This is a genomic window from Aromatoleum aromaticum EbN1, from assembly GCF_000025965.1.
GTDB classification, from domain to species: domain Bacteria; phylum Pseudomonadota; class Gammaproteobacteria; order Burkholderiales; family Rhodocyclaceae; genus Aromatoleum; species Aromatoleum aromaticum.
Map to the genome: position 1 here is coordinate 57,285 of NC_006824.1, position 56,932 is coordinate 114,216.

A 56,932-nucleotide genomic window follows, 5' to 3' on the forward strand; every position below is an offset into this window, starting at 1 on the left:
GGCTTTGACCCGCGTGCCGTCTGCCGCCTCCACAACCAAGCCATTGCCGCGCTCGCGCAGCTCAAGCCCGTTTTTCCTCATGACTTGGTGCAATTCGGTCCAAGATTGCGCCCCGCGCATTTCCTCCAAGGATTCCCGCCGTACCCAGCCGACGAGGCTTTCGACCCCCGCATGACGCTCCATGTCCGCTGCGCGCCCCTCGGCCACGGACCGCCGCGATTGGTGGTTGTCCCGCTCCAGCCCGCAATCCCGCTCGAGTACGGCGCACAGTTCCGCGAGCGTGCGATAGGACTGGAACGGCTCATGCATCGTGTGCCGCTCCGGGTGGATCTTGTTGATGGCGATGTGAAGATGAAGATTGTCGGTGTCATGGTGTACCGCGCTGACACGCTGGTGCTCGCCGTAACCGAGGCCGGCACAGATACGTTCCTCAATCACTTTCAACGTATCGGCGCTCGGGTGCTCACCGGGCCGAAAGCTGACCAGCAGGTGATAGGTCTTGTCGCCGGCCCCACGGGTGTTCTGCCGCTGCGTAGCAAGCACTTCCCCGATGACCGCCTGCAGGGTGGCGGCCGCGCAGTGGGTAGCGGTGACCGGCCCGAGGCGTTCCGTTTTGCCTTGCTCGTCGGTGATGTACTCCACCAACTCGGCGAAGTCGCTCTTGGCAAGGGACCTCATTGGGACGTGCTTTGCGATCACGCGCGAGCCTCCGGCGTTTTAGCCGCTAAAAGGATCATCGTTCGGCCCTCGGCATGACAACGGCCATCATGACCTGCCCCATCTCGTCCTGTGTCGCCTCGATTCGGGACAGGACCGCGCGAATAGTCGCCTCGCCAAACTGGGCGGTGCGCTCGTCGTTGGTGAGCCAAAGCTTCAGCAGCCCGCCGAGGCGGCCAAGGTCGCCGTTGATCCGCGCGAGTTCGCGCACCTGCTCGTAATCGACCACACCACCGATGCGGTAGCCCTGCCCGACTTCGCGCAGAAAGCGGGCGACGCTCATCCCGGCCCGCTGGGCCTGAGCTTCGATCAGCTTCTTCTCTTCCGGGAACACAGGCACCCGTAGGTGGTGCTTGCGTTTCCCGGCGATTGGCCTTGCGGTTTTCCCCATCGTCCAAGGCTCGCTTGTCATGTCGGCGGTAGCCGGCCCAACCTCGCAGAGCAGGATGCCCGTTGAGCGCCCCCGGCGCGAATAAGGGTTAGCGAAGGTAGATAACCGGCTCCGCTGGTTAGCTAACTTCGCCCATCCTGCCCGCCTTTCGGCGTTCATTACCCCAGGGAAAGTCTACGCCATCACTTTTGATTTATCCGCAGCGAGGCGCAAAACAAGTGTAAATATTTTAATGGATATAGCGAAATTTAGTGAACGCTCCCATAATCCCTGTGTCGTAAGGATATGGACCCGATGTAGTTGCACCTTTTCGCGGTCTTGTTACACGCGGCGTAGCGCAAGAATTGAAGCGACGGGACCTATGGAACGAGCACGATGGCGAAGAGCTACACCGAAGAACTTGCCGGGTGGGTGAGCAAACGCACGACACAAAGGCTGCGCCAGGACAAAAACATCGTTGCGTTCTTGGCCGTGAAGGGCGACGTGAAGGCGGCGCTCGATGCAGGCTACTCGATGAAAACCATCTGGGAGCACCTGCACGAAACGAAGCGCATCGAGTATCGCTATGAGACTTTCACGCTGCACGTGAAGCGGCACATCCGGACCAAGCCTCGAGCCGAACACCGGGTCGAGCAGCAGCTACCGCAGGAGCAGAGCAAGCCACAAGCTCTGGCGGCCACAACGCGGCCAGACCAGGCGCAAAGCGAACCCCGAAAGACCCCGCCGCCCTCCGTGGGGGGCTTCACATTCACCGCAACACCGAAGAAAGAGGACTTGTTCTAATGGCCAAGATCCACATGGTTCTGCAAGGGAAAGGCGGCGTCGGCAAATCGATGATCGCGGCTGTTATTGCGCAGTACAAGGCAGGGAAGGGACAAAAGCCGATCTGCATTGACACCGATCCGGTCAACGCGACGTTCGAGGGATACAAGGCCCTCGACGTGCGGCGCCTCAACATCATGGACGGCGATGAGATCAACACCAGGAACTTCGATACCCTGGTCGAGCAGATCGCCACGGCCGAGGTCGACGTCATCATCGACAACGGTGCCAGCTCGTTCGTGCCGCTCTCGCACTACCTCATCAGCAACCAAGTGCCGGCGCTACTCCGGAACATGGGACATGAGCTTGTGGTGCACACCGTCATTACGGGTGGGCAGGCTCTCCAAGATACAGTGAGCGGTTTTGCCCAGCTGGCCGGCCAATTCCCCGCCGAATGCCTGTTCGTCGCCTGGCTGAACTCCTATTGGGGCGCCATCGAGCACGAGGGCAAGGGGTTCGAGCAGATGAAGGCGTACACCACGAACAAGGCCCGCGTGTCGGCCATCATCCAGATTCCGCCGCTCAAGGAAGAAACTTACGGCAGGGACTTTACGGAAATGCTCCAAGCTCGCCTTACCTTCGATGAGGCCTTGGCGATGAGCTCTCTCACGATCATGACGCGGCAGCGGCTCAAGATCGTGAAAGGCCAGCTCTTCGCCCAGCTCGAGAATACGGCGGTGCTGTGATGTCGGACAAGATCGAGTCCATCATCAAGGAGATCGCGGCGAAACACGGCATCGCCGTTGGCCGCGATGATCCGATCCTGGTCCTGCAAACGATCAATGAGCGACTGATGCAGGACAGCGCGGTCGCTCAGCAGGAAACGCTGGACCGCTTCAAGGAAGAACTGGAATCCATCGCACAGCGGTGGGGCGAGGACGCCAAGAGCAAGGCGGAACGGACGTTGAACGCGGCGCTGACAGCGAGTAAGGAAACCATGATGAAAGGGATGCAGGAGGGCACGAAAGCGGCCGCCGAATCGGCACGCTGCGAGGTGGAGGCGGCCGTCGGGCGGCTCGCCGGCTCAGTGCGGGCCAGCCAGCGGATCGCGATCATGAACATGATCGCGGGCGCCCTGGCTGTCTTTGCAGCAGCCATGGCGCTGCTCTCGACGTTATGAAGCCGGCGGATAGGGAGATCCAGACGGGTTTTTTATGGCTCAGGTTGACGCTTTGACACTAAATCCGTCTTGGGTATCTCGGGTCGGGCGCCGGGCGATGACGTCATGGGCGGCGGCCGGGGCCAGTGTCGTCGTGGCCGACTCAGGGAGCCAGGCGCCTAAGAACCTGTTCAAAGTCTCTGGAGTAATGAGAACGTTGAGGGATGAGGAAGAGCTATCCGAGCGCCATCAGCCGCGAACAGTTCGAGATCATCCGTCCGCTGCTGGAGAGTGCGCGCAGGAAGACCTGTCCGAGGCGCGTGGACCTGTACGAAGTGTTCTGCGCGGTGTTGTATCTGCTCAGGAGTGGCTGCCAGGGGCGCATGCTGCCCGACGGGTTTCCCAAATGGCGCCCGGTGCACGCGTACTTTGCCATCTGGAGCGAGCCGCGCGAGGGTGGGAGCCTGCTGGAGCAGGCTTTAAAAAATCAGGTTGGCGCAGCCCGGCAGAGACTGGAGCGCAACGCCTGCAGCACGGTCGTGATCGTGGACGCGCAAAGCGTGAAGAACACGGATACGGCGGTCCAGAAGGGCTATGACGCGGGCAAGAAGGTGTCAGGGATCGAGCGCCACATTGCGGTCGACACCCAAGGCTTGCCGTATGCGAGGGCGGTGAGCACGGCTGAGGTGACGGACCGCAAGGGGGGGCTGCAGGCGGCTGCGTCGTTGCAAGCCTGGGCTCGAGCGGGTGCAACGCGTGCTGTGCGACAGCGGCTATAGGGGCCAGCCCTTCGCGCAGGGCGTGACGGTGCAGATCGCCAAGCGCCGCGAACCACCGCGTTCAAGGTGATGCCCAAGCGCTGGATCGTCGAGCGCAGCTTTGCCTGGCTGGAAAAAAACAGGCGACTATGGGAGAAGTGCGAGCGGCTGCTCAACACCAGCTTGCAGTTCATCCACCTCGCATTCCTGGCCCTTTTGCTCAATAGACTTTGAACAGGTTCTCAGGAATTCTTCCATTTTCCTGAAAACAGCTGCTGGCCAGGTGCATCGCATTTCTCCCGTGTTGCGAAATTCGAATCGACGATTTATACCTGCCTTCCCTGGCCTTCAGGGGGCACACATCCCTTCACTCCCCTCGCAGCCAGCGGCGCAGCAATTTCGTGATAACCGGCATCACAACGTACGTCAGCAGGACCACCGCGATCGGAATCAGCACCATCGTAGCCATATACACCGGCAGCCCTTCGAGCACGGGTCGCAAGATCATCAGCAGGGGCGTGATCGTCAGATACACGCCCAGTCCGCTGGCGATCATCATCTTGTGGCGGGGCGGTGGAATCATCGGCTGGGGCGAGCCGGCGTTTGCCGGCAACTGAAACCATGTTTCCAAACCGACGGCCTGCTCGATCAGCACCGGTGCGCTCTCCACTGATTCGAGTTGCCTCACCAGTTCCAGCCGTTGCGCCGAGTCCTCCCATCGCCGCAGGCTTGCGAAGCTATCGAAACTCATGATGATTCGGTATGCACGTTCCCCGGTCCCGGTGGGTTTGAGGATAGTGGCACCCAAGTTTCCCGGGAATTGGCGCGCCGCCCGAACGCCTCCACCGATGAGGACTTCCCACTCCGTCTCCCGCCCAAGTTTCGGCACCCGCGTAACCATCAGGGTTACAGGATCCTTGAGTACCTGCTCTTCAGCAATCAATCACGCTCCCTCCTCTGCTGCTGAGTTTCGTCCGTCAAGGCGTCGATGTTCCGTGACGGTCGTCCACCCCTGAACTGACACGTATCGCCATCCATGCTCCGAATACTGCGGCAATTCCCCCAGCTACCTGCACCTGAGGCGAGGGAGTCAACAGGCCGAGTCCCGCGACCAGGAAACACAAGCGCTGCACAATGCCGAGCGGCCGTTTCCAGAAACCTTCGGCCGCCAGACACAGGCAGGCGACGGCAAGGATCACCGCCAGACAGGCAAATGCAATCTGCAGCGGCGCTCCCGAGAGCAGAATGCCGTTGTTATACACGAAGGCAAACGGAACCACGAACGCGATCATCGCCATTCTCACCGCCGCCAGGCCGACGGCAAGAGGGTTGGCGAGCGCGATCGGGGCAGCGGCAAACGCGGCAACGGCGATCGGCGGTGTCATCGCCGACAGGCTAGCGTAATAGACAAGAAACAGATGCGCAGCGATCAGCGAAACGCCGAGCTTCGTGAGCGCCGGCGCGACCAGCACCGCGGCGAGGATGTACACGCTGGGGGTCGGCATCCCCATGCCCAGCACCAGTGTGATGACTGCGGCGACCACCAGCGACAAAAACAGATCCGTGCCGGCAAGGAGGAAGATGAGTTCGGTCACCTTTGCGCCGAGTCCGGTCATCGACAGCCCGCCGACGACCAGCCCCGCGGCGGCACAGGCGGCCACGACCGGCACAACTCGCAGAGTCGCTTCCGCGAGAATCTCATAGAACCCCTTGAAACTGAGACGGGTCTCGCGCTTGTACATGGCCACCGCGATCACTGCGAGGGTGCCGAATGCGGCGACGAAATTGGGGGAATAGCCAATCAGCAGCGCCACCACCAGAGCGATCAACGGGACCAGGAACATCCCTCCTCGTCGCATCGTGTCGCCGAAGGCTGGCACTTTGTCGAGACCGGCGATTCCCAGTTTGAGGGAGTTGAGGTGCACCTGCAGATAGACGCAGAAATAGTAGAGGAATGCCGGCAGGATCCCTGCAAGTGCGATATCCGTATATCGGATACCGGTGAACTCGGCCATGATGAAAGCAGCCGAACCCATCACAGGAGGCAGGATGCTGCCGCCCGTGGATGCGGCAACTTCGATTCCGCCGGCAAGGGCGCCCGAGTAGCCGAGCTTTTTCATCATCGGAATAGTGATCGACCCGGTCGTGACCACGTCAGCCGTGGGGCTTCCGGAAATGGTCCCGTAGAGTCCGGACGAAACCACCGCGATTTTCGCGGGACCGCCGGGGCTCTTGCCGCTCACGGCGGAAGCGGCATCGAAGAAGAAATCGCCGCCTCCCGTACGCGACAGAAAGGTTCCGAACAGGCCGAACAGAAAGACATAGGTCAAAGCGACTCTGATCGGCGCACCAAAGATGCCGTCGGTCGTGAACGCGAGGATATCGAGAAAGTGGAGGTAGTCGATCGAACCGTGGCCAAGCACTCCGGGCAATCGGTCGCCCCACAGATTGTAGCCAAGAAACACCAGCACGATCGTCGTCAGCCCCGGGCCGACCGTGCGTCGTGTCGCTTCGAGAGTGATGAGCAGCAGCCCGCTTCCGCAAATAATGTCCCACAAAGTCAGCTCGTCGAGGAGCGTGATCCGGGTCACGATGCGCTCGTTGTGAAACCAGAAATACGCGGAAATTCCCATGCTCGCCGCTGCGAATAGCAGGTCGCATAGCGGAACCCGCTCCCGGCTCGAGGCTGCGGTCGCCCCGGTTGTCAGAAAGACCAATGCCAGCATCAGACCGAGGAATACGATCGTCATCGCATAGATCTGGACAATCTGGATGGTCGTCACCCAGACGATGCCCAGCGCGACCAGCGCAGCAAAGGGTTTGAGAAGTTTGCCGGCCCAGCTGGCGGGATCTCGGCGCGCACCGGTTGTGAAAAACTTGCTAAAGAAATCGAGGCTCATACTGGACATGCTCGGCTCTCCCCAATGCAAGGAGCGTCTGCAGACCATTCGTGCAGAATGGACCTCCGGTCGCGCGTCGAAGATGAACGAACGCGCGAGATCTATAAACCGGAGCTGCAGGCAGGGACGATCAGACAGACCTATTCGGGTCCGCCCAAGAGCAATCAATGACCTTGCCGCAATTCATCTCGACAAGGACCGGAGCGCGGTGGAATTTATCCGCCGCCGCTCTGATTGGTCATATCTATTTCAGTAGTCCAGCTTCACGGTAGTAAGCTTCGGCCCCCTTGTGGTAGGGGACAGTTTTCTGGCTCGTGAGGAACTCTGGAGTTATGGCTTTCAGGCTGCCATGCGCTCCCTGAAGTTTTCCAATGTGCTTGTGCAAGGCTTCCGCCAGATCATGGGCGACCTTGTCGTCCATCTTGTCATTCACTACCAATATCGCGCTGAGTGCAAGGGTCGCGACATCGGTGGGTTGCCAGGAATAGCTTCCCGCCTTCACGACAAACGGGGCGACACTCAGCTCCTGGGAGATTTTTTTGATGACGCTGTCCGACACTGGGAGCAGAACGAGGTCGACCGCGTCGCCGGCCTGGACGATGAAACTTGTTCGCACGAATACCCCGTTTGTGAACATATCGATCCGCTTGTCCTTCATCAGATCGCCCTGTTCGTCCGATGCGGCATAGATGACATCGCCGCCCCATTTCTTGATATCGTCCAGGCTCACGCCGATCGCCCTGAACATCTCGACTGCGACATATTCGGTGATATTGCCCCGCTTGTTGAAAGCAATCCTGATCGGCGGTTTCTTCACCGCAATATCGTCAAAAGTTCGGATCCCGTGCTCCTCCGCAAATGCCTTCGTGATGACCATCTGCATTGGCGCCCAGTCATACAGCATCGCGATCGCACGCAAATTGGTGATAGGTTTCCTGAAAGGTTTGGCGCCGAGGGTGGCAATATGCAGTTCGGCGTCGTGCGCGATTCCCAATTCAACTTTTCCCTGATCGAGGAGGGCAATATTAGCGAGTCCTCCACCCGACGTCTGATAAGTGATCGTCGATCCAGGAAAGGCGTCTTTCACGGCTCCGTCTATACCTACGCCGATCATCGTCCACAACCCGCTGGGGCTCGCCCCCGAAAGGGTCATCTTGTAGGATTCCGCCGCTGCACCGAGGCTGAAGAATGCAATGGCAAGTCCACAAACGATGTTTCGTAACATGGTGTCTCCTCCTTAGTAATGATTACCAACAACGTCGGAGTGAGGTCCTGGCCAAGGACTTATAATTTGTTTTCCTACAAGCAGTTCGGCTTCTTATGTTCAGATTATCATTGCAGTTTCCCTGCAACAAGGACGCGCGGCTCGTCCGATCCAAGTAAACGTCCACCACTCGGACGCTCGATCCCTTAGAACCTGTTCAAAGTCTCGGCGGGATAGCGGATACTGGCGGGATGAGACAGTGCTACCCGAGTGATATCAGCCATGAGCAGTTCGAGCAGATTCGCTCGCTGCTGGAGAGTGCGCGCAGGAAGACGGCGCCACGCAAGGTCGATCTGTACGATGTGTTCTGCGCGGTGCTGTACCTGTTGCGTACGGGCTGTCAGTGGCGCGCCTTGCCGAGCGACTTTCCGAAGTGGCGCACCGTGCACTCGTACTTCGCCATCTGGAGCGAATTGCGCGAGGGTGGCAGTCTGCTCGAGCAGGCGCTAAAAAAATCAGGTTGGCGAGGCCCGCGAGAGACTGGGGCGCAACGCAGGCAGCACGCTGTTGATCGTGGACGCGCAGAGCGTGAAGAACACGGACACGGCGGCGAACAAGGGCTATGACGCCGGTAAGAAGGTCTCGGGGATCAAGCGCCACATCGCCGTCGACACCCGAGGTCTGCCGCACGCGGTGGCGGTGAGCACGGCCGAGGTGACCGACCGCAAAGGGGCGCTGCTGGCGCTGAGTCGATGCAAAGCCGGGCTCGATCGGGTGCAAAGCGTGCTGGCCGATAGCGGTTATGTCGGAGGACCCTTCGCGCAGGGCGTGCGCGAGATCCTCGGCGAGCACGTGACGGTGCAGATCGCCAAGCGCAGCGAACTGCACACCTTCAAGGTGATCCCCAAGCGCTGGGTCGTCGAGCGCAGCTTTGCCTGGTTGGACAAGAACCGGCGGCTGTGGAAGAACTGCGAGCGGCTCCTGAACACCAGTCTGCAGTTCATCCACTTGGCCTTCCTCTGCCTCATGCTCAAAAGACTTTGAACAGGTTCTTAGGGAAATTTTCATCTCGACTCGACGCTTGATCAGCGAAAGTGAGGCGCGAGCGCTGGAGATTCGGCCCTTTCGGGAATCATGACCGCGGACGTGGTGATCGGCGCGCAACGAGCAGAGCGTCACTGGAACGCTCCTTCGATCTGATATTCCGCATACTCGACGTCGGTCATGGCGAGAAATTCCCGGAATACGAGTTCGTTGTCCTGGCCGAGGCACGGCGCTGCAGCCATGACATCGCCGGGCGTGACCGAAAGATCGAATGCCGAGAAATAACACGCGACATCCCCGATTTCGCCGTGCAGACGACGGCGCCAGATCCGGCGATACGCGAGTTGCGGATCCCGGAACAGGTCAGCAATCGTGTTGACCGGATAGGCGTGAACCTGCGCTGCCTGGAGCCGAACGGCAGCCTCATCGGCATCCTGCGTGACTAGATACGATGAAATGATTGCATCGAGCTCCGCAATATTTGCCTTACGCGCCGCCAGCGTCGCGAAACGTGGATTGCCCGGCAAATCGGGGCGCATCAATGCCACGGCGAGGCGCGCGAACTCCTCGTCGGACCAGCACGAAAGCGCGAGCCAGGTGCCGCCGCCGCACTGATAAGCGTCATGTGGTGCTGCGCCGGGGTCGGTGTTGTTCGCCCGTTCCGCCACGCGGCCGTTGGTGTGGTAATCGAGCAGCGCGCCGGCGACAAACATCAGCCCGCTTTCGTACTGCGCCAGATCGATCCACGCGCCTTGGCCTATCCTTCGCTGACGGTCGAGTGCCGCGAGGACCGCGCTGGCGCCGAGCGTCGAAGCGATGAAGTCAATATACGGCCCGTACAGCAGCATCGGTGGGCCGTTGGGATCACCGGTCAAGCCGCAAAAGCCGGCAAGCGCCGACAGCTGCGAGCCGAAGCCGGGCGTCTGCGCGCGCGGACCGGTTTGCCCCATGTTGCAGCTCGAGATCATGACGACGCCCGGATTCAGCTCGCGTGCCGTCTCGTAGCCAAGGCCGAGGCGCGACATGACGTCGGGGCGCATGTTCTCGATGACGACGTCGGCCCACGTGATCAGTCGCTGCGCCACCTCGACTCCGGCGGGAGTCTTGAGGTCCAGCGTAACGTCAAATTTAGAGTCATTGAAGATCGCGAAGCATCCGCTCCGATCGGGTCCGGGGCGGCCATCCTTGTACGGCGGGTACTCGTTGCGGAACCCGTCGGGACGCTGACGGGATTCTACGTGCACGACCGTTGCGCCGAAGGTCGCGAGCATCTTGCCGATATGTGGCCCCGCGGCATACGCGCCGAATTCCGCCACTTTCACGCCCGACAGGGCTTGAGAGATCGCGCTCATACGAATTGCCCCTCCTCGGCCGTATCGACAGCTCGGCGGGCAGCGGCGAGGCCGAGTTCGGCCAGCAATGCGCCGAGATCGATTTCCGCGCCCGCCTCATGGCGAAGCGGCGCACGTAGCTGGTCGATAATCGCAAAACTGCCGCAATGCCGCTGCGACTCCCCGTTCGGCGTCTTCATGTCGTGCCAGAATTCCCGGGCCGCCAGTTGCGGGTCGTCGGCAATGTCATGCATCGTCGACACCGGGTAGCCGAGCATCTCGCGGCGACTCGCCTGATCGAGGAATTCCCGCTTTGTGAGTCCGAGAAAGAATGCGGCGATCGGCCGCTCCAGCCCGTCGACCTCTTCCTGCGTCGCAAGCCTCGGGTCAAATCGTTTCCAGTCGATTTGCGCGAGATCCCCGAGTTCGGCGCCGCGCTCGCGCATCCACGCGATCAGTTGCGCATTCGTGCGGCGCCCTGCGGGGCCGCCGTAGAGGACGAAGTTCAGATAGCCGTCCGCACAGGGCCAGAACGCGCGATAACGTGCACCCTTGATCGAGCGCCCGGTGACATAGGCTCCGGCGCGTGTCGGAACGGTGCCTTCCATGTCCCAGAAGGCCGGCGCGTGCGACAGGGCAAGGATTACCGCGGCCTGCGCCGATACGTCCACGTGCTGCCCCTCACCTGAGGCAGTGCGATGGAGGAGCGCGGTCAGCGCGCCGACGGCCGCCTGCGCCCCCGCCCAGCAGTACGACTGTGGCACGGTCACGCGCTTGGGCGCATCGTCGGGCTCGCCCGCAAGCGACATCGCGCCGCCGGCGGCCATTAACTCGAGGTCAGACGCGAGCCAGTCGGAGCGCGGACCGGTCGAGCCGAACGGCGTGACCGATACGTGGATCAGTCGTCGGTTGAGGTTGCGCAGCCGGGTCGGATCCAAGCACCGGGCGCGCTCGCCCGGCGTTGCCGATTCGATCAGGATATCGATGCCGCCTATCAGCCGATCGAAGCCCAACCGGCCTTCAGGCGTTTCGAGATCGAGACGCAACAGCCGCTTGTTGACGTTGTAGGCCTGCCAGTCCGGGCTGTCGAGGGTGGCCCCCCGCGCCTCAACCTTGATCACGTCGGCCCCGAGATCGGCGAGCAACCGACCGGCGAGCCAGCCGGTGCGGTTGCTCAGATCCAGGACCCGGTATGCGTTAAGCATCGCGGACTCCTTCGGTGGCAGCAGCGGTCAGCGTCCCGTGCGTGCCAGGGACAGCACCCAGCCTTCCATGCGCGAGCGCATCTTCTTGATGTCGCCCTCGCCGAAGAAGGCTTCCGGCTTGACCAGATCGACGCCGTACACCGGGCGGTGGAAGTCGCTCTCGTAGCCGAACGGCACGGTCGCGTCGATCCCCATGCCGCCTTCGAACTGGGTGTTCGAGGCGGTCCATTGCTTGTCGCCCGAGGTCATCCGTTCGGCCGGCATGAAGGTCTGGCCGCGCCCGCCAGGAATCGGGTTGAGGATGTCGGTGCGCGGATTCACGCGAGTGGTCAGACACCACATGATGTCGTCCATCGAGTAGATGTCGACGTCTTCGCTCACCGCGATCGCCAGGCGCATCCCTTGCGAGCACGACAGGATCGCGGAGAGGAAATTGCGCTGCCAGCCTTCCTCGATCTGGTTGCGCTTCTTGACCTGAATGATGCAGCCGCCCCAGTCGGTCATGCAGTACGGGATATGCACGTTCTGCACGATGCCCGGCTGCAGCCGCTCGCACAGCGCGAAGATCGCCGACTCGCGCACCGAGGTGTCGATGTTGGCGTCGTCGGCCGTGTGCACGCCGAGCGGGAAGATGATCGGCTTGCTCTCGCGCCGGCGCATCGTGATCGCGGTGACGTGGAACGTCGGCGCCTTGTACGCTTTGCCCATGTAGCCCGCCCACTCCGGGTGGAAGTGAAAGCGCCCCTGGACGTCGGCCGCTTCCGACTCGGCCGTCTCGTAGCGCTTGTCGCGCGGGTGCAGATAGCCTTCGAGTACGTACTCGGCGTCGGCGAGCGTGTAGGCGTCGATCGTGCGGCACTTGACGAGGCGCACCGGCGAGCCCTGGATCGCGCCGGCGATGCCGATCTCGTCGCAGCCCTTGGGCAGGATCGCGTAGTCGAAGCCCGAGCCGGCAACGAAGGTGCACGACGGGGGCACGCCGAAGCACATCGTCAGCGGGATCGGCTCGTCGTCCTTGTAGTGCTCGGTCATCACCTGCCACATGTGTGATCCGGGCGAGATCTGGAACGTGCCGACGTTGCCCCAGCGGAAGTTCATGCGGTTGTAGCCGATGTGGCTGCCGCCGTCGAAGTACGGGCCGACGACGCACGAGATGCCTGAGCCGATCGTCAGCTCGGTCTCAAGCGGCGTGTGGCGGATCGCGGTCAGCCACTTGTTGACGTCGAGGTCATCGGTGATGACCTCTTCCTGCACCGGCGCCTCGTCCTGGCCGATGATGATCGGCGCGAGCGGATGGTCGATCGCACGCGCGACCTTCTTGACCCGGTCGAGCGAGTTCTCCCAGCCGAAGAGGCCTTCGACGACACGGATGTCGCCAAAGAGGTTCGTGATCGCGCGGGCATGGGGCATGCCTTTGACGTTGTTGAAGAGCATCGGCAGGCTGCCGTCGAAGATCTTCTGCAGACCGGTGATCTCGAGGTCAGGATTGACTTCCTTGTCGGTCTCGACCAGGTAGCCCTGGGTGCGGAACCACTCGAGCGCTTCACGCAGGTCCTTGACCCCGGCCCGCAGGGCCACCGCATCGATTTCTTTCGTTGCCAGATCGTTCATCGTGTTGCCTCCAGGTTGCTTTACTCGGGAATTTCTGGGGTATGTGCGATTACTTCTGCGGCTGGAGATTGGCAACCTTGCGGTTGCGCATCTCCCCCTCCCAGCGCCGCGCGAACTCGGCCGGCAGGCCGAATTGATCGAGAATCCGGGCAACGACGTGATCCACGATGTCGTCGACCGTCTGCGGGTGGTTATAGAACGCGGGCATCGGCGGCATGATCGTCACGCCCATCTTCGAGAGCTTGAGCATGTTCTCGAGATGGATGTCCGAGAGCGGCATCTCGCGCGTCACGAGCACCAGGCGACGCCGCTCCTTGAGGATCACGTCGGCCGCCCGATGCACCAGGTGGTCGCCCGTGCCGTGGGCGATCGCCGCGAGGCTCCTCATCGAGCACGGCGCGATCACCATCCCTTCGGTCACGAACGAGCCCGACGAGATCGACGCGCCCATGTTGCCTTCGACGTGATCGACCGCGGCGAGCGCCCGCACCTGCTTGGCCGTGTAGGACGTCTCGTGCTCGATCGTCTGGATCGCCCACTTGCTCAGCACCAGGTGCGTCTCCACGTCGGTGCCCTGCAGCGCCTCGAGCAACCGAACCCCGAACACCACCCCCGTCGCCCCAGTGATCCCCACTATCAGTCTTTTCATATGCCCCTCGCTCAAGGAATCAGTACAACTCCAGATGACTGCTGATAGTCCGTTATATGGACATTTATGCTAGAGATTTCGCCCCTCAAATAACGTTGCTGCGCCTCACTTGCTGATTACTCTAATTACCACTTGCAAGACAGGCAATCCATCTAGCCGAATTACTATTTCAATATATGGACTATTGTTTTTGCTCGAATGCCACCTTGCAACCGATCAAAGAGCGAGTGAAGGCGAACCAGGAGTACCGGGGGGATACATGCGGGGGCTTGATCGAGCTTCGTGACCCCGCCCTGATGGAACCAGCGATCAGCCCCGAAAATCGCGTTAGTCAGCTATTGCCACATGATGAACGCGGTGCCGAGCGCCCCGAGCCCGGCGGCGCACAGCACCGGTGCCGTCAGCCCATCTTTGGAACGGAAGAGCGTCACCGACAGCAGGATCGTGACGAAGGTTTCCATGGAGGTGATCAGCGCCACGCGGGAGACCGTGCTGTAGCTAATCGCGGCAAAAAAGAAGATCTGCCCCAGGGAACTCAGCACGCCGGCCGCGACGATCCAGGGGTCAAAGCTCGTGAATGTGTTACGGATCGCCTGTCGGTAACTACCGAGAAAGGCCCCCGCCAGCATGAAGACGAGCGAGCCAACGACGGCACCGATCAGCGTCCCGAGCGTCGGATCGGGAAGCAGCATCAGGCCCTGCTTGCGTGCAACGTAACCCACTGCATAGGCGAGCGCCGACACCGGGCCATAGACGTAGCCCACGTTGACCCATGTGCCCAGATATTCACGCCCGGAGCTGTCAATGACCACGCCCGAGCTTTGCCTGGAGGTCTGTAGCGACTGCTTTACCAGCACGCAGAAACTGGAAAAAATCAGCAGCATGCCCGCGATCAGCGCTGCGTCCATCGGTTCCCCGAGCACCAGCACGCCAAGCAGCACCGAAAACACAGGATTGAGCCGTTTGACCGCGGAGGCGCGCACGGCGCCCAGATGCTGCACGGAGGCGAACACGAACACCCGACCGATGAACATCGTCAGCACGCCGGCTCCCGCGAACCACGCGAGTGCCGGCGCGTCGACGCGTGGCAGCGCATTTCCCCAGGTCAAGTAGATCCACGTCGCGAACGCCATCGTGCTGGTGATCAGGATGGAAAGAAAGGCGCCGTTGTCCTGTGAACCCCGCTCCACGGCGCGTCCGATTGCTACGTTCGATGACGCAAAAAAAGTCATCGATAACACGGCCAGCCACTCACCCACAACGACTTACTCCCCGATCGGTCGGAGCAGGAATCCTGAGTCCTCCTCGAATTTCGTCCGGATTCGGTGGACAGCCGTGACCTGACGAAGGTGAATCACTGGCGCGCCAGCGTCGAAAATTAAAGGCCCCGTGCCGAAGGGCCCACTGCCGCCCGCCGTGCTCCCCTACCGTACGATGCATGCCACGCCGGCTCAAAAACTGTGACTTATGCCCAAGGCCGCCTGCGTAATGTCAGCGCCCGTATCGGCACTCCCGTTCTCCATATTATTGAAGCGGGCCGACCGACCATTGGTGAGTCTGGTAGCCATCGCAAACAAGGAGGTTCTCTTGGAGAGGCTGTAGCTCCCCCCGAGCGACCACATGTCACCGTCCAGTCCGCTCGTCGAGCAGGCGGCACCGCCGACGAGCGAACAACTGTCAGCTGAGGCGCGCGCATAGGAGATCGCGGCAAGCCAGTTGCCGAAACGATGGTCAAAGCCGAGTGACCACGCGTTCTGCTTGTACTCCTTAAAGCGGTTCGGCAGGCCGTCCGTTTCCTTGTACTTCAGCATCGCGTAATTCCCTTCGATCCGGCTATTGCCGAATTTGTACCGGAGCGTCGCACGCGTCCCCGTGTCCTTCGAATTCGCGTCCGGGGCCGCTGTGAAGTTCGACAAAGCTGCAGGAGCATTGCGGGAACCACCGAAATAGTCTGTATGGATTTCGTGCGCCACCGCGACGTAGAGGCCGCCACGGCCGAAAATTACGCCGTACGACTGCAGATGCGGGTCGCGCTCATCGGTCTTTCCTTCGTCGGTCGCGTATTGCGCGTGCACTTGGAAACCAGCGAATTTTGGAGACTCGTACAGGATGGTGTTGGGTGGCCGCAAATGGAAGCTGCCGGGTTTGCTGATACCGAACGCGGGCTTGGAAAGGATATTGCTGTTGGAGACGAAGTTCCCGCTACTGATGCCGAGGAAGTTCATTCCGTCGCCCAGCGATTTGTAAACACTGTCGTGAATGCCCAGCTTTACCAGGCCGAAGTCGCCGGAGAGACCGACAAAGCTGTTACGAGCGGAGGACAAGCCGGTATTGCTATCGATCGAAACGCGCTGCTCAATCTGAAAATGCGCCTTGTAACCGTTACCGAGATCCTCCGAGCCGCGAAAACCTAATCTGGAGTTGGAAGCATTGATCTCAGTATGGCTGGCGATATTGTTACCCCCGGGCGCGCCAGTGAGTGTGCTGACGGGCGCCCCGGGGCGAGTCGCACCGGTCGTTTTTGCCTGCCCGATCTGCGGATAGAGCTTGCCGTAGATCACCACGTTCGATGAATCCGCTTGCGCAACCAGCGGCACCATCAGTCCTCCAGTTACTACTATCACATAAAGTCTCTTCTTCCTCACGGCGATTTCTCCCTGGAAATTAGGACCTACTCCTCCTGATCGACTGAATGCTCCGGCGTCCTCTTTGAAGCCATTCCGAACCCGAGGCGCCGTTTTTCTCTCTGTTACGGACAAAAAATTGCCCCGGGAGCAGGCAAACCTGCTCGCGTTTTCATGGGGATTTTTGTGGTTTCCTTCGAAAACAGTCCGCTTGCGCCGGTTTGCGCAGCGGAAGGCCTAATCGGTTCGCACCGCTTTTGCCCCCTCGCGACTCGGACCCGCTCGTTTGTCTAATCGCGGCGGCTTCCTAGCTCTCATCAGGTAGACCGCCGCCTTAATCACTCTGGAATACGGGGGACCATAACTCGCGATCTCGTTTCTAAACTCAGTAGGCCTGCCCGCGCCGTCCGGAGGATCATCAATTGCCTCTGACGGTCGCGCGAGCACAACTTCAGCCGAGCAGATAACCGAATTTCTCGCGCGCCTCGCGCAGGTCCTTTGGACTCAGTCGATTGACCAGGGGGAAGCGATCGCGCCAATGGAACGGCCGGCACGCATCGATGATCGCGCGCGAGTTCGTGTAATTACCCTTTTCACGATCCTCGGGGGTGAGGCGCGGATCGAGTGGTGTGCTCCACGAGTTGGTGATGATGTCGATTGACGTCGCCGGATCGGAGCGCGTCACCACTGCCCACATCACCTCCTCCAGGTTGGATGCGTCGACGTCGTCGTCGACGACCACTACGTACTTGCCCGCGTACGCGCCCACGTGACACTGGCTGGCGATATGGCCGACCTGCTTGACGTGGCCGGGATAGCGCTGCTTGATCGCCACCGCAAGCAGCATGCGCGCACCCCCGCACTCGTGTGCCCATGCGGCGGTAATGTCGGGCACGCCGGCCTTCTCGATTTCCTGCTTCAGCAACGCTGAACGCGTCACCGCACGGTAGCGCGCCATTTCGTCCGGCGGGCACAGCGGGGGGCAACCGAGGATGATCGGGTTGTTGCGATGGTAGATCGCCTTGATCTCGAGAACGGGCTCCTCGCGCACGTCGCTCGCGTAGTAGCCGGTCCACTCGCCGAACGGACCTTCCTTCTTGCGTCGTGTCGGATGCACGTAGCCCTCGATGACGAGTTCGGCGTTGGCCGGAATCGGGATGCCGGTGACCTTGCCGCGCACCATCTTCTGCGCCTTGCCACGCATCGCTCCAACCATGTCGAATTCGCACACGCCGTATGGCACTTCGCTGCACGCCATCAGGAACGTCAGCGGATCGCCGCCGACGACGATCGCTGTCGGCATCGGCTCGCCGCGCGCCTCGTACTTGTCGCGGTGGATACGACCATGCTTGCCCGGGGAAATGTAGAAACCGACGGTCTTCTTGTCGTGGATCATGACCCGATAAGTGCCCGCGTTGAGCCATTTCTCGTCGGGATCCATCGTGATGTTGTAGCTGCCGGTTCCGATGTAGCGGCCCCCGTCATGCTCGTGCCACTGCGGTGTCGGAAACTTCGTAATGTCGATGTCGTCGCCCATCAGCACATTTTCGAAGATCGGACCATACTCGACGATCTCGTGCGGGAGCGGCTCCATGTCGCGCAGGCTGTTCTCGAGGAAGGCCTGCGACAGCTCCAGCCGGGACAGATCCGTTGGAAAACCGAGGGTCATGTTCTTGCGGCTTCCGCCGAAGAAGTTGACGAGCACGCGGTGGCCCTTCTCGCACCCGGGCACGTCGTCGAAAATCACACAGGGCGCCGCATCCGAATGCATCGCGAGGTCGGCCGCCATGCCGATCTCCTTTTGCCATGTCGCGCCCTGGATCACATGCACTTCACCCAGTTTCTCAGCTTCGACAATCCACTCGCGCAGATCCTCGTAGGCAATCTGGCAACGCTGTTCGAGGTCCCGTCGCCCTACGCCTTCCTGGACGCCTCCGACCGCTCTGTTCAAAGCGTTATCATTCACTTGGTCTTCTCCTGCGTTGAAGCCGCGCCGAATCCCGGCCCGGCAATTTGAAAGGATTGGTTAGTGGGCCGTCTTCCATGGCACAAGCCAGCGTTCGAGCTCGGTAAGCGCGAGCGAGAACAGGAAACCGAGCAGCGCGATGACGATGAGGCCGACATACATCGTTTCCACCGACAGAATTTCCCACGCGTTCCAGATCATGTGCCCGAGGCCGCTGTTGGCGCCGACCATCTCGGCGATCGTGATCAGGATCAGGCCCAGGCCGACCCCGAGCTTGACGCCGGTCATGATCAGCGGCATCGCCCCCGGTAATGCGATCGTGCGGAACACCTGCCAGCGGCTCGCCTTGAAGTTGTGGCCGACATCCAGATAGATTTTGTTGATCTCCATGACACCGGCCATCGAGTTGATCAGCACCGGATAGAACACTCCGGTCGCGACCATGACGATTTTCGACGCCTCGCCGAGGCCGAAGATCAGCAGGATCAACGGCAGGATCGCGCTCTTCGGGATTGGGTAGGTCGCCGCGACCAGCGGATCGAATACCGCGCGGATTGGCCGATACAGTCCCATGACAATGCCGAGCAGCAGCGCCGGGATGCCGCCGAGCAGCATCCCCCAGAACAGCCTCGTCAGGCTTGCCGCGGTATCAGTCCACAGGGACCCCGACACGACCAATGCCACGAGCTTCACGGCCACCTGCGACGGCGCGGGAAAAAAGCGCGCGTCGATTGCGCCGGACTGCACGCACAGCTCCCACAACACGATCAGCGCCAGCGGCGATACGATGCCGATCAATCGGTCTCGATTCCTTGCCGATCGCACTTTCGTACGTGTCTCGGCAACGCGCGCCTTCTTTGCGATGCTCATGACCTTACCCCCTCCTCATCCTGGGCACGGGCGCGGCGGACCTCGTCGCGCAGCTCGTCCCAGATGTTGTAGACGAGCGCGCCGTATTCGGGCCGGGCGCGAAGCTCGAGAACATGCCGGGGGCGTTCGAACGGCACGTTCACGACCATCTTCACCTTGCCCGGATGGGCGCTCATCACGAGAATGCGATCGCCAAGCGTGACTGCTTCATCAACGCTGTGCGTAATGAACAGCACCGTCTTGCGCGTCTCGTCCCAGATGCGCAGCAGCTCCTCCTGCAGTAGGAGCTTGTTCTGCTCATCGAGCGCCGAAAACGGCTCGTCCATCAGCAGAATTTCGGGATCGTTGGCGAATGCCCGTGCGATCGAGACGCGCTGACGCATGCCCCCCGACAGCTGGTGCGGAAACGCGTCGGCGAAACGCGACAGCCCGATTCGCGAAAGGTAGTGACCGACCGTCTCCTTGATTTCGGTCTTCGGCCGACCGCGCATCACGAGTCCGTAGGCCGCGTTCTGCCACACCGTCATCCACGGGAACAGTGAGTCGCCTTGGAACACCATCGAGTTCTCGGGTCGCCCGCTGCCGGAATGCGCAATCTCAACGCTGCCGCTCGACTCGCTCTCGAGCCCGCCGAGAATCCGCAGCAGCGTCGTCTTGCCGCAGCCGCTCGGGCCGACGATCATGAAGAAGCAGCCCTCGGGAATGTCGAGGGACACCGCGTCGAGAGCGGCGAAGCGCCCGCGACGCGTCTCGAAGCTCTTGCCGAGGTTGCGGATGCGGATTTTCGGTGGGGTCTGCGCACTCGCCACACAGGCCGCCTGCGCAAGGACGTCCTGGATCGAATCGTCGCTCACTGGAGGCTCCTTTTCGCTTCATACGTGCCGAGATCCTTGAGTGCTGCCTCGACAAACGTGTGGTCGACCGCCTGCTCCACAGTGACATTGCCCTGGATCAGCCCCTCGTCCTTGAAGAACTGCAGATCGTTGCGCAAGCTTGGCTCGTGGACCTTGCCGTTCGGATTGCACCCGTTCGCGCTGAGGAGGCGGTAGGTCGCCGGATCCTTGAGCGCCGTACTCGCTGTCAGGATGGCAATGATGTCGTCGCTGCTCGGCCCGACGAGCCGTCCGTCCTTCAACGCATCGTTGTAGTCGCGCACGCCGCGCAGGTAAGCACGCATGAATTTGCGAGCCACTTCCGGCTTCTCGCGTGCGAACGGGCCGGAATAGAGCACGACCGCGAGCTGATGATCCGGATACGCCTCGTCGTCGCCGAGCACCTTCACGGCCGCGCCGCTCTGGATTGCCCGGGTTGCGGACGGCTCGGTCGTCAGTGCCGCGTCAACCGCCGCGTTCTGCAGCGCCATCACGTGCTGAGGAAAACCCATGTAGACGCGCTCCACGTCGGCCGTTTTCAGGTCCGCCTTCTTCAGCATCTCGTTGAGAGTGGATGTCGATGCGCTGCCGGGGGCGCTACCGGCGATCTTCATGCCCTTTAGATCCTTCAGCTCCTTGAATCGGCCGCTATCGACCAGATCCTTGCGCACCAGCAGCGGCTGATAGCCGTATCCCGGTGGCGTCGAGCCCTTGTCGGCAACTATCTTGATGCTGATGCCGCGAGCGATCGCGTTGTAGAGCCCCGCAGACGGCGAGCCGCCGCCGACGTCAAGGTGACCGGCGCCGAGTGGAGCAATCATCTTCGCCGCCGAGTCGAACGGAGTGAAGACGATTTCCAGCCCCTCCTCGCGGAAATAACCTTTCTTGTCAGCGATGAGAAAACCGGCGTCGCTACTGGAATTGACAACACCGACGCGAACTTCGGTCGAGTCGTTGGCGGCGCAGTTGAGCGCCCACACCGCAAGACAGGTTGCCGATAAAAATCTTAAACATGCTGTTTTCATCGAATACTCCTCCTTTGTCGTTCCTCGACGTTGCAACTCCGCACAAGCGATGTCCGAGCGCGACGTCTTCTTTCTGCGAACCCACACGCGGACGAAACAACGCCTTCACCGAAACATCCGGCATTCGCCCGAACCGTATTGCGATACGCCCTTCGCAGCGCATGACATGCTGAAAGAATCTATTGTTGTAGTTATGGCGCTCCTGTTCTTCACCTTGATCCAGCCGGAAAGACTGATATCGGGCGGGAGCTGGGCGCAGGTTAAGTCTTCCCGTCCTCCGCTTACTGGTTTCACCTGCGACTGGCCGTGCCCAGGCGGCACGAGTTGCGCGACACATCCGTCGGCAGGACCGATCTCCCGCCGGCGCTCCTGTCCGACACTCCTGTGTTGATTGCAGCGACCGCTGCCGAGAATCACGCCCTTTCAACAGTTGCGGAGATCGGCGAGCAACCGACCGGCGAGCCAGCCGGTGCGGTTGCTCAGATCCAGGACCCGGTATGCGTTAAGCATCGCGGACTCCTTCGGTGGCAGCAGCGGTCAGCGTCCCGTGCGTGCCAGGGACAGCACCCAGCCTTCCATGCGCGAGCGCATCTTCTTGATGTCGCCCTCGCCGAAGAAGGCTTCCGGCTTGACCAGATCGACGCCGTACACCGGGCGGTGGAAGTCGCTCTCGTAGCCGAACGGCACGGTCGCGTCGATCCCCATGCCGCCTTCGAACTGGGTGTTCGAGGCGGTCCATTGCTTGTCGCCCGAGGTCATCCGTTCGGCCGGCATGAAGGTCTGGCCGCGCCCGCCAGGAATCGGGTTGAGGATGTCGGTGCGCGGATTCACGCGAGTGGTCAGACACCACATGATGTCGTCCATCGAGTAGATGTCGACGTCTTCGCTCACCGCGATCGCCAGGCGCATCCCTTGCGAGCACGACAGGATCGCGGAGAGGAAATTGCGCTGCCAGCCTTCCTCGATCTGGTTGCGCTTCTTGACCTGAATGATGCAGCCGCCCCAGTCGGTCATGCAGTACGGGATATGCACGTTCTGCACGATGCCCGGCTGCAGCCGCTCGCACAGCGCGAAGATCGCCGACTCGCGCACCGAGGTGTCGATGTTGGCGTCGTCGGCCGTGTGCACGCCGAGCGGGAAGATGATCGGCTTGCTCTCGCGCCGGCGCATCGTGATCGCGGTGACGTGGAACGTCGGCGCCTTGTAGGCCTTGCCCATGTAGCCCGCCCACTCCGGGTGGAAGTGAAAGCGCCCCTGGACGTCAGCCGCTTCCGACTCGGCCGTCTCGTAGCGCTTGTCGCGCGGGTGCAGATAGCCTTCGAGCACGTACTCGGCGTCGGCGAGCGTGTAGGCGTCGATCGTGCGGCACTTGACGAGGCGCACCGGCGAGCCCTGGATCGCGCCGGCGATGCCGATCTCGTCGCAGCCCTTGGGCAGGATCGCGTAGTCGAAGCCCGAGCCGGCAACGAAGGTGCACGACGGGGGCACGCCGAAGCACATCGTCAGCGGGATCGGCTCGTCGTCCTTGTAGTGCTCGGTCATCACCTGCCACATGTGTGATCCGGGCGAGATCTGGAACGTGCCGACGTTGCCCCAGCGGAAGTTCATGCGGTTGTAGCCGATGTGGCTGCCACCGTCGAAGTACGGGCCGACGACGCACGAGATGCCCGAGCCGATCGTCAGCTCGGTCTCAAGCGGCGTGTGGCGGATCGCGGTCAGCCACTTGTTGACGTCGAGGTCATCGGTGATCACTTCTTCCTGCACCGGCGCCTCGTCCTGGCCGATGATGATCGGTGCGAGCGGATGGTCGATCGCATGCGCGACCTTCTTGACCCGGTCGAGCGAGTTCTCCCAGCCGAAGAGGCCTTCGACGACACGGATGTCGCCAAAGAGGTTCGTGATCGCGCGGGCATGGGGCATGCCTTTGACGTTGTTGAAGAGCATCGGCAGGCTGCCGTCGAAGATCTTCTGCAGACCGGTGATTTCGAGGTCGGGATTGACTTCCTTGTCGGTCTCGACCAGGTAGCCCTGGGCGCGGAACCACTCGAGCGCTTCGCGCAGGTCCTTGACCCCGGCCCGCTGGGCCACCGCATCGATTTCTTTCGTTGCCAGATCGTTCATCGTATTGCCTCCAGGTTGCTTTACTCGGGAATCGGGGGTGTGTGCGATTACTTCTGCGGCTGGAGATTGGCAACCTTGCGGTTGCGCATCTCCCCCTCCCAGCGCCGCGCGAACTCGGCCGGCAGGCCGAATTGATCGAGAATCCGGGCAACGACGTGATCCACGATGTCGTCGACCGTCTGCGGGTGGTTATAGAACGCGGGCATCGGCGGCATGATCGTCACGCCCATCTTCGAGAGCTTGAGCATGTTCTCGAGATGGATGTCCGAGAGCGGCATCTCGCGCGTCACGAGCACCAGGCGACGCCGCTCCTTGAGGATCACGTCGGCCGCCCGATGCACCAGATGGTCGCCCGTGCCGTGCGCGATCGCCGCAAGGCTCCTCATCGAGCACGGCGCGATCACCATCCCTTCGGTCATGAACGAGCCCGACGAGATCGACGCCCCCATGTTGCCCTCGACGTGATCGACCGCGGCGAGCGCGCGCACCTGCTTGGCCGTGTAGGGCGTCTCGTGCTCGATCGTCTGGATCGCCCACTTGCTCAGCACCAGGTGCGTCTCCACGTCGGTGCCCTGCAGCGCCTCGAGCAGCCGAACCCCGAACACCACCCCCGTCGCCCCCGTGATCCCCACTATCAGTCTCTTCATATGCCCCTCGCTCAAGGAATCAGTGCAACTCCAGATGACTGACGATAGTCCATAATACGGACCTTTTTAACAACCTGGCTCTGCACTTAATTCGTGATAACTGCGGCCTTGGAGAAACTTTAGAGAGGAATACCGCAGCAGACAATCCATATTTCTGACATTTTATTCCATATTTTGGACTGCCGTTATCGGGCGCCTTGCAGGGGAAATGAGAGGCGGAGTTGAATTGCGCAGGTTCTGCGAAGGAACCTGCCACAGTCGGCCGGCCGGATTACGAGGCCGGCCCGTTGGGCGATACACCTGCCTGCACAAACAGGGAACGCAAGCGCATTCAACGTCGGCAAGACTATCGACGGACGAGAAAATGATGTGCGAATGGATTCCCGGGTGTCGCCAGGACATCCGGGAATCCGGTTGCTTACGTGTGTAGAGCGTGCCTCAAGGGCGGGCCGTGTCGCTTACGGCGGCCTCGAGATTGATGATTTCGGCCCGAATCAGCGCAACTAGCTCCTTCTGGCGCTCGTCGGTCATCCGGCTGGAGATCGCGCCGACGCTGATCGCAAGGAAAGGCTCTCCCGAGCGGGAGCGGATCGGCAACCCGACCGAAGTGGCGCCGGGCGTTATACGGGCGTCGTTAAGCGCGTAACCCAGCTCCCTGCACCGCTTCAGCAAGCGCATCAGCGCGGGGACCGTGAGGTTGTTGTACGCCCCCAATCTGAGAGCGTTGGCGGAAACGACGTCGTCAATGGCCTGATCCGGCAAGGACATCAGCAGCGCCAGGCCGCCCGCCCCCACACCCAGAGGGCGTCGAGTGCCGACATCGAGAGTGAGCGTGCGGATCGGAAAGGAACCTTCGGCGCGATCTATGCATACCGTATCAAACCCGCTTCGTATCGTGAGGAATACCGTGTCGCCGGTCTTTTCGGCGAGCCTTGCGAGGACCGGCCGACAAACATCGCGCAGATTGAAACTCGATGAGGCAGCAAGTCCAAGCTCGAAAACCAGATGCCCGAGAAAATAGCGGCGCGTCTGCGCATCCTGCTTGACCAGGCCTTCGGCGATCAGGCATTTCAATATCCGGTGGGCAGTTGGCCGCTCAAGCCTCGAATGCGACGAGATGTCGACCAGACGCAATCCCGTGCCATTGCGGGAAGCGAGGATCCGCAAGACGTGCGCGGCGCGCTGGATGCTTTGGGTCCCCGTGCCAGGGCTATTGCTGTCGCTCATCGGGAAGCTCCCTTTCATAATTCCACACTTTGGAATTTTATCGGCCGCTTCCGCCTTGTCAACGCTCACTTCGAGACGTAGATTTATTGATATGCAGCGTTCTATTGCCAATATCACTGCCAAAAATCAGTTCATATTCCGGACTGTTGCATTAGGCACGGAGTCTGATGGTGGCGCCTCGAATTCCGGTGATGCCGGATTCCCGGCAGGCACTGCATTTCTCTATCCTGTCTGCGGGAGGCCCAATGGAAGACCAAGTGATTCTGGTGGACGAGCATGACAATAAGGTCGGCTTCGCAGGCAAGATGGCGGCCCACCAACGCGGTGCGCTGCACCGCGCCATCTCGATATTCGTGTTCGATTCCCATAGCCGGCTGATGCTGCAACGGCGCGCGGCAGGCAAATATCATTCGGGCGGGCTGTGGAGCAATACCTGCTGCAGCCATCCCCGCCCGAACGAGGAGAGCGCCGATGCCGCGCGTCGTCGCTTGCGGGAGGAAATGGGCGTCGATTGCGAACTGAAGAAGGCGTTCAGCTTTGTATACCGGACAAAGTTCGGCAGCGGTCTCATCGAACACGAATTTGATCACGTGTTCTTCGGCAACCATGACGGTCGTCCGGTATTGAATCCGGACGAGGCCGACGACTGGAAGTGGGTGGACTTGACGGAATTGACGGTCGACGTCCGCAAGCGCCCCGAAACGTACAGTTTCTGGCTGGCGGCCTGCCTCGATCGTGTCATCAGCTGTCGGTCCTTGAACGGAGCCGGGGCGGCAGCACAGAAAATTGGATCAACAATCACTTTGATGGCATGAGTGCTGCCAAGGATAAAGCTTAAGTCCAACAGTGTCGCCGGGGCGGGGACGTCACTAGCAGCGTGTCGGACTTGAGCACCGCCGGCGCTGTATCCGGGGGCTTGATTTCACAATGTGAGAAACGGTCGGCATTTCAGGTTCCAATCAGCGGTTTCCTGTCCGAAATCGCAATGCCCCTGTCCTTTTTTCTCACTGCGGACGCAATACGGCCATGCGCTTCAAGTTCCACGCCAAGCACACCAGGGTCCACTCGGCGCGCACGTTGTCGAGCCCGCGCAGCAGGAACTGGCGAAATCCCATCACCGACTTGATGATGCCGAACACCGGTTCCACGGTCTGTTTCCGGAGCGCGTAGGCGGCGCGGCCGGCCCGGGTCTTGAGGGCGTGCTTCATCTGTTCGACGGGGCTGGCGGGCTGCTCGAGCGGGGCGGGCTCTTCGAAGCGGCGGCGCCAATCCGGATGGTGCTCGTCGCGCCCGACCGCGATCAGCGGTTCGATCCCGGCGGCCTGGCAGCGCTCGACGTTGCGCTCGCTGAAGAAACCGGTGTCGGCCAGCAGTTGGTCGGGCTGATTGAGCCCTTCGGGCAGGGCCGCGATGCGGGCCAGCATCGGCTCGACCTGCTCCTTGTCGTTGCCCGCCTGGGTGAGGTGGGGCACCATCACCAGCATCGACTCCGTATCGACCAGCGCCTGCGCGTTGTAGCACTGCTCGAAGCCGCCGCCGGTCACTTTCATGATGCGCGAGTCTTCGTCGGTCAGATTGAGCTGGTCGTCCGCGCGCGGACCGGGGGCAGGCGGGGTCGGCGGCTTGCCGCCGGGCTTCTTGCCGGTGGCCGCCGCCTTGGCCTGACGCTTGGCCAGCTTGGCATCAAACTCGGCCTGTTCGCGCTCGAAGCGCTCCTTGGCGCGCGCTTCGATCTTGGCCTTGGCGGCCGCGATGGCGGCCAGCCGGTCTTCTCGGCGCTGGATCTCCGCGGGCAGATCCACGCCCTCGGGCACGCAGCTCCGATCGGCCGCTTCGGCCAGCGCGAGCATCTCCTGCACTTCGGCCTTGAGCTGGGCCTCGATCTTCTCGGCGTGCCCATACGAGAGCGCGCTGTGTCGGCTGGCGTTGGCGTGGATCTTGGTACCGTCCAGGCTCACGGTGCCAAAGCGCGAGAGCTGGTTCTCGCGGGCGACTTGCAGCACCTGCACGAAGGCATCGGCGAACTGATCGCCGAAACGGCGGCGGAACGTCGCCAGCGTGTCGTGGTCCGGATGCTGGTCGCACGCGATGAAGCGGAAGGCCAGCGAGTCGTACGTGGCCCGCTCGATCTTGCGGCTCGAATGGGTTCCCGTCGCGTAGCCGTAGATCAGCAGCGACAGCAGCAGCGCCGGGTGGTAGGCATCGCTACCGCGGCCCGCGTAGGCGCGCTCCAATGCCGACAGGTCCAGCCCTTCCACCACATCGACCACGTAGCGCGCCAAGTGCGATTCGGGCAGCCAGTCCTGCACCGACGGTGGTAGCAGGTAGTCCGTTTGGCGATCGATCGGGCGGAAGCGGCTCATGCTCTCGGGTTCCAGGGGCGACGCGTCATTTTACAGGGGATAGTCCGACACGCTGCTAGACGTCCGAATCGGGCGCGGCATCGGCCCGAGAGGCACCGTACGTCGCTGAGAACCTGTTCAAAGTCTTTTGAGCAAACGGGCCAGGAATGCGAGGTGGATGAACTGCAAGCTGGTGTTGAGCAGCCGCTCGCAGTTCTTCCATAGTCGCCTGTTTTTTTCCAGCCAGGCAAAGCTGCGCTCGACGATCCAGCGCTTGGGCATCACCTCGAACGCGTGGGGTTCGCGGCGCTTGGCGATCTGCACCGTCACGCCCTGACCCAGGATCTCGCGCACGCCCTGCGCGAAGGGCTGGCCCCTATAGCCGCTGTCGCACAGCACGCTTTGCACCCGCTCGGGCAGCATGCGCCCCTGGCAGCCACTCCTGAGCAGATACAACACCGCGCAGAACACTTCGTTGAGGTCCACGCGCCTCGGACAGGTCTTCCTGCGCGCACTCTGCAGCAGCGGACGGATGATCTCGAACTGTTCGCGACTGATGTCGCTCGGATAGCTCTTCCTCATCCCTCAAAGTTCTCATAACTCCAGAGACTTTGAACAGGTTCTTAGGGCTCAAGCGCCCTGCCCTCGGGTACGAACCACTTGCACGCCCCCGGTTCGCAGCGCGACGCGAGCGCCCTGACGGCGTCCTTGTTCCGGTAAGCGACTGTCAGACAGGTGTCAGGCAACCGTTTCTCCTCCGCTTCATCATTTCTCGTGAGGGCTAAGGACGTTGGCCCGGCCATGCCTGCCGCCTGATTGCGATCAGCGCATCGTGGAGGAAAGACAGAACTGTCATCGCCTCCTCCGCAGAGCGATCCGTGTCCACGCCCGCCCGTGCGGATGCCTTGCGGTTTGCCCTGTAAAGGAATTTATGGCCACCGCCCGCCCGATCGTCTCGACCGGGGCGCCTGCCGCGTTCGTCATTCTGGCCATCGGAGCATTTCAGCCAGCGTGACCGTATGCGATTGAACTGCCTGGCGTCAGGGTGACCCGGGGCGTCGTCGGGGGTATGCTATCAGAAGGAAGATGTTTGCCTGCCCATTCTGCACCCTGCCGCCCGAACGCATCGAGTTCTCCAACATGCACGGGGTGGTGATCCGTGTCACTGCCGGATGTAAGTTGATACGGGCTGCCGATTGAAAGTTGATACACCGAGTTGAGAAGATCGGGCCATTTGGAGCCCGGGTGATCACAGACGAGGTGTATGTGGAAATCGAACTGTTGAGGCGTCACGGGTTGAGCCTTCGGCGGATCGCCGCCGAGGTGGGGTGTGCGGTGAACACGGTGCGTGCGCACCTGGCGTCGCCGGGGCTGCCGCGCTACGCGCGCAAGGTCCAGCGGGTGACGAAGCTGGCGCCCTTCGAGGCGTACTTGCGCGAACGCCAGGCGGCGGCGCATCCGCACTGGATTCCGGCCTCGGTCCTGATGCGTGAGATCGTGGCGCAGGGCTATCAGGGTGGCGCCAGCCAGCTGCGCGCGTTCATGCACATGCTCAAGCCGGCGCAGCCATCGGAGCCGGTGGTGCGCTTCGAGACGGCGCCGGGCCACCAGATGCAGGTCGACTGGGTGGAGTTTCGCAAGGGCGCGCAGCCGCTGTACGCGTTCTGCGCCACGCTCGGCTACAGCCGCATGAGCTACGTCGAGTTTGTCACCGACATGAAGGTGACGACGCTGATCGGCTGCCACGAGCGCAGCTTCGCGGCGTTCGGGGGCGTGGTGCGCCAGGTGCTGTACGACAACATGAAGACCGTGGTGCTCGAGCGCGATGTCGACGGCGAAGGCGCGCACCGCTACCACGCCGGCTTTCTGGACTACGCCCGTCACGCCGGGTTCGTGATCAAGCTGTGCCGCCCCTATCGGGCACGGACCAAGGGCAAGGTGGAGCGCTTCAACGGCTATCTGCGGCGCTCGTTCTACGTGCCGCTGGTGGCGCAGTTCAAGCAGGCCGGTCTGGTGCTCGACGCCGCCACGGCCACGGTGCAGGTGCGCCGCTGGCTCGACGAAGTCGCCAACGTGCGCGTGCATGGCACCACCGGCGAGCAACCGGTAGCGCGGCTGGCGGCCGAACGGGCTGCGCTGCAGGCGCTGGCACCGCCGTGGCGGGGCGACATCGAGGGCGCCCGGCCGCAGGCTGAGGCGGCACACGACGAGGGCCCCGTGCGCCCGCCCGCCGTGCGTGCGCACCTCGAAACGGCGCAACCCGCCCAGCATCCGCTGGCCGTCTACGACGCGTTGCTGCAGACGCTGCAACAGGCGCAGGAGATCGGCGCATGAACCTGCAATACGAACGGATCCAGGCGCTGTGCCAGACGCTGAGCCTGCCGCTCACCGCCCAAGGCTATGCCGCAGCGGCCCAGCAGGCGGCCACCGATCAACTGGCCTACAGCGACTTCCTCGAACAGTTGCTGCGGGCCGAGGCGGCCGGTCGTCAGAGCCGCAAGCAAAGCATGCTCACGCGCCTGGCGGGCTTCCCCGCGATCAAGACGCTGGAGGATTTCGACTATGGCTTTGCCAGCGGGCTCAAGCGCAGCCAGATCGAGGAGTTGGCCAGCCTCGCCTTCGTCGAGCGTGCCGAGAACGTTGTGCTGGTGGGCCCCAGCGGGGTGGGCAAGACCCATCTGGCCATCGCGCTGGGCTACCGCGCCACGCAGGCCGGCATCAAGACGCGCTTCACCACCGCCGCCGACCTGCTGCTGACGCTGGTCCTGGCGCATGAGCGCAACCAGCTCAAGAACGTGATGCAGCGGGCGATCAACGCCTACCGGCTGTTGATCGTCGACGAGATCGGCTACCTGCCGATGACGCGCGAGCAGGCCAACCTGTTCTTCCAGGTGATCGCGGCGCGCTACGAGCGGGGCAGCCTGATCGTGACCAGCAATCTGTCGTTCGGGCAGTGGGACAGCACCTTCGCCCAGGATGCGACGCTCACGGCGGCGCTACTGGATCGGCTGCTGCATCACGCGCACATCGTGCCGATCAGCGGCGAGAGCTACCGGCTGAAACACCAGCGCAAGGCCGGGATGGTGCAAGCGCTGGCGGTCGCCGGCTGAGGGCCGCGCGACGGAGCGCCCCTGCGGTCGGGCCTTCGGCCCTCCCTTCGGGGCGCTCCGTCGCACATGTCAATGGGATAGAGGTGTATCAGTTTTAAATCGGCAACCGCCGGGAAAGCGTGTCAGTTTTAAATCGGCATTGACAATCCGCGATGGCTATCCCGTTTCCCCCGGCCACACCCTCGTAATCCCGCGCCGGCACATCGCCTCCTACTTCGATATCGAAGGCGAGGAGCGGGACGCCCTGCTTGCCTTGCTCGACGAGGCGAAGCGCCGCCTGGACAAGGCGCTGCATCCCGACGGCTACAACATCGGAATCAACGACGGGGCGGCGGCGGGTCAGACCATCCCGCATCTGCACATCCATCTCATCCCGCGCTATCACGCGGACCGGAACGATCCGCGCGGGGGCGTGCGCTGGGTCATCCCCGACAAGGCCGACTATTGGACGCCCCGATGAGCGTGCCTGGCGCCGAGGCGCAGATCCGGTTCCTGCAGCAGATCCAGCGCCTCTTTGGCGAAGGGGAGTTTTCCGCCACCTACAAATTCGCGCTGCTCCTGTCCTTGGCCGAGCTCGCGGTCGAACGGGGCGACGACAGCGGCGCGGCGCTCGAACTGCCGCTCGCAGCCGTGGCCGAGAAGTTCGCCGAGCTCTACTGGCGGCAGCTGGCCGTCTACAGCTCGGGGCAGGCAGGCGCGCAGGCCGCGGTGCTGCACCAGAACCATGGCGCCCAAGCCGCCATCGTCCAGCACCTCGCGCCGATCCACCGTGAGGTCCAGGGCCAGTACGGTGCCGCCCGACAACACCCCGAGTGGGAGGGGGTGCTACGCGCGGTGGCAAACACCGTGCGCGCCATGCCGCTGCGCCACCTGCAGATGCTCGGCGGCACGCTCGAGCCGTTTCTCTACCATTACCCGTGTCCTCGAGGGGTCGTCCGCCTCAAGCCCGGTGTCGCCTTCAACCTACGGCGCTACCACGTACTCATCCAGCAACTGGCCAGGGCGGGCTGGGTCGAGCACGTGCGAGGCAATCGGCTCAACGCGCCCATGTTGGGCTGGCGGGACGATCTCGAAACGTTCATGTTCGGTGCCCCCCGCGCGCCGCTTGCCGAGGTGGCCCGCGTGCTCGGGCCGCTGCAGTCGCATCGCTGTTTCTACTGCCGCGAGCGGATCACGAGCCAGGCCGAAGTCGATCACTTCATTCCATGGTCGCGCTACCCACGGGACACGGCCCACAATTTCGTGCTGGCTCACCATGGCTGCAACAACGACAAGCGCCAGATGCTCGCAGCAGGCCGCCATCTGGAAGCCTGGATGGAGCGCTTCGGGCGCTACGGCAACGAGATCGGGCAGGCCTTGTCCGACAAAGGGTTCGTGGTCGATCCGCAGTGCTCGATCCGGGTCGCGCGCTGGGCTTACGAGGAAGCCTTTCGCATGGGCGCTTCAGCCTGGAAGGAAAAAGGCATGACCGAGCTGCTCAGGCCGTCGAGCCTCGCGGTGTTCGCGGACTGATTGGGCGAGACGCTCGCCCGGCCCCTCCGCGGCCCTGCCATGCGGGCCGGCGGATCGCAGCGGCGCGTCCCGATCCGCCATGATTGGAGGATTCCGAAGATGTGTTCCAACTATCGACCTGCTCGGAGTGCCGAGCTTGCGCACTTTGGCGTCGCACCGCCTGAACTCCCGCTGGCGGACAAGGACGCCTATCCGGGCAGTGCCGCACCGATGATCTATCAGCCGCCCGAAGGCGGCGGCTGGTCGTGCGTGGCCGCCACCTTCGGACTGCTGCCCGTCTGGGCCAAGGACCGGGCCCTGGCCAAGCGCACCTACAACGCGCGGACCGAGACGGTGGCCGAGAAACCCTCGTTCCGAAGCGCTTGGCACAAGCGCCAGGTGTGCATTGTTCCGGCCGCAGCGATCTACGAGCCGTGCTACGAGACCGGCAAGGCCGTCTGGTGGCGCATTGCCCGGGCCGATGGCGCCCCCATGGCGATTGCGGGGTTGTGGGAGCGCAAATCGTGGGAGGCAGGCGTGCCGAGTTGGTCCTTCACCCTGCTCACGGTGAATGCCGAGACGCATCCGCTCATGCGCCGCTTTCACAAACCGGATGACGAGAAACGCACGGTGGTGGTGCTCGATGGCGACGCCCCCGAGGCGTGGCTCGCGGCCGAAAGTAACACCGATCTGCGGGCGCTGCTTAGGCCGTGCGCGGAGACGCTTCTGTTTGCCGGCCCGGGCAGGCTATAGCGTAGGGAGAAGCGAGTCAGAGGGCCACCGATCCGGTCTCGCAGCAAATTCAGGCGACAGCAGGCTGCTGACGCGCGAGCTTTTGCGCCGCCACTGCCAGCGCATCGAGCGAGCCCCCGTTCGCAAGCCACGCTTCGACCCAGTGGGGTTTTCGCCCACGTCCGGACCAAGCCAGTTCCCGGTTATTCGGGTGGCGGAACTTCACCGGCAGGGGCGCCTTGGCGGGCGCAGCCGTCTTCGATCTAGCTTTCCGGGGTGTTGCGAACACGGGGCTTGCCATCACCTCGTCGAGCGACAGGCCGTGCTCGCGGGCGAGCTTCTGCAGTTTGCGAAGGACGACGGCCTTGCTTGCGGACTGGCGCTTTCCGATTTCCTTGTCGATCCGCCCGCTCAACTGCTTGAGCTGGGGGAGCGTGAGCTGATCGAGATTCATGACGTATTTGCAATGACTTCGTGATGAGGGCATGAGCGGCGCATCACGCCATGGCAGGCGGCATCCAGACACGTGCGAGTGGTACGAAAGTGATACTAACATTCTCGTAAGTATTGTCACACCATGAGACAATACGCGGATGAAATGCAAACGGAACTCGGACGGTCGTGCGATCGACCACCACTCGCTTCAGGTGATGCGCCAGCAGGCGATCAAGGCGGTTCGGGAAGGCCAGACGGTGCAAAGCGTAGCGGCCGCCTTCGGCGTGAATGTGCGCAGCGTCTTTCGGTGGCTGGCCGACTTCGCCCAGGGCGGGCAAAACGCGTTGCTCGCCAAGCCGATTCCCGGGCGCCCGTCGAAAGTGAGCACGGAGGAGATGCGCTGGCTCGCGCAGGCGGTGCGGGACCACACGCCGCTGCAGTACAAGTTCGAGTTCGGGCTGTGGACGCTGTCGCTGATCCGCGCGCTGATTCATCGGCAGTTCGGCAAGGCGCTGTCGATCGCCACCGTCAGCCGGCTCATGAAAGGACTCGGCTTCAGCGCGCAGAAGCCGCTCTACCAGGCATGGCAACAGGACGCCGCGCTGGTGCGGCAATGGGAGGCGGAGACCTATCCGGCGATCCGCTCCGAAGCGCGTGCGGCGGGCGCGACGATCTACTTCGCCGACGAGTCGGGCATCCGTTCCGACTACCACACCGGCACGACGTGGGCGCCGCGTGGGCAGACGCCGGTGGTCGAAGTGACCGGCCGGCGCTTCTCGCTGAACATGATCTCGGCGGTGAGCCCGCAGGGCGAATTTCGCTTCATGCTGCACGAAGGCTCGGTCACCGCCACGGTGTTTCGCGAGTTCCTCAAGCGGTTGATGATCGGCGCCGACAAACCGGTCTTCGTCATCGTCGACGGGCACCCCATTCACAAGGCCAAGTTGGTTCGGGCCTACGTCGACAGCCTCGAAGGCCAACTCAGGCTCTTCTACCTGCCGCCGTACTCGCCGCAACTGAACCCCGACGAACAGGTCTGGGCGCACGTGAAGCGTCAGGTCTCGAAGCGCCTGGTGCAGGACAAGGACGAAATGAAGCGCCTGGCCTTGGGCGCGCTGCGCCGGATTCAACGACTGCCCAGCCTCGTCAAATCGTTCTTCCTTCAGCCCGAGTGCCAATACGCACTTATCTGACATTACTTTTTAAAAAGTTAGTAATTCGTCCCGACCTAGATTCGGCGCTTGCCGGACTGTCGTCGCGCGTGCCATCACAGGAATGCCCCCACGACGCCTCCCATGGCCATGGTCAGATCGTTTGCACGAAGAGAGTCACGGGAGATCGTCGATGTCGCAACGACGCATGAAATGCCGATAGAATATCCGGCGATTCGACATCCACCAGCGAGGAACGTCCCATGCCGCCTGCGAAGACCAGCAATTTTTGGTTCCACACGAACGCTGACGTTGTCGCTCGACGCAAGATGCTCGGCCTGAACCAGAGTGAATTCTGGATGCGGCTCGGCATCACGCAGTCAGGGGCATCTCGCTATGAATCCGGACGCACTATCCCGAATCCGGTGAAGATCCTGCTTCAGGTGGCCTACGGTTCCGACGCGCAGACGACCGTGGCAGTCGCAGAACTTCGGGAGATGCCTAAACGGCCGGAAAAGCAACCTGAAAGGCGGTAGCAGAAGCGGGCTGTCAAGAAAGCTCCCCGCACGAACGATCAGCCGAGGGGCTTCGGCTACCTGCCGTAAGTCGCCTCAATGTAGCTCAGTTCCCGACGGCATCCCCCGCGCACTTCTTGACGAAGCTGGCACGTGCAGCGCCCGCGAGTTTCTTCTCGGTCGCCATGACTTCGCAGGCCGCTTGTGCGTCCCGCGAACACTTCTTCATGAAGCTCGCTTTGGCGGCGCCTGACAGCTTCTTCTCGGCAGATCGAGCGCTGCAAGAGCCTTCTTCCGCATGGGTTGCGACACTGACGAGTGCCATCAGAAGAGCCAGAATCAACGCGCGCATTTATATCTCCGCAGGGGGCTCGATCACGCCGATCGCGCAGCCAAGGTACCCCATCATCATGACGTCTTCAAGTTGAATTCTCCTGCGATACACTCAGATCGCGATGCCGCAGAACACTTAGCCCCTTTGTAGGCGGCACCTCTCGTCGACGCTGCGGTCGTCCAGCCGATGCGCGCCCCGCCGACGACCCGGGTCCTGCCACGAACGACCTCGCCGCGCCAAAGCGACCACGGAGCTTGACGCTAACAGCGGCCAGTGGGGTATGGTGGCGCCCCCGCCCAAGACTGACTCACGAAAACGTATGCGAACGCGTTCCGTCGTTGCCCTAGCCGCCCTGCTGCTGACAACCACTAATTATGCCGCTGGCAACGGCTTTCGCAGTTGCCCGGACGCTTTCCCGGGCCCCCCTCCGGTCATCAAGCGGTCCGCGGATTGGAAGCTGCGCGAACTGTGCTACGACGCGTTCGCACTTCTGCATTCAGGCAAGACCCGCACGCCGCTGTTCGTGGTTGAGAAGCTCACCCGCGCAAGCTTGGCTGACGCGGACGACGAGGAACGGACCAATCGGTTCTTCGCCGACGCCCGCCTGCCCAGATTAGAGCGCGCGCACCTCGAGGATTACTACCGGTCGGGCTTTGACCATGGTCACATGGCACCGGCGGCGGACATGCCAACCGCTCAAGCGATGGCGCAGAGTTTTTCGTTGGCGAACGTGGTTCCCCAGGCGCCGAACAACAACAGGCGGGTTTGGGCCAAAGTCGAGCGGGATACCCGCGCCTACGTGAAGCGCAGCGGATCGACCGTTCACGTATTCACAGGCCCGGCATGGCAAGGGCACCGAGCCACCATTGGCTCCAGTCCCGTCGCGGTACCGACCCATGTGTACAAGCTCGTGTATGACGCTACCAAGAACCGCGCGTGGGCGCACTGGCTGCCCAACACTGATGAAGCTCGCCTGGGCAGGCCCATTTCGTACGAGGCGTTGACGCAGCACCTCGGGTTTGAACTGTTGCCGGGAAAGCGCCCATCCCCCTAAACCCGCTGCCGGTCGTGCCGTGGGAAGCTGCGAACAGGAATGGCGGCTGTCTAGCAGCCTGTCGGGCTTTCACAGAGATAGGCGATAATCCCAGCCAGACGAACTGACGGAATCGGCTGCGATGGCGTTCCACCCGATAGATCGAGACACAGACTTTCTGTTGCCGCCCTCGGTGCAGGACTGGCTGCCGGAAGCGCATCTGGCGCGGTACGTGGTGGACGTCGTCGAGCAGCTGGATTTGTCGGCGATGGAGCGGGCGTACGCCGGCCGTGGCAGCGACGCTTATCATCCGGCAACGCTGCTGGCGCTGCTGATCTACGGCTACGCCACCGGGACCTTCTCGAGCCGCAAGATCGAGCGCGCGACCTACGACTCGCTGGCGTTCCGTTACATCGCCTGCAACCGGCATCCCGACCACGACACGCTGGCCAATTTCAGGAAGCGTTTCGGCGGGGAGTTCGAAGCGGCCTTTGTCCAGGTGCTGCAGGTAGCCCGCGAGAACCAGCTCTCACGCTTTGGCACGGTGAGTCTGGACGGGACCAAGATCCACGCCAATGCGAGCCGGCACAGTGCGCTCTCCTATGGCCACGCACGGACGATCGAGGCGCAGCTCAAGGTCGAGGTGCAGGAGCTCATGAAGCTGGCCGCGGCGGCCGATCAATCCTCGCTGCCGGACGGGGTGAAGCTGCCCGACGAGATTCGTCGTCGCGAGGACCGGCTAGCGGCGATCGCGGCGGCGAAGGCCAAGATCGAAGCGCGTGCCGCGGAGCGCTTCGAACGCGAACAGGCCGAGCACCAGGCCAAGCTCGCGAAGCGGCAGGCGCAGGAAGCCAAGACCGGCAAGAAGCCGGGGGGCAAGCCGCCGAAGCCGCCGCAAGCCGGTCCGCGCGCCGACGATCAGATCAACCTGACCGACGAAGAGTCCCGGATCATGCCGGTGTCGGGCGGCGGATTCGAGCAGAGCTACAACGCGCAGGCGGTGGTCGATACTGAGTCGATGCTCATCCTCGCCACTCACGTGACCCAGGCGACCAACGACAAGGAACAGGTCGCGCCGATGCTCGCGAAAGTCCAGTCCAATCCCGAGGGGTTGAACCGGCCGGCGACCTGGCTCGCTGACACCGGTTACTACAGCGAAAAGAACGTCACGGCGTGCGTCGCCGCGAAGATCGAACCGCTGATCGCGGTCAAGCGCGACGAGCACCATCCGGATTGGCGGGAGCGTTTCAGCGAACCTGAACCGTTGGCCGCAGGCGCCTCGGCGGTCGAGACGATGAAGCACAAGCTCAAGACCCGGGCCGGCCGCGCGGCCTATGCGCTGCGTAAGCAAACGGTCGAGCCGGTATTCGGCATCATCAAGTCGGTGATGGGCTTCCGCCAGTTTCTGCTGCGCGGCCTTGATAACGTGACAAACGAATGGACCCTCGTTTGCCTCGCGTGGAATTTGAAGCGCATGGCCGTATTGCGTCCGCAGTAAGCAAACGGACGGGGAATCGTGCGCGTTCTCGCAGAAATCACGATGAAAACGGCCTTCAGGCCCGATTCGCGTTCCGCATCGCGAACACTACCCCACCCAGGGTGGCGTAGTCCGACAGGCTGCTAGTAATGGTGACTGAGTGCTTCCGACCCTTATGGAAAGCTTTCCATAAGGGTCGTTGGACTAAACCGCTGGCGCGGTAGGGGGTGATCCACGCGCGGTGCCGAAGCCGGCACATTCCCACAAAGCCCGCGTTGGAGAAGGATGGGGTGGCTGTTCGCAGCCCTTCGTTCCTTCCCAATCAGGAGCTTTGCCATGACACCCCTTCGCCAGCGCATGCTCGAAGACATGGGCGTTCGCAATCTCGCCCCGAACACCCAGTCGGCCTACCTGAAGCAAGTCTCCGCCTATGCAAGGTACTTCGATTGCTCGCCCGACGAACTCGGGCCGGAGCAGGTTCGCGCCTATCAGGTCTATCTGACGCAGACCCGCAAACTCACCCCCTCCACGGTCAGTGTCGCGACCGGCGCGCTGCGATTTCTCTACAAGGTGACACTCAAGCGCGCCTGGGCGGTGGAAGAGATTCCAATGCCCAAGCGGTCCTTCAAGCTCCCGGTGGTACTGAGCCGCGAAGAGGTGTCGCAGTTCCTGGCGTCGGTCGACCATCTCATGCATCGCACGATCCTGATGACGGCCTATGCCGCCGGGCTGCGCGTCTCGGAAGCGACCCACCTCAAGGTGAGCGACATCGACAGCCAGCGCATGGTCTTGCGGGTCGACCAGGGCAAAGGACGCAAGGATCGCTACGTGATGCTCTCGCCGCGGCTGCTCGAGGCGTTGCGGGTCTACTGGAAGTCCGCGCGGCCAACGCTGTGGCTGTTTCCGGGTGACGTGCCGGGTCAGCCGATCACCCGCAATGCGGTGGGATTGGCGTGCCAGAAGGCTCGGCGCGCCTGCGGCATTCGGAAACCGATTACCCCGCACTCGCTTCGACATGCCTTCGCCACACACCTGCTCGAATCCGGCACCGACGTGCGCACCATCCAGTTGCTGCTCGGCCATCGCAGTCTCGCCACGACCTCGCGCTACCTGAAGGTCGCCACCAGCACCGTGTGCGCGACGACGAGCCCGTTCGACCTGTTGCCGAAAGTGGTGGTGGATCCGCCGCAGCCGAGTCCGCCCGTCCATTTCTGAGACCGGGGCGTGCGCGCCACCGGGCTCGAGGTGGCGGACATCTTTCGTCAGGCCGGGCCCATCTATCGCCGGGACCACGCGGCTACCCTCAGCCGCGGGCAGTACCAGGTCATGCGCGCGATCGAGCGTTGCCGCACCGCGGCCCTCGGCGGACACGTCGAGCAGTGCGACGCCTGCGGTCACCAGCGCATCGCGTTCAATAGCTGCCGCAATCGGCACTGTCCCAAATGTCAGTCCCTGGTGCGGGCGCAATGGCTCGAAGCGCGCCAGGCCGATCTGCTCCCCGTCGAGTATTTCCACGTCGTCTTCACCGTCCCCGAGGACATCGCGGCGATCAGCTATCAGAACAAGAGCGTGGTCTACGAGATCCTGTTTCACGCCACCGCCGAGACCTTGCGCATCATCGCCGCCGATCCGAGGCACCTCGGGGCCGAGCTCGGTTTCATCGCCATCCTGCATACCTGGGGGCAGAATATGCTGCATCACCCGCATCTGCACTGCGTCGTGCCGGGCGGGGGCGTGTCGGCCGACGGCGAGCGCTGGATCGCGTGCCGCCGCGGGTTCTTCCTGCCCGTGCGGGTGCTGTCGCGGCTGTTCCGGCACCTGTTCCTCAAGCGCTTGCAACAGGCCTTTGATGCGGGCGAGCTCCACTTCTTCAATGCCCTCGCGGCGCTGCACGCGCCCGCTGTCTTCGCCCGGCATCTGGCGCGCGCGAGACGATCCGAGTGGGTGGTTTTCGCCAAACCGCCGTTCGGCGGCCCGCAGCAGGTCCTCGAATATCTTGGCCGCTATACCCATCGCGTCGCCATCTCGAACAATCGCCTCGTCGCCTGCACCGACGATGAGGTGAGCTTTCGCTGGAAGGACTACCGCCACCACGGGCGCAACAAAGTCATGCGCCTGGAGGCGCACGAATTCATCCGCCGCTTCCTGCTGCATGTCCTGCCGGCGGGGTTCCATCGTATCCGGCATTACGGATTTCTCGCCAACCGCCTTCGCGCGAGCGCGCTCGCCCACTGCCGGGCGTTGCTCAGCGCCCCCGCGCCAGAACCGCAGACCGACGCGCCGCGCGACTACCGTGAGCGCTACCAGCAGCTCACCGGAAGGTCACTACGCGACTGCCCGCAATGTGGCCGGGGTCACATGGTGTGCCTCGAGACCTTCCTGCCCGGCGCCTTGCCCCGCGCGCCGCCGCGAGTGCCGTCATGAATGCGACCGCTGCCGATTTCCTGAACGCTTCCCTGGCATCCAAGAGAGGCGCCGGGACTCCTGTCGCCAGGCACGGCCGAAACCGCCGGAGCGGCTCCGCGTCGTCGGCGCGGTGCTCGCCCGGGCAGCCACCCCAGGCATCCGAAGGCGCCGCAATCATCGCTCGGGCGTCATTTCCACGAGCCATTCCGGCAGCCATTCACGCCTTCGCCGCTCGCACCACGATTCAATCCCCATAGCCCCACCCGCGTGCCGGCGGTTCAGTCCAACAGGCTTTTTAGCCTACCGAACGCGGTCATCCCGGAGCGCCCGCATCAGCACCTGCTCGCCGCGTTCGCCAGGCTAAAAACCCTCTGCATTATGCAAAGTTCTCGATTATGGAAAGTCGCTGACGTGATGGACGTTCAAGGGCAGACAGCAAGCGAGACGTTCGGCAGTAACTCGGCGGCGAGCTCGACATAATTTCTCGGGTCTCCTGAAGTGGTAGCTCACTTCAGGAGACCGCCATGAACACGAACACACCCCAGCCAGCGTCGATCGAGCCGGCTGCCGTTGTATCCAAAGACCACATCGACGAGGAACTGCAGCGCTACGACGCGTACCTGCGGGACCTGCGTGGGCTGTCGCCGGGGAGTCGAAGTAGCTGCTTGCGTGTGGCACACCGACTACTGCGCCAGAAATTTGGAAACGGCGCCGTCGATATCGCCCGACTGCGGCCAGCCGATGTGCGGCAGTTTCTTGCCGACCAACTGGAGGCGCGCCGAACGCCTTCCAATGCCTCCACGCTGGCCTCGGGACTGCGCAGCTACTTCCGCTATCGAAGCACTTGCGGCGACCCCGCCGATAGACTGACCGCTGTCATTTCGTCACCGGCGCATTGGAACTTGGCGAGCTTGCCGCACGCGCTGACGGGGGAAGAGGTGGAGCGACTCCTGGACTCCTTCAGGTTCGCTCGTCGGTGGCCGAAACGCGGTTATGCCATTGTTCGCTGCGCGTTGGACTTGGGGTTGCGGGCCGGAGAAATCGCCCGCCTGACGATCAGCGACATCGACTGGCATGCTGGGACGGTGACGCTGAGGGGTACGAAGTCGTTTCGGCAGGACATTCTGCCCTTGCCGATCGAGACCGGGCAGGCGCTTGCTGACTATCTGCTGCGCATTCCGACGAACGTGACCGCCTGCACCGACGAACGTGACCGGTGGGGTCTGCGCGCGAAGCGTGGTGTTCAGATTCTAACCGCGTTGGTCACGATGACGCTCGATTCGAGGCCTGATGCAGACTTATCCACAGGCGGCCGCCAGCGCGCCTCATACGCTGGCGGGCGGGCGCCTGTGGGTAAGGCGTCTCGCGCGCACGGCCTCATGCCTTTTCCTTTCTTCTCATCGACTCGTCCTTGAGGGCGAGCTTGTGCGCGGCGTGCACGACGCGATCGAGAATGGCATCGGCGAAGGTCGGGTCGCCCAAGTAGGTGTGCCAGTGCTCGATCGGCAGCTGGCTGGTGATCACGGTCGAACGCGTGCCGACCCGGTCGTCGAGCAGCTCCAGCAGGTCGCTTCGCTCCTGAGCCGACGGCGCGGCCAGGCCCCAATCGTCGATGACGATGAGATCCATGCGCGCGAGCTGCATGAGGCGTCGGCTGAAGCTGCCGTCGGCATGCGCGATGCGCAGCTCCTCGAAGAGCCGCGGCAGACGCACGTAGTAGGCCGCGAGGCCCTGCCGGCACGCCGCGTTGGCGAGCGCGCAGGCGAGCCAGGTCTTGCCGCTGCCGGTGGGGCCCGTGATGAGGCAGTTCTGGTGGTGACGAATCCATTGACCGGTGCCGAGCGCGGCGATCTGGCTGCGCTCGAGGCCGCGCCCGGCGCGGTAGTCGACGTCCTCCAGGCAGGCGGCAGCGGCTTTGATGCGGGCGGCCTTGAGCAGCCGATCGATGCGTTTGCCGTCGCGCAGCAGAATCTCGCGATCGATGAGCTGGGCGAAACGCTCCTCGAAGCTGAGCGCGGTGATGGCGGGCTGGGTGAGCTGCTCCTCGAAGGCGCGGGCCATGCCTTCCAGGCGCAGGGTGCGCAGTTGTTGCAGGCTGTGTTGCATCAGCATCGATGTTCTCCGGTGGGTGGAATCAGTGGTAGTAGCGCGCACCGCGCAGGTTCTCGTGAGCGGCCGGTAGCGCAAGCTCGCTTTGCTGCGCAGTGGATGCGGGCAGCGGCGCGCGGTCGAGCCCGCTCTTGAGGATCGAGGCGACGTTGCGGTAACGCATCGCCCCGAGGGTGACGGCGCGGGTCGCCGCGGCTTCGAGGCGTTCGTTGCCGTATTGACGACCGAGGCGCATCAGCCCGAGGCATGCCCGGTAGCCCTGCTCGGGGTGCGGCATGCGTTCGAGTTGGTGGCTGACCACCTGCTCGGTGTGAGGTCCGACCGTGGCGCCCCACCCGATGAGTTTGCCCGGGGACCACTGGCGGTGCGCCTGATGCGATGCGGGCATGTGCTCGGTGAGCGTGGTGAAAGCCCCGTGCCGGTGGCTTCTCGCATGCACCGCAACGCGGCGGCCCGCGGCAAAGCATTCGATGCTGCTCGCGGTGATGCGCAACTCCACCGGTTGGCCGGCGAGCGCATACGGCACGCTGTAGTAATGCCCGTCGAACTCGACGTGGTAGTCGATGTTGGGCTTGGCCCGTTTCCATTGGGCGAACTGGAACGCGGTGGCGGGCAACGGGCGCAGCGCCGGCCGATCGAGCGTCTCGAACGCTTCGTGGCGCGAGCCTGGCAGGCGCCGGAAGGCACGCGTGTTCAGCGGCTCGAGTAACGCGGCGATCGCCTCGTTCAACTCCCCCAGCGAGAAGAAACGCCGGTGACGCAGCCGCGCCAGAATCCAGCGCTGCACGATCTGCACGCCGACTTCGACCTTGGCCTTCTATCAAGTCAGCAACTGCTGCCCGTGAGGGTAGTCAAGCGCCCATAACCTTCGAGATCACCCATCCGTTCCATCCCCTGCGCGGGGTCGAGTTTATGCTGGTCACGCGCAAGTGGAACTGGGGCGAAGATCGGGTCATGTACTTCGATAGCCGAGCGCGATTGCGCTCGATGCTGATCTCGTGGACGAATCTCGCCGGTGATGATCTCTTCAGCCAGATCTCCGCGGGACGCTCCTGGTTTCGTACGGACGACCTGCTCAAGCTCGCCGCGCTACTCGAGGATCTGCGGCCAGCACTGCAACGCAGAGGCCGTCGTGTCAAGTAAATTGTGCCGCGCACGTAAGCTAAATTTCGCCGCTATGAGTGCTGCACTTCGGCCGAGCAGGCGTAGATATGCCCGGATGTTTAAGGATATCCGCGCGCACTCTGTGGTTCTGCACCTTGACAGCGGTTATTGTGCGGCATATTTTACAATACATACGTTCCACGAGATCTGCTCTCATGTCCAAGCGCGATGCCAAGGCCGAGCGCCTCAAACAACTCGGCGTGCTCAACCCGAACCCGGAGCGGGTGCGCGCCCCCTGGTTCCAGACAGGCGGGTTCTTCGACGCCCGCGATCTGGTGCAGGTGAAGTACGAGATGTTGCGGCAGGTGAGCCTCGAGGGCGCGTCCAAAGCCGATGCCGCGGCGCTGTTCGGTCTGTCGCGTCCCACCTTCTATCAGGCCGAAGCGGCCTTTGCCCGCGACGGACTGGCGGGGCTGCTGCCGCGCCAGCGGGGGCCGAAGGGCGCGCACAAGCTCAAGCCCGAGGTGATGAGCTTCATCGAGCAGCACCTCGAAGGCGACGGTCAAATCCACGCCCGCATGCTGGCGCTCAACCTGGAGACCGAGTTGGGCGTGTCGGTGCATCCCCGCAGCATCGAGCGCGCGATGGCGCGCAAAAAAAAACCCTAAGGCATGGCGATCTGCAGCGGCTCCCGCTCACTGTCGTCGAGACTTACGAGGCGCTGCGTACCGAAGTCCTGACGGGTCAGGCCCGCCCCGAGGGGCTCGGCGCCATCGTCTATCACGGCATGCTAAACGGATTGACGCTGATCCTGACGAGCCCGCCCGTTGCGTCCTTCGTCCAGAGTGCCCCGGCAGGCGCCGTCGCCCCCATCCCGAACAACCGTCAATTCGTGCGCCTGCTCGCCAACATGCTGCTGCGAACCCAGTCGGAGGTGGTCCATGTTTACTGAAACCCATCAGAAGGTCACTGCCGATCATCTCAGCCGCGATGCCTTCCTCTATGTGCGCCAGTCCTCGCTGCGCCAAGTGTTCGAGAACACCGAGAGCACCAAGCGTCAGTATGCCCTGCGCGAGCGGGCGAGCGCACTGGGCTGGCCGATCGAGCGCATCCATGTGATCGACAGCGACCTGGGGCGCTCGGGAGCGAGCGCCGAGGGGCGGGACGGCTTCCAGCAGCTGGTCAGCGAGGTGGCGATTGGCCATGCCGGCATCGTGCTCGGTTTGGAGGTCTCGCGCCTGGCGCGCAACAACGCGGACTGGCATCGCCTGATCGAACTGGCAGCGCTCTCCCACACCCTGATTCTGGACGAGGATGGGATCTACGATCCGGCGCATTTCAACGACCGGCTGCTGCTGGGGCTGAAGGGCACGATGAGCGAGGCCGAACTGCATGTACTCAGGGCTCGCCTGCAGGGCGGCATCCGCAACAAGGCGCGCCGCGGCGAGTTGGAATTGGCCCTGCCGATCGGGCTCGTTTATGGTGCCGACGGTTCGGTCGTTCTGGACCCCGACCGGCAGATCCAGGACACGCTGCGCCTGCTGTTCGTGAGCTTTGCCGAATGCGGCTCGGCAAGCGCCGTGGTGCGCCGGTTTCAACGCGAGGGGTGGGCGTTCCCGCGCCGCATCCGTGGCGGCATCGGCAAGGGCGAATTGCTGTGGGCGACGCTGGACCACTCGCGCGCGGTGCAGATCCTGCACAACCCGCGCTATGCCGGCGCCTTCGTCTATGGGCGCACCCGTGGCGGGCGCAACGCGCAGCTCAAGTCCGTTCAGCACAAGGTGGCGCGCGAACAGTGGCACGTTCTGATCCGCGATGCGCATGTGGGGTACATCGACTGGGAGGAGTACGAGCGCAATCAGGCGACACTCAAGCAGAACGTGGGCGGCTTTGGTGAGGCGTCCCGAGGTCGGGTGCCGCGCGAGGGCACGGGGCTGCTGCAGGGGCGCGTGGTTTGCGGCCTGTGCGGGGCGCGCATGCGCGTGCGCTATCAGGAGGTCGAGGGCCGTCTCGAACCGTATTACCAGTGCACGGACGCGGTGGTACGCCGCGCCGGCAAGCTGTGTCAGTCGGTGCGCGGGCGCCCGATCGACGAGGCGATCAGTGCGCTGCTGCTGGAGAGCGTGGCACCGGCGGCCATCGAGGTCGCCCTTGCGGTGCAGGAAGAGATCGCCGGGCGCCTCGAGCAGGCCGAGACGCTGCGCGCCTCGCAACTGGAGCGGGCACGGTACGAAGCGGAACTCGCGCGGCGTCGTTACCTCAAGGTCGATCCGGACAATCGCCTGGTGGCCGACGCGCTGGAGGCAGACTGGAACGCGCGGCTGCGTCAGCTCGATGCGCTGCAGCGCGAGCATGAGCGCCAGCGCGCCGCCGACCAGGGGCTGCTCGGCGAGGAGGCGCGCGGACGCATCCTCGCGCTCGCGAAGGAGTTCCGGCATGTCTGGAATGATCCGCGCACCGAGCCGATCGAGCGCAAGCGCATGATGGCGCTGCTCATCGAAGATGTGACGCTCGTCAAGGCCGACCGGGTGTCCATTCACGTTCGCTTCCGCGGTGGCAAGACCCGCTCGTTGCTGATCGACAAGCCGAAGCCGATCGCCCAGATCCGCAAGACGTCGCCGCAGGTAGTGCAGACGGTGGACGAACTGCTCGAGACCTGCACGGACCGGCAGGTCGCAGCGCGACTCAACGAACTGGGCTACCGCAATTGGCAAGGCCAGAGCTTCACCTTCAAGAAGGTGATCGTCCTGCGCAATGCCTATCACCTGAAGAGCCGCTTCGAACGCCTGCGTGAGCGCGGCATGCGGACCGGGGACGAGTTGGCAAAGCAACTGGACGTATGCCCCACCACCATTCACCAGTGGGGGCGGCAAGGCTTGCTGCGGCGCCATCTCTACGGCAACAATCACCGTTGCCTGTACGAGCCAGTCGGAGAGGTCCTCGTCACCAAGGGGGCCGGCGGGCGCTATGGAAGCAGGTCGCCGACGCTCATCGCCGTTTCATCAACCACACAAGGTGCAATATGAAGCCTTCGCCTTGTCCTGCGGCTTGTAAGGGCGCGCGGGCAGGATCGCCACGCCGTAGTGCGCGGCGAACTCGGCGGTGGTGCGCTGCAGTTGCGGCTCATACCGGTCGGCTTGACCGATGAGCGAGCGCGTATTGTCGGGCACGACGAGCTCGGGCACGCCGCCGATGAAGGCCAGCGCCCGGGCGAGCGAGCCCAGCCAGTCGGCCTGCGACTGCGTCGCCGTGGCGCAGGCGAACGTATAGCTCGAGGCGCCGAGCACCGCGACGAAGATCTGCGCGCGCGAAATCTCGCCCGTGTCGGCGTCGACGATCGGCACCGTGTGGCCCGCGTAATCGATGAAGAGTTTCTCGCCGGCGCGGTGCACTTGGCGCATCGAGCGCTTGAGCGTGCGGGCGAACGCGCGGTACAGGTCGCAAAAGCGCGAGTACTGATAGCTCGGCCCGTCGGCCGTCTGCGCGTACTCTTCCCACAGCAACGCCAGCGTGACGTTCTTTCGCTTGAGCCCCTGATGCACCGCCGCCAGATCCGGCGCCGCGTAGCCCACGCTCGCGCCACGTCCACGCCTGGTCACCCCCAGCACCCGGCGCAGCTCGGCCTCGTCGGCCGCTGACAACTCGGCCCACGGCCGGCCGCACTCCTCGGCCGCCTTCACATACTTGGCGACCACTCCTTTGGAAATCGACAGCGCGCGGGCAATGCGCTCGTGCGACAGCGTGCAGTCGTATTTGAGCCGCAACAGCTCCCTGATCTTGTGCATGGCAATCCGCTCCGCCGGCATCCTCGGTCTCCGCGCAAAGCGCGCGAGGGTAGCCGGCCTGACAAACGACGTTGCCACGCTTGGCCTCACAAACCCGTTCCGATTTGATCGTGACCGACGATTCCGACAACGTGACCGCCCATTCCGACAACTGGCCGAAATCGGTCACGATCAAATCGGAATCCGCGGTCACGACCCGCGGATTCACCGGTCACACTATTTCGGAATCAGCGGTCACGTTGGGTCGGAATCCGCATCTGCAGCACGAGCGCCCTCCGAGCACCAGTTCTGCCATCTTTGTGCGTCCTATGGCGCCGCGCGGTGAGCCCAGCACAGCGGGTGCGATTCAGAAAGTAATCACTAATGCATATCAACGCAGCGGCCTACCACATTCTGGATCGCATGCATTGCGCCACACGCTCGCATGCCGACTCGTGGAGCACGGAAGTTCGCTCAAGGAGGTCGCCGATCTTCTGCGCCACCGTTCGCTGAACACGACGCTGATCTACGCCAAGCTCGACACGCCAAAGCTCTCGACGGTGCCGCTACCGTGGCCTGGGAGCGAATCATGAGCGCGCGTCTCCGCCTGCAGACGAGAGTCGCCGACTATCTGGCCGAGCGCCGTCGGCTTGGTTTCGAGCTGCAGTCCCACGACACACTCCTGGCTGACTTTGCGCAGTTCGTCGCCGATCGGCATCACCACGGCCCGCTGACCGTCGAGCTGATGGCCGATTGGGTACGAACCGGTAAAGGGGGAATCGGTACACCGGAAACCTGGTACCGCCGGATGGCGATACTGCGTCGATTCATCCGCTATCTGCGACAGTTTGAGCCGCAAACCGAGATGCCCGAGGCGTCGATCTTCGGGCCTGAACCGGGCCGGGTGGCGCCCCACATCTACCGCGAAGAGGAGATCGTTGATCTGCTGGTCGCTGCCCGCACACTGGGGCCACGCGGCAGCTTGCGTCCGGCGACCTTCGAAACCTTGTTTGGCCTGATGGCCTCGACCGGGTTGCGCGTGTCCGAAGCGCTTCACCTGGGCGATACCGACGTCGATCTCAAGCGCGGGATGCTGACCGTACGACAGACCAAGTTCGCCAAGTCGCGCCAATTGCCCTTGCATCCGAGCACGATCGAAGTGCTGGCACGCTACCGGCGGCAGCGAATACGGCACGTACCGACAACGGCCAACACGCCGTTCTTCATTGGCAGTCGAGGTCGGCGGCTGGGGCGGCCGCTCGGCGATCGACAGGTTCATCGCGTCTTCAATGCCCTGCGTGATCGCCTCGACTGGGTCAATCGAGGTGCGCATGCAGCACCGCGCCTGCATGATCTTCGTCACTATCTACCCTTCCTGACTATGTCTCGTTGTGCCGCTAGATCCCGAAGTTTCAAGTACTTGCAGCAGCTTAGAGAAAGATAATCTGGACTCCTCTCAGCACCCCCCGTAATTCGGGGAGAGGAGTCGATCATGACCTACTTCATCCATGAGCAAGTCGTTCTATCGCGGCCGCCTGAAGGGCCGCTGGCGGCACACCTTGCGTCATTTGCGAACTTCGTGGGCGAACAGGGGTACAGCGTTTTTTCGCTGAGGCGGCACGTTCGGATCGCTGCAGGTTTTAGTCGATGGCTTGGACAAAGCGGAATCCAGGTGGACAGCATCTGCAGTGCGCACGCCGTCGAGTATTTACGTGATCGCGCCCGGTATCTGCGACCTGGTCGCGGTGATACGGCGGTGCTTCAACACCTCATTACCTTTCTGCGCCGTGAGGGCGTGATTCCGCAGGAGAAGGTCGAGCCCACCCGACTGACCGCAGTTGAGCACTGTGTCCAAGACTATGCGCAGTATTTGTGCGAAGCACGTGGTTTAGCCACAGCAACGATCATCAACTACGTGCCGTTCGTCCGGGAGTTTCTCAAGCAACAATTTGGCGAGGAAGGCGCCACGCTCTCGCGCCTGAATGCCAGCGATGTCGTGAGATTTGTGCAGGGCCAAGTTCCGCGCCTGCATCTGAAGCGCGCGAAGCTCATGACCACCGCGCTGCGCTCCTTCCTGCGCTATGCGCGTTATCGTGGCGACGTCACCCGGGATCTGGCCGCCGCCGTACCGGTCGTGGCGAACTGGTCGATGACGTCGATCCCGCGGGCGATCGCAGCCGAAGAAGTCCGTCAGTTGCTGGGCAGCATCGATCGGGATCAGCCGACAGGGCGCCGTGACTATGCCATCTTGCTGCTGCTCGCACGACTGGGCTTGCGTTCGGGCGAAGTGGCATTTCTCGAACTCGATGACATCGACTGGAACGCAGGACAATTGCATGTACGCGGCAAAGGTGGCCAGCGAAACGAGTTTCCCTTGCCGGTCGAGGTCGGCGAAGCGATCGTCGCCTACCTGCACTCGGGGCGCCCGCGTAGCGCCAGCCGTCGCGTATTCTTGCGTACCAGAGCGCCGAACCGCGGTTTCCAGGGAGCGTGCGGTGTGTGCTCCCTGGTCCGGCACGCGATCGAGCGCGCCGGCATCCACGCCCCTACGAGGGGGGCGCATCAGTTTCGCCACGGATTGGCCACCGAGATGTTGCGCCAGGGCGCCTCGCTGGGCGAGATCGGCGAGCTGCTGGGTCACCGCCATCCACAGACCACGAAGATCTACACCAAGGTCGACCTCGAGGCATTGCGCACCCTGGCTCTGCCGTGGCCCGGAGGTGCGCGATGAACACGCTGCGACAGGCCGTTCAAGAGTACCTGAGTCTGCGGCGCGCTCTGGGGTTCAAGCTGCGCGAGGCGGGCAAGGCGTTACATGACTTCGTCACGTTCATGGAGCGGCGCCGCGCCGACTATGTAACGCATGAGTTGGCGCTCGCCTGGGCGCAACAACCTTCAAACGTCCAACCGGCGCACTGGGCGCAGCGACTGAGTTTCGTACGCGGATTTGCTCGCCATCACAGTGCCACGGACCCACGCACGCAGATTCCGCCGCCGGGCTTGTTGCCGTTTCAACCCAAGCGAGCGCGCCCGTACCTGTACTCGGATGAGGAGATTCGGCGCTTGCTGGGCGCGGCGCTCACGATGCCGTGCCGTTATGAACGCGGTGCGCTGCGCCCGTGGACCTTCCATGCCCTTTTCGGGTTACTGAGCGTCTCGGGCCTGCGCCTGGGCGAAGCCCGCAACCTCCAGCTTCAGGACGTGGATCTCGAGGCGGCGGCGTTGACGATTCGCGGTGCCAAGTTCGGCAAGTCTCGACTCGTACCTTTGCATGGCTCCACCTGCGAAGTACTTGCCGACTACATCGCGCGACGCAACCGTCATTGGGAGGCACGGCCGGTGTCCTCCTACCTGTTCGTATCCAGCTCGGGCAATCGTTTGGACGGCGGCGATATTCACCGAACTTTCTACGCCTTGTCGCGGCAGATTGGATTACGCGGGGTATCGGACAGTCACGGACCACGCCTGCACGACATGAGGCACGCATTTGCGACAAATACCCTCGTGCGCTGGTACCAATGTGATCAAGATCCGCAGCGTCAGCTGCCGATCCTGTCCGCCTACCTCGGCCATGTCCACGTCGAGGATACGCAGTGGTACTTGAGCAGTTCTCCGGAACTGATGCGCGAGGCGATGCGCCGGCTCGAGCGGCGCTGGGAGGATCGGCCATGATCACCCCTGCCAGCTTTGCTGCGCTGTTGGAGCGTTTCTTTACCCAGCGCCTGATGCAGCAACGCCAAGCGAGTCCGCACACGATCAGCTCCTATCGCGATACCTTTCGTCAATTTCTGAAATTCGTTCAGCAACGGCTGCATAAGTCACCGTCACGGCTGAGCCTGGAGGAGATCGATGCCCCATTGATCGTGGCGTTTCTCGATGACTTGGAGAAGTGCAGACGGGTGAGCATCCGTAGCCGTAATCTGCGCCTCACTGCGATCCACTCCTTCTTTCGTTACGTGGCATTCGAGGCCCCCGAGCATTCCGCGCAGATCCAGCGGGTGCTCGCCATCCCCAGCAAGCGCTTCACGCGCAACTTGGTCTCGTTTCTCGCACGTGCCGAAGTCGATGCCTTGCTGGCGGCTCCGGATCAGCACACGTGGTCTGGCCGGCGCGATCACGCCTTTTTGCTGGTGGCGGTGCAGACAGGGCTACGTTTGTCTGAAATGACCGGGCTCAAACGCGACGACCTCATCCTCGGGGCCGGCGCTCACGTGCGCGTGGTGGGCAAGGGTCGCAAGGAACGCTGTACGCCGCTGGCCAAGTCCACGCTCACCGTGTTGAAAGCCTGGCTGCGCGAGCCGCAACGCGGAGAGGGCGACGTGCTCTTCCCCAGCGCCAAGGGCGAGCGTCTCAGCGTCCACGGCGTGCAGTACTTGCTGAACAAGCATCGCTTGGCGGCCTCGGAGGCGTGCCCTTCGTTGACGCAGAAGCGAATCACTGTTCACCGCTTGAGGCACACGATGGCCATGGACCTGCTTCAAGCGGGCGTTGATCGTTCGGTGATTGCCTTGTGGCTCGGACACGAATCGGTGGAGACCACGCAGATCTATCTCGATGCGAACCTCGAAATGAAGGAGCAGGCCCTTGCGAAGACAGCTCCACCCCACGGCACGCCCGGGCGCTATAAACCGGGAGACCAGCTCCTGAACTTCTTGAATAGTCTGTAGGGCAGACAAAAACTATGTCGGGTGATGTGTAAGGCACCACGCAAGGCACCACGCGATTTGTCGAACGATCGTGAAAGCTCCTCTGGGTCACTCGACATAGTCAGGAAGGGTAGATAGTGGCGACTATCTCTTCAGCGACATAGGAGGCATACGACGGCGATGCATCTGCTGCAGGCCGGCGTCGACATCAGCGTGATCGCGCTGTGGCTCGGTCACGAGAGTCCGGTGACGACCCATCAATACGTCGAGGCCGATCTGGCGATGAAGGAACGCGCTTTGGCCAGACTCCACGAACCCGACGCCAAAATCCAACGCTATCGGGCTCCTGACTCCCTGATCGACTTCCTGAAGACCCTGTGATTATGAAAATGCCGCAACGCACGCGTGCCGCCGCCCTCCGGGCGTCGGCGCGAGCCGCACCCACTGACTTTCCATAATCGAGAACTTTGCATAACGACCCTTTGGAGACATTCCGGAGGTCTGTTCCGCGGGCACACCGCAGGTTTTGATGTCAGGCGCGGTGGCTTCGGCACCTCCTCGGCGGTACACTTTGTCGGTGCAACTCCGTGATGCGGAACTAGCGATCGGCGACCTACGACGCGCTTCAAGCCCACCATAAGGCGGCGAGGAGCCTGCACCCCCTGCTTCTCGCCGACAGATATGACAATAATCCAGAGCTACAAGCGTTCGGAAGTTGATGGCCACGTCTAAGAATAAATCGAAGCCGAAAGCGCCTCGCGGCAGCAGCGCGAAACGCGCGCCTGCGACGCTGCGGTCGACAAGCGGTGCCGGGTTCGAGTTCGAGGACCTTATCAGCGCCTGTCAGTTGGTGAAGGCCCTGTCAGGTGAGCAGGCACCGGGTATTGGCGGCGTAGTCACGCAGGTCCAAGCCCAAGTCTCGGTCTTGGGATGGCGCATCGACGATGTGCTGCTGACGGCCCAGGCCACCACCGCGCCGCGGCGACTTGCGATCTCGGCGAAGGGCAATTTGCAGGTGACCGCGGCTGGCCTCCCCGCTGACTTCGCGACGCGCACTTGGGAACAGTGGCGTGACTCGCAGGGGCCATTCAATCGTTCGACTGACGGACTGGCCTTAGTGACGCTCGGCACCCATCAGGCGTTCGACCCGACGTGGCGAGAAGTGAAGAACGCGTGCAGCGGAACGGATACGGCGCTCACGATGAGCCGCATCCGCAGCAACACGAGGCAGTCGCATGTCTTCGACAGCGTCCAGAAGCCCGGCGACGCGTCCGACGAAGAGACCATTGAGCTCATTCGCCGCCTGCACGTGCTGCCGACCGACTTGCAGCTCGCGCACTCCGAGAACGAAACCCAGGCTGTCGCGCAATGCCGTCGCTTGCTCTCATCTGGCCGTGACGACGAAGCGCAGGCTCTCTGGAAGACGCTCATCAACGTCGCGAAAGATGTGCGCCTTCGCAGCGGGACAATCACCATTCCGGACCTATTGTCCTTGCTCCGGCGCCAGTTTGACCTCCGCCATCATCCAGATTTTGAGCGTGATTGGGAGACGCTCTCTAACATCACAGCAGACCACAAGGCGCGGATAGAAACGGAACTGCCCTCAGGCTATGCCGTGCCCCGCACGGCGGAGAAGGCGTCGCTCCAGGCAGCGGTCGCCGACAACCGGGTCACGGTGGTGTTCGGGGAGTCGGGCTCAGGCAAGTCGGCGCTGGTCAAATCGGTTTTGGACAGCGCGTATCCATCTTGGAACCAGGTGTGGTTCGGTCCTGAACACCTGAAGACGGCGCTCAGCGCGGCACGCCGCAGCGCACTTCCCTTGACGCACGAACTTTCGCTTGTACTGAACGCTACGGTGAAGCCGCAGAACGTGCTGGTCATCGACTCGGCGGAACGCATAGAGGCCGGCGAGTTCGTCGTCATCCGCAAGCTGCTTCAAGCCATCCTGCCGAATGACGGCGAAGAGACCGAGGGGGGATGGCGGGTCGTCATCGTCACGCAAACGCAGAGCTGGGGCGAAGGCGAAGAGACGATACCCGGTGGGCGTAAAGCGCACTTGGTCGAGGTTGAAGCACTCAAGAGGGATGAGGTGAAGCAGGCGCTTCTGCCGTCGCCCATCTTGGGCTGGTTGGCTGCGCATGACGATACCATCGCGGCGCTGACGAACCTGCGGACGCTCGCTTGGGTCATTAATGCGGGCGCGGCGCTAGGGTCGAACACCAGCGGACTGGCGTCTCACACCGCCATCGCCGACCGTCTCTGGAAGTACTGGACGAAGGACCGCGCGGACGTTCAGGCCCTGATGATGCGCCTCGCCCAGCGAGAAGCATCGTTTGAGCGCAGCTTCGCGCTGACCGACTTGGAGCCGGCGGACGCGGCGACCTTCACGCGGCGGCCCGAGGAGCTTCCACTGAGCCTGAACGAGCGGTCCAACCGCATCGAGTTCGAGCACGATCTCGCGGCGGATTGGGCGCGCTTCCAGTTCCTGAAACAGATTTGGACGGACACGCCGCAGTGGGCCACCCTGGCGGGCAGTCCGCTCTGGACGAACTCGCTCCGGATGCTGGGCCAGTTCCTCCTGCGACAGCAGACCGAGACCGGCATGGCCTGGGACGTCGCCTTCAGGGCCGCGGAGGCTGCGAAGAACGAGCCGGCGGGCAATATCCTCCTTGATGCGCTCTGCTTGGACCCCGACGCTGAACGCTTCCTGATCGAACGCGTCGACCTCCTGCTCGACAACAGCGCAAAGCACTTCACGCGGCTGCTTCTGCGCTTCCACCACATCGCGACGGTGCCGACCGGCGGCGGCCTAGGACCGAGCGCGGCGGTCGGCTTGTACATGGAGGCGCACTACCGCTCAATTGTCCTTGGCCGGTGGCCGCCCGTACTTCGCTTCCTCATCGCGCAGCGGGAGCGACTGGCAGGGCTGGTTTCGTCCGCTCTCGCGAAGGTCATCGAGACCTGGCTGACGCAGACGCCGCGCACGCTGAGCAGTGGCAATCCGATGCCTTTCCGCCTGGAGATGGCGGAGATGGCGCTCGCCATGGCTCGGACCGTACAGGTCGAGAAGGGCCATGGCGTGATGTACCTGACGCGTGAGCCGTTGCTGTACACCGCACCACTGGCTGGCGCGGCCGACCTGCCAACCGAGGTCGGGAACTGGGCGCTCGAACTCGCGGGACGCCGAGAGATCGACGCTGACGTCAGACGGCGCATTGCCGAGGTTCAATTACAGCAGGCGAAGGCTCACGACGAGCGTCTGAAGACCGATGCCGAATACAAGGCACGGCACGAAGAACGGAAGCAGATGCCGCTCTCCATCGGGTCGTTTCGCGAGCGCTTGCCGCCTTGGCCCCTGGGGGCCAGAGACAAAGTCGACAAGGATTTTCGGACCGCCTGCATCAAGGAGAACGGCATCCATTCTCTGATGGAGGCGCAGCCTAAGCTGGCGGCCGAAGTCCTGCTAGCTCTCATCATTGAAGACCAGCCGGAACAGGAGTACGGATCCGCGCGGTTTGAAATGGGCCTCGGCCTCGAATACTCCGAGGACGCTTACCCGACGGCCTACTGGAAGAGCCCGTTCTTCTCCTTCCTCCAGCTCGCTCCAGAAACGGCGCTCACCTCGCTCATCGCGCTGGTGAACTTCTGCACGGAGCGCTGGATCGCCGAGATCATGAGGGGGCGCACCAGTGAGGCTCCCGGGGTGACGCTGCAATTTTCGGACGGGTCGGAGAAGACCTTCCCTGGCTGGTGGCAGGTATTCGGCTGGCCGCAGTCCAACGACTTGCGAAACGGTAATTTGTACTGCGCTCTCGATGCGTTGGAGCGCTGGCTTATGCTGCGGCTCGACGCGGGTGAGAACATCACCGCTGATATCGAGAGGATACTCCGGGAGGGGAACTCCGCGGCGCTCGTCAGCGTGCTTCTCAACGTCGCCAAGTATCGACCGTCCCTGCTGGCGGGGCCGCTCGCGGCCCTACTGACGTCCCCAAACCTGTTCTTTTGGGACAGCGTGCGCGTGAAGCAGATTGGCTACAACTTCATCGAATGGAAATGGCTCCAAGGCGGCGAGGCGATGTTCAATTTCGCCCGTGATTGGACCCTGGCTCCCCATCGCCAACGGGAGTTCCTTGATGTTGTTGTCGAACTCCTGTTGGCCGACGACGACGTTGCGCGGCGTCTTCAAGCGCTGCTGCCGACCTGGGTGCTGCCCGAAGACCGGAAGGAGGCGTTGGATCACAAGCTGCTCTTCGCCGCGCTTGACCGGGCCAACTATCAGGCCGTCACCGACCCGGCGACTGGCGCAGAAAACCAGTGCTTCGTCTGTCCTGACGAATTGAGCCTTGAGGTGCAGTCATGGCAGACCGATAGCGCGCCCACCCACGCATATCTTCTAGTGCCGGACCGGTGCGAGCAGCGGCTTCGTGGCGGCCAACCGCTCACCGACGATGAGGCCGCGTACCTCTTCAATCTGTTCAAAGAGTGTGAGGCGGGAGGGGAAGGGGACAATGAGGATGCGATATCGAGATGCCGTTTCGCTGCAGCCAGTACGATCGTTGCATTGGGCGGTGCTTGGCTCTCCCAGAACCCTGACGCGCAGAAGCACTCACTCGAAGTCGTGCGCGCTGGTGTGGCGGCGATCGCGTCGACAGGAGAAGAGATTCGCAAGCAGCGCATGGGGAGCGTCCGCGACGAGCTGGGATTTGTCGCCTACGCGGTCATGCACCTGTGGCTCGCCGATGGAGATGGCGTTCAGGAATGGGAGACCGTCGTCCTGCGCCTTCTGACGAGCGGCGACACGCGAGCGGCCGCTGTTGTAGTCGACGTTGCCTATGCCAATCGAGAGCAGCTTGGCGCCGCATGGTGGCGGCTGCTCCACGCCGGGCTCTTCTGGTCGGGCCTCATCCCGCTTGCTCCACAATACGGTGATGGCGACGATGCAGAGCGCGCCTGGAGAGTGTGGCTCGCGCGGCTGCGACGTTTTCCTCTCCGTGGCCCGAACGCGACGCCGGATGAGCTCGATTTCAAGCGTGTCGTCGCGGGCCGAGAACGTTTGGACTTCCAGCGCCGCACGCGGCTGTACGAGGCCGGTGACAAGAATTGGCGGGGAAAGCCGGAACGCAAACGAGGCGGCTCCCTAGCAGCCTGTCGGACTACGCCACCCTGGGTGGGGTAGTGTTCGCGATGCGGAACGCGAATC

The 56,932-nt window shown here is 62.8% G+C and carries 50 protein-coding genes and 4 pseudogenes (1 of these 54 running past the window's edge); 29 read left to right on the top strand and 25 right to left on the bottom strand.

What is annotated here, in order from left to right; all coding sequences use genetic code 11:
• Positions 1–699 carry the 5' end (the start) of a TraI/MobA(P) family conjugative relaxase gene (gene traI / locus EBN1_RS22090; protein WP_011255046.1) on the bottom strand. 1,524 nt of this gene lie to the left of the window's left edge, so the window shows 699 of its 2,223 coding nt (coding positions 1–699); it begins with the start codon at positions 697–699; its stop codon lies off the left edge, out of view.
• A gap of 34 nt (positions 700–733) precedes the next feature.
• Positions 734–1,108: a conjugal transfer transcriptional regulator TraJ gene (traJ, locus tag EBN1_RS22095; protein WP_011255044.1), complete on the bottom strand. Its 375-nt coding sequence runs from the start codon at positions 1,106–1,108 to the stop codon at positions 734–736.
• 375 nt (positions 1,109–1,483) lie between these two features.
• On the opposite strand from traJ, the gene EBN1_RS22100 reads away from it, so the two are divergent.
• From EBN1_RS22100 to EBN1_RS22115, 4 genes and pseudogenes are all read left to right on the top strand, one after another.
• Positions 1,484–1,891 (top strand): TraK family protein, encoded by a 408-nt coding sequence (locus EBN1_RS22100; RefSeq protein ID WP_011255043.1) that lies wholly within the window; start codon positions 1,484–1,486, stop codon positions 1,889–1,891.
• Positions 1,891–2,616 carry a nucleotide-binding protein gene (locus EBN1_RS22105; protein ID WP_011255042.1) on the top strand — a complete coding sequence of 242 codons (726 nt, stop codon included), beginning with the start codon at positions 1,891–1,893 and terminating at the stop codon, positions 2,614–2,616. Before EBN1_RS22100 ends, EBN1_RS22105 begins: the two co-directional genes overlap by 1 nt.
• Complete coding sequence (locus tag EBN1_RS22110; protein WP_011255041.1) at positions 2,616–3,050, top strand: conjugal transfer protein TraM; 435 nt, start codon at positions 2,616–2,618, stop codon at positions 3,048–3,050. Before EBN1_RS22105 ends, EBN1_RS22110 begins: the two co-directional genes overlap by 1 nt.
• Positions 3,051–3,253: 203 nt before the next feature.
• A pseudogene (locus tag EBN1_RS22115) lies at positions 3,254–4,021 on the top strand (IS5-like element ISAzo36 family transposase).
• A 133-nt stretch (positions 4,022–4,154) separates the two neighbouring features.
• On the opposite strand, the gene EBN1_RS22120 reads toward EBN1_RS22115, so the two are convergent.
• From EBN1_RS22120 to EBN1_RS22130, 3 genes are all read right to left on the bottom strand, one after another.
• Positions 4,155–4,730 carry a putative antibiotic biosynthesis monooxygenase gene (locus EBN1_RS22120; protein WP_011255039.1) on the bottom strand — a complete coding sequence of 192 codons (576 nt, stop codon included), beginning with the start codon at positions 4,728–4,730 and terminating at the stop codon, positions 4,155–4,157.
• Between the two features lie 34 nt (positions 4,731–4,764).
• Positions 4,765–6,696 carry a TRAP transporter permease gene (locus EBN1_RS22125; RefSeq protein WP_241762892.1) on the bottom strand — a complete coding sequence of 644 codons (1,932 nt, stop codon included), beginning with the start codon at positions 6,694–6,696 and terminating at the stop codon, positions 4,765–4,767.
• A gap of 235 nt (positions 6,697–6,931) precedes the next feature.
• Positions 6,932–7,912, bottom strand: a complete 981-nt coding sequence (locus tag EBN1_RS22130; protein ID WP_011255037.1) for a TAXI family TRAP transporter solute-binding subunit — start codon at positions 7,910–7,912, stop codon at positions 6,932–6,934.
• 230 nt (positions 7,913–8,142) lie between these two features.
• Between EBN1_RS22130 and EBN1_RS22135 the strand changes: the two genes are divergently transcribed.
• A protein-coding gene (locus tag EBN1_RS22135) for an IS5 family transposase (RefSeq protein ID WP_173361297.1) occupies positions 8,143–8,935 on the top strand; the annotation gives its coding sequence in 2 pieces (ribosomal slippage) (positions 8,143–8,402 and positions 8,401–8,935; 795 coding nt in all).
• Positions 8,936–9,066: 131 nt separating this feature from the next.
• On the opposite strand, the gene EBN1_RS22140 is transcribed toward EBN1_RS22135, so the two are convergent.
• From EBN1_RS22140 to EBN1_RS22200, 13 genes are all read right to left on the bottom strand, one after another.
• Positions 9,067–10,287: a CaiB/BaiF CoA transferase family protein gene (locus EBN1_RS22140; protein ID WP_011255035.1), complete on the bottom strand. Its 1,221-nt coding sequence runs from the start codon at positions 10,285–10,287 to the stop codon at positions 9,067–9,069.
• Positions 10,284–11,471 (bottom strand): CoA transferase, encoded by a 1,188-nt coding sequence (locus EBN1_RS22145; RefSeq protein ID WP_011255034.1) that lies wholly within the window; start codon positions 11,469–11,471, stop codon positions 10,284–10,286. The genes EBN1_RS22140 and EBN1_RS22145 overlap by 4 nt, the downstream gene beginning before the upstream one ends.
• Positions 11,472–11,498: 27 nt before the next feature.
• Positions 11,499–13,082 carry a UbiD family decarboxylase gene (locus EBN1_RS22150; RefSeq protein WP_011255033.1) on the bottom strand — a complete coding sequence of 528 codons (1,584 nt, stop codon included), beginning with the start codon at positions 13,080–13,082 and terminating at the stop codon, positions 11,499–11,501.
• Positions 13,083–13,131: 49 nt separating this feature from the next.
• A complete protein-coding gene (locus tag EBN1_RS22155; protein WP_041647980.1) occupies positions 13,132–13,731 on the bottom strand; it encodes a UbiX family flavin prenyltransferase in 600 nt (199 codons plus the stop codon).
• Between the two features lie 335 nt (positions 13,732–14,066).
• Positions 14,067–14,990, bottom strand: a complete 924-nt coding sequence (locus EBN1_RS22160) for a DMT family transporter (protein ID WP_011255031.1) — start codon at positions 14,988–14,990, stop codon at positions 14,067–14,069.
• 192 nt (positions 14,991–15,182) lie between these two features.
• Positions 15,183–16,331: a porin gene (locus EBN1_RS22165; RefSeq protein ID WP_211159581.1), complete on the bottom strand. Its 1,149-nt coding sequence runs from the start codon at positions 16,329–16,331 to the stop codon at positions 15,183–15,185.
• A 475-nt stretch (positions 16,332–16,806) separates the two neighbouring features.
• Positions 16,807–18,321 (bottom strand): UbiD family decarboxylase, encoded by a 1,515-nt coding sequence (locus tag EBN1_RS22170; RefSeq protein ID WP_011255029.1) that lies wholly within the window; start codon positions 18,319–18,321, stop codon positions 16,807–16,809.
• Between the two features lie 60 nt (positions 18,322–18,381).
• On the bottom strand, positions 18,382–19,191 hold the full coding sequence (locus EBN1_RS22175; protein WP_011255028.1) for an ABC transporter permease: 810 nt from the start codon (positions 19,189–19,191) through the stop codon (positions 18,382–18,384).
• Positions 19,188–20,045: an ABC transporter ATP-binding protein gene (locus tag EBN1_RS22180; protein ID WP_011255027.1), complete on the bottom strand. Its 858-nt coding sequence runs from the start codon at positions 20,043–20,045 to the stop codon at positions 19,188–19,190. Before EBN1_RS22180 ends, EBN1_RS22175 begins: the two co-directional genes overlap by 4 nt.
• Positions 20,042–21,088, bottom strand: a complete 1,047-nt coding sequence (locus EBN1_RS22185; RefSeq protein ID WP_011255026.1) for an ABC transporter substrate-binding protein — start codon at positions 21,086–21,088, stop codon at positions 20,042–20,044. The genes EBN1_RS22180 and EBN1_RS22185 overlap by 4 nt, the downstream gene beginning before the upstream one ends.
• 537 nt (positions 21,089–21,625) lie before the next feature.
• Complete coding sequence (locus EBN1_RS22190) at positions 21,626–23,209, bottom strand: UbiD family decarboxylase (RefSeq protein WP_011255025.1); 1,584 nt, start codon at positions 23,207–23,209, stop codon at positions 21,626–21,628.
• A 47-nt stretch (positions 23,210–23,256) separates the two neighbouring features.
• Positions 23,257–23,856, bottom strand: a complete 600-nt coding sequence (locus tag EBN1_RS22195) for a UbiX family flavin prenyltransferase (protein WP_041647982.1) — start codon at positions 23,854–23,856, stop codon at positions 23,257–23,259.
• Positions 23,857–24,294: 438 nt separating this feature from the next.
• Complete coding sequence (locus EBN1_RS22200) at positions 24,295–25,083, bottom strand: IclR family transcriptional regulator (RefSeq protein WP_011255023.1); 789 nt, start codon at positions 25,081–25,083, stop codon at positions 24,295–24,297.
• A gap of 245 nt (positions 25,084–25,328) precedes the next feature.
• Between EBN1_RS22200 and idi the strand changes: the two genes are divergently transcribed.
• Positions 25,329–25,898, top strand: coding sequence for an isopentenyl-diphosphate Delta-isomerase (gene idi / locus EBN1_RS22205; protein ID WP_011255022.1), 570 nt, complete (start codon positions 25,329–25,331; stop codon positions 25,896–25,898).
• 189 nt (positions 25,899–26,087) lie between these two features.
• Here idi and EBN1_RS22210 read toward each other — a convergent pair whose 3' ends face one another.
• Together EBN1_RS22210 and EBN1_RS22215 are read right to left on the bottom strand one after the other, a co-directional pair.
• Positions 26,088–27,446 carry an IS1182-like element ISAzo1 family transposase gene (locus tag EBN1_RS22210; RefSeq protein WP_011236184.1) on the bottom strand — a complete coding sequence of 453 codons (1,359 nt, stop codon included), beginning with the start codon at positions 27,444–27,446 and terminating at the stop codon, positions 26,088–26,090.
• A 117-nt stretch (positions 27,447–27,563) separates the two neighbouring features.
• Positions 27,564–28,007, bottom strand: a complete 444-nt coding sequence (locus tag EBN1_RS22215) for a transposase (protein ID WP_011255021.1) — start codon at positions 28,005–28,007, stop codon at positions 27,564–27,566.
• 663 nt (positions 28,008–28,670) lie between these two features.
• Between EBN1_RS22215 and istA (EBN1_RS22220) the strand changes: the two genes are divergently transcribed.
• The 5 genes from istA (EBN1_RS22220) to EBN1_RS22240 all read left to right on the top strand — a co-directional run bounded on the left by istA (EBN1_RS22220) (position 28,671) and on the right by EBN1_RS22240 (position 32,779).
• Complete coding sequence (gene istA, locus EBN1_RS22220; protein ID WP_011236249.1) at positions 28,671–29,759, top strand: IS21-like element ISAzo17 family transposase; 1,089 nt, start codon at positions 28,671–28,673, stop codon at positions 29,757–29,759.
• Positions 29,756–30,535 carry an IS21-like element ISAzo17 family helper ATPase IstB gene (gene istB, locus EBN1_RS22225; protein WP_011236051.1) on the top strand — a complete coding sequence of 260 codons (780 nt, stop codon included), beginning with the start codon at positions 29,756–29,758 and terminating at the stop codon, positions 30,533–30,535. Before istA (EBN1_RS22220) ends, istB (EBN1_RS22225) begins: the two co-directional genes overlap by 4 nt.
• Positions 30,536–30,674: 139 nt before the next feature.
• Complete coding sequence (locus tag EBN1_RS22230) at positions 30,675–30,995, top strand: HIT family protein (protein WP_041647985.1); 321 nt, start codon at positions 30,675–30,677, stop codon at positions 30,993–30,995.
• Entirely contained in the window at positions 30,992–32,047 is a 1,056-nt protein-coding gene (locus EBN1_RS22235; RefSeq protein ID WP_049780415.1) for an HNH endonuclease, read from the top strand. The genes EBN1_RS22230 and EBN1_RS22235 overlap by 4 nt, the downstream gene beginning before the upstream one ends.
• A gap of 99 nt (positions 32,048–32,146) precedes the next feature.
• Complete coding sequence (locus tag EBN1_RS22240) at positions 32,147–32,779, top strand: SOS response-associated peptidase (RefSeq protein WP_011255019.1); 633 nt, start codon at positions 32,147–32,149, stop codon at positions 32,777–32,779.
• 49 nt (positions 32,780–32,828) lie between these two features.
• Here the strand turns inward: EBN1_RS22240 and EBN1_RS22245 are convergent, their stop codons facing one another.
• Positions 32,829–33,212: an H-NS histone family protein gene (locus tag EBN1_RS22245; RefSeq protein WP_011255018.1), complete on the bottom strand. Its 384-nt coding sequence runs from the start codon at positions 33,210–33,212 to the stop codon at positions 32,829–32,831.
• Positions 33,213–33,351: 139 nt separating this feature from the next.
• On the opposite strand from EBN1_RS22245, the gene EBN1_RS22250 reads away from it, so the two are divergent.
• Both EBN1_RS22250 and EBN1_RS22255 read left to right on the top strand, forming a co-directional pair.
• A complete protein-coding gene (locus EBN1_RS22250) occupies positions 33,352–34,386 on the top strand; it encodes an IS630-like element ISAzo32 family transposase (protein ID WP_011255017.1) in 1,035 nt (344 codons plus the stop codon).
• Positions 34,387–34,607: 221 nt separating this feature from the next.
• Entirely contained in the window at positions 34,608–34,880 is a 273-nt protein-coding gene (locus tag EBN1_RS22255; RefSeq protein WP_011255016.1) for a helix-turn-helix domain-containing protein, read from the top strand.
• Positions 34,881–34,965: 85 nt separating this feature from the next.
• Here EBN1_RS22255 and EBN1_RS22260 read toward each other — a convergent pair whose 3' ends face one another.
• Positions 34,966–35,211, bottom strand: a complete 246-nt coding sequence (locus tag EBN1_RS22260; RefSeq protein ID WP_041647987.1) for a hypothetical protein — start codon at positions 35,209–35,211, stop codon at positions 34,966–34,968.
• 301 nt (positions 35,212–35,512) lie between these two features.
• Here EBN1_RS22260 and EBN1_RS22265 point away from each other — a divergent pair, with 301 nt between their 5' ends.
• The 5 genes from EBN1_RS22265 to EBN1_RS22285 all read left to right on the top strand — a co-directional run bounded on the left by EBN1_RS22265 (position 35,513) and on the right by EBN1_RS22285 (position 41,524).
• On the top strand, positions 35,513–36,247 hold the full coding sequence (locus EBN1_RS22265; protein WP_157866555.1) for a DNA/RNA non-specific endonuclease: 735 nt from the start codon (positions 35,513–35,515) through the stop codon (positions 36,245–36,247).
• A 121-nt stretch (positions 36,248–36,368) separates the two neighbouring features.
• On the top strand, positions 36,369–37,724 hold the full coding sequence (locus tag EBN1_RS22270) for an IS1182-like element ISAzo2 family transposase (RefSeq protein ID WP_011255007.1): 1,356 nt from the start codon (positions 36,369–36,371) through the stop codon (positions 37,722–37,724).
• Between the two features lie 315 nt (positions 37,725–38,039).
• The gene (locus EBN1_RS22275) at positions 38,040–38,918 is read left to right on the top strand and encodes a tyrosine-type recombinase/integrase (protein ID WP_041645857.1); all 879 of its coding nucleotides are present in this window, start codon (positions 38,040–38,042) and stop codon (positions 38,916–38,918) included.
• A gap of 9 nt (positions 38,919–38,927) precedes the next feature.
• A complete protein-coding gene (locus EBN1_RS22280; RefSeq protein ID WP_011236918.1) occupies positions 38,928–40,127 on the top strand; it encodes an IS91-like element ISAzo26 family transposase in 1,200 nt (399 codons plus the stop codon).
• Between the two features lie 506 nt (positions 40,128–40,633).
• Positions 40,634–41,524 carry a tyrosine-type recombinase/integrase gene (locus EBN1_RS22285; RefSeq protein WP_011255014.1) on the top strand — a complete coding sequence of 297 codons (891 nt, stop codon included), beginning with the start codon at positions 40,634–40,636 and terminating at the stop codon, positions 41,522–41,524.
• On the opposite strand, the gene istB (EBN1_RS22290) is transcribed toward EBN1_RS22285, so the two are convergent.
• Together istB (EBN1_RS22290) and istA (EBN1_RS22295) are read right to left on the bottom strand one after the other, a co-directional pair.
• Positions 41,487–42,221: an IS21-like element ISAzo4 family helper ATPase IstB gene (gene istB / locus EBN1_RS22290; protein WP_011254967.1), complete on the bottom strand. Its 735-nt coding sequence runs from the start codon at positions 42,219–42,221 to the stop codon at positions 41,487–41,489. The genes EBN1_RS22285 and istB (EBN1_RS22290) overlap by 38 nt on opposite strands.
• Positions 42,222–42,243: 22 nt before the next feature.
• Positions 42,244–43,035, bottom strand: a pseudogene (gene istA / locus EBN1_RS22295) (IS21-like element ISAzo4 family transposase); the annotation flags it as partial.
• A gap of 56 nt (positions 43,036–43,091) precedes the next feature.
• Here istA (EBN1_RS22295) and EBN1_RS22300 point away from each other — a divergent pair.
• The 4 genes from EBN1_RS22300 to EBN1_RS22315 all read left to right on the top strand — a co-directional run bounded on the left by EBN1_RS22300 (position 43,092) and on the right by EBN1_RS22315 (position 46,348).
• The gene (locus EBN1_RS22300; protein WP_277813129.1) at positions 43,092–43,361 is read left to right on the top strand and encodes a DUF5372 family protein; all 270 of its coding nucleotides are present in this window, start codon (positions 43,092–43,094) and stop codon (positions 43,359–43,361) included.
• Between the two features lie 176 nt (positions 43,362–43,537).
• Positions 43,538–43,990 (top strand): helix-turn-helix domain-containing protein, encoded by a 453-nt coding sequence (locus tag EBN1_RS22305; protein WP_011254969.1) that lies wholly within the window; start codon positions 43,538–43,540, stop codon positions 43,988–43,990.
• A gap of 119 nt (positions 43,991–44,109) precedes the next feature.
• Positions 44,110–44,274 (top strand): hypothetical protein, encoded by a 165-nt coding sequence (locus EBN1_RS22310; RefSeq protein ID WP_162014376.1) that lies wholly within the window; start codon positions 44,110–44,112, stop codon positions 44,272–44,274.
• Entirely contained in the window at positions 44,264–46,348 is a 2,085-nt protein-coding gene (locus tag EBN1_RS22315) for a recombinase family protein (RefSeq protein WP_011254970.1), read from the top strand. The genes EBN1_RS22310 and EBN1_RS22315 overlap by 11 nt, the downstream gene beginning before the upstream one ends.
• A gap of 3 nt (positions 46,349–46,351) precedes the next feature.
• Here EBN1_RS22315 and istA (EBN1_RS22320) read toward each other — a convergent pair.
• Positions 46,352–47,128, bottom strand: a pseudogene (gene istA, locus EBN1_RS22320) (IS21 family transposase); the annotation flags it as partial.
• A 110-nt stretch (positions 47,129–47,238) separates the two neighbouring features.
• Between istA (EBN1_RS22320) and EBN1_RS22325 the strand changes: the two are divergent.
• From EBN1_RS22325 to EBN1_RS22355, 7 genes and pseudogenes are all read left to right on the top strand, one after another.
• Positions 47,239–47,679 carry a tyrosine-type recombinase/integrase gene (locus EBN1_RS22325; protein WP_277813130.1) on the top strand — a complete coding sequence of 147 codons (441 nt, stop codon included), beginning with the start codon at positions 47,239–47,241 and terminating at the stop codon, positions 47,677–47,679.
• Positions 47,676–48,530, top strand: coding sequence for a tyrosine-type recombinase/integrase (locus EBN1_RS22330; RefSeq protein WP_011255009.1), 855 nt, complete (start codon positions 47,676–47,678; stop codon positions 48,528–48,530). The genes EBN1_RS22325 and EBN1_RS22330 overlap by 4 nt, the downstream gene beginning before the upstream one ends.
• Before the next feature lie 48 nt (positions 48,531–48,578).
• Entirely contained in the window at positions 48,579–49,817 is a 1,239-nt protein-coding gene (locus EBN1_RS22335; protein ID WP_011236108.1) for a site-specific integrase, read from the top strand.
• Positions 49,814–50,758: a tyrosine-type recombinase/integrase gene (locus EBN1_RS22340; protein WP_011236107.1), complete on the top strand. Its 945-nt coding sequence runs from the start codon at positions 49,814–49,816 to the stop codon at positions 50,756–50,758. The genes EBN1_RS22335 and EBN1_RS22340 overlap by 4 nt, the downstream gene beginning before the upstream one ends.
• Positions 50,755–51,753: a site-specific integrase gene (locus EBN1_RS22345; protein WP_011236106.1), complete on the top strand. Its 999-nt coding sequence runs from the start codon at positions 50,755–50,757 to the stop codon at positions 51,751–51,753. The genes EBN1_RS22340 and EBN1_RS22345 overlap by 4 nt, the downstream gene beginning before the upstream one ends.
• 144 nt (positions 51,754–51,897) lie before the next feature.
• Positions 51,898–52,113, top strand: a pseudogene (locus EBN1_RS22350) (tyrosine-type recombinase/integrase); the annotation flags it as partial.
• Positions 52,114–52,450: 337 nt separating this feature from the next.
• Positions 52,451–56,908, top strand: a complete 4,458-nt coding sequence (locus EBN1_RS22355) for a P-loop NTPase family protein (protein ID WP_011255008.1) — start codon at positions 52,451–52,453, stop codon at positions 56,906–56,908.
• The last annotated feature ends 24 nt before the right edge of the window (positions 56,909–56,932 follow it).

Excerpts from the sequence above, each read along its gene's own strand:
- traJ (WP_011255044.1), bottom strand. The coding sequence starts at position 1,108 with ATGGGGAAAACCGCAAGGCCAATCGCCGGGAAACGCAAGCACCACCTA.
- EBN1_RS22100 (WP_011255043.1), top strand. The coding sequence starts at position 1,484 with ATGGCGAAGAGCTACACCGAAGAACTTGCCGGGTGGGTGAGCAAACGC.
- EBN1_RS22105 (WP_011255042.1), top strand. The coding sequence starts at position 1,891 with ATGGCCAAGATCCACATGGTTCTGCAAGGGAAAGGCGGCGTCGGCAAA.
- EBN1_RS22110 (WP_011255041.1), top strand. The coding sequence starts at position 2,616 with ATGTCGGACAAGATCGAGTCCATCATCAAGGAGATCGCGGCGAAACAC.
- EBN1_RS22125 (WP_241762892.1), bottom strand. The coding sequence starts at position 6,696 with ATGTCCAGTATGAGCCTCGATTTCTTTAGCAAGTTTTTCACAACCGGT.
- EBN1_RS22130 (WP_011255037.1), bottom strand. The coding sequence starts at position 7,912 with ATGTTACGAAACATCGTTTGTGGACTTGCCATTGCATTCTTCAGCCTC.
- EBN1_RS22140 (WP_011255035.1), bottom strand. The coding sequence starts at position 10,287 with ATGAGCGCGATCTCTCAAGCCCTGTCGGGCGTGAAAGTGGCGGAATTC.
- EBN1_RS22145 (WP_011255034.1), bottom strand. The coding sequence starts at position 11,471 with ATGCTTAACGCATACCGGGTCCTGGATCTGAGCAACCGCACCGGCTGG.
- EBN1_RS22150 (WP_011255033.1), bottom strand. The coding sequence starts at position 13,082 with ATGAACGATCTGGCAACGAAAGAAATCGATGCGGTGGCCCTGCGGGCC.
- EBN1_RS22155 (WP_041647980.1), bottom strand. The coding sequence starts at position 13,731 with ATGAAAAGACTGATAGTGGGGATCACTGGGGCGACGGGGGTGGTGTTC.
- EBN1_RS22165 (WP_211159581.1), bottom strand. The coding sequence starts at position 16,331 with ATGGTGCCGCTGGTTGCGCAAGCGGATTCATCGAACGTGGTGATCTAC.
- EBN1_RS22175 (WP_011255028.1), bottom strand. The coding sequence starts at position 19,191 with ATGAGCATCGCAAAGAAGGCGCGCGTTGCCGAGACACGTACGAAAGTG.
- EBN1_RS22185 (WP_011255026.1), bottom strand. The coding sequence starts at position 21,088 with ATGAAAACAGCATGTTTAAGATTTTTATCGGCAACCTGTCTTGCGGTG.
- EBN1_RS22190 (WP_011255025.1), bottom strand. The coding sequence starts at position 23,209 with ATGAACGATCTGGCAACGAAAGAAATCGATGCGGTGGCCCAGCGGGCC.
- EBN1_RS22195 (WP_041647982.1), bottom strand. The coding sequence starts at position 23,856 with ATGAAGAGACTGATAGTGGGGATCACGGGGGCGACGGGGGTGGTGTTC.
- EBN1_RS22200 (WP_011255023.1), bottom strand. The coding sequence starts at position 25,083 with ATGAGCGACAGCAATAGCCCTGGCACGGGGACCCAAAGCATCCAGCGC.
- idi (WP_011255022.1), top strand. The coding sequence starts at position 25,329 with ATGGAAGACCAAGTGATTCTGGTGGACGAGCATGACAATAAGGTCGGC.
- EBN1_RS22210 (WP_011236184.1), bottom strand. The coding sequence starts at position 27,446 with ATGAGCCGCTTCCGCCCGATCGATCGCCAAACGGACTACCTGCTACCA.
- EBN1_RS22215 (WP_011255021.1), bottom strand. The coding sequence starts at position 28,007 with ATGAGGAAGAGCTATCCGAGCGACATCAGTCGCGAACAGTTCGAGATC.
- istB (WP_011236051.1), top strand. The coding sequence starts at position 29,756 with ATGAACCTGCAATACGAACGGATCCAGGCGCTGTGCCAGACGCTGAGC.
- EBN1_RS22235 (WP_049780415.1), top strand. The coding sequence starts at position 30,992 with ATGAGCGTGCCTGGCGCCGAGGCGCAGATCCGGTTCCTGCAGCAGATC.
- EBN1_RS22240 (WP_011255019.1), top strand. The coding sequence starts at position 32,147 with ATGTGTTCCAACTATCGACCTGCTCGGAGTGCCGAGCTTGCGCACTTT.
- EBN1_RS22245 (WP_011255018.1), bottom strand. The coding sequence starts at position 33,212 with ATGAATCTCGATCAGCTCACGCTCCCCCAGCTCAAGCAGTTGAGCGGG.
- EBN1_RS22250 (WP_011255017.1), top strand. The coding sequence starts at position 33,352 with ATGAAATGCAAACGGAACTCGGACGGTCGTGCGATCGACCACCACTCG.
- EBN1_RS22255 (WP_011255016.1), top strand. The coding sequence starts at position 34,608 with ATGCCGCCTGCGAAGACCAGCAATTTTTGGTTCCACACGAACGCTGAC.
- EBN1_RS22260 (WP_041647987.1), bottom strand. The coding sequence starts at position 35,211 with ATGCGCGCGTTGATTCTGGCTCTTCTGATGGCACTCGTCAGTGTCGCA.
- EBN1_RS22265 (WP_157866555.1), top strand. The coding sequence starts at position 35,513 with ATGCGAACGCGTTCCGTCGTTGCCCTAGCCGCCCTGCTGCTGACAACC.
- EBN1_RS22270 (WP_011255007.1), top strand. The coding sequence starts at position 36,369 with ATGGCGTTCCACCCGATAGATCGAGACACAGACTTTCTGTTGCCGCCC.
- EBN1_RS22275 (WP_041645857.1), top strand. The coding sequence starts at position 38,040 with ATGACACCCCTTCGCCAGCGCATGCTCGAAGACATGGGCGTTCGCAAT.
- EBN1_RS22285 (WP_011255014.1), top strand. The coding sequence starts at position 40,634 with ATGAACACGAACACACCCCAGCCAGCGTCGATCGAGCCGGCTGCCGTT.
- istB (WP_011254967.1), bottom strand. The coding sequence starts at position 42,221 with ATGCTGATGCAACACAGCCTGCAACAACTGCGCACCCTGCGCCTGGAA.
- EBN1_RS22305 (WP_011254969.1), top strand. The coding sequence starts at position 43,538 with ATGTCCAAGCGCGATGCCAAGGCCGAGCGCCTCAAACAACTCGGCGTG.
- EBN1_RS22310 (WP_162014376.1), top strand. The coding sequence starts at position 44,110 with ATGCTAAACGGATTGACGCTGATCCTGACGAGCCCGCCCGTTGCGTCC.
- EBN1_RS22315 (WP_011254970.1), top strand. The coding sequence starts at position 44,264 with ATGTTTACTGAAACCCATCAGAAGGTCACTGCCGATCATCTCAGCCGC.
- EBN1_RS22330 (WP_011255009.1), top strand. The coding sequence starts at position 47,676 with ATGAGCGCGCGTCTCCGCCTGCAGACGAGAGTCGCCGACTATCTGGCC.
- EBN1_RS22335 (WP_011236108.1), top strand. The coding sequence starts at position 48,579 with ATGACCTACTTCATCCATGAGCAAGTCGTTCTATCGCGGCCGCCTGAA.
- EBN1_RS22340 (WP_011236107.1), top strand. The coding sequence starts at position 49,814 with ATGAACACGCTGCGACAGGCCGTTCAAGAGTACCTGAGTCTGCGGCGC.
- EBN1_RS22345 (WP_011236106.1), top strand. The coding sequence starts at position 50,755 with ATGATCACCCCTGCCAGCTTTGCTGCGCTGTTGGAGCGTTTCTTTACC.
- EBN1_RS22355 (WP_011255008.1), top strand. The coding sequence starts at position 52,451 with ATGGCCACGTCTAAGAATAAATCGAAGCCGAAAGCGCCTCGCGGCAGC.